55 protein-coding genes and 1 pseudogene (1 of these 56 running past the window's edge) are annotated in these 55,577 nt (G+C 73.2%); 33 read left to right on the top strand and 23 right to left on the bottom strand.

Annotated elements, in window-relative coordinates; translation table 11 throughout:
- Positions 1-92 precede the first annotated feature (92 nt).
- Positions 93-581 carry an SRPBCC domain-containing protein gene (locus tag AB0J12_RS21510; protein WP_363265932.1) on the top strand — a complete coding sequence of 163 codons (489 nt, stop codon included), beginning with the start codon at positions 93-95 and terminating at the stop codon, positions 579-581.
- A 736-nt stretch (positions 582-1,317) separates the two neighbouring features.
- Here the strand turns inward: AB0J12_RS21510 and AB0J12_RS21515 are convergent.
- The gene (locus AB0J12_RS21515) at positions 1,318-2,172 is read right to left on the bottom strand and encodes a ribonuclease BN (RefSeq protein WP_363265933.1); all 855 of its coding nucleotides are present in this window, start codon (positions 2,170-2,172) and stop codon (positions 1,318-1,320) included.
- A gap of 130 nt (positions 2,173-2,302) precedes the next feature.
- On the bottom strand, positions 2,303-3,151 hold the full coding sequence (locus AB0J12_RS21520) for an alpha-L-glutamate ligase (protein WP_363265934.1): 849 nt from the start codon (positions 3,149-3,151) through the stop codon (positions 2,303-2,305).
- 634 nt (positions 3,152-3,785) lie between these two features.
- On the opposite strand from AB0J12_RS21520, the gene AB0J12_RS21525 reads away from it, so the two are divergent.
- From AB0J12_RS21525 to AB0J12_RS21535, 3 genes are all read left to right on the top strand, one after another.
- The gene (locus AB0J12_RS21525; protein WP_363265935.1) at positions 3,786-4,307 is read left to right on the top strand and encodes a hypothetical protein; all 522 of its coding nucleotides are present in this window, start codon (positions 3,786-3,788) and stop codon (positions 4,305-4,307) included.
- 124 nt (positions 4,308-4,431) lie between these two features.
- The gene (locus tag AB0J12_RS21530; protein WP_363265936.1) at positions 4,432-5,121 is read left to right on the top strand and encodes a class F sortase; all 690 of its coding nucleotides are present in this window, start codon (positions 4,432-4,434) and stop codon (positions 5,119-5,121) included.
- Positions 5,122-5,158: 37 nt separating this feature from the next.
- On the top strand, positions 5,159-5,800 hold the full coding sequence (locus AB0J12_RS21535) for a carbonic anhydrase (RefSeq protein WP_363265937.1): 642 nt from the start codon (positions 5,159-5,161) through the stop codon (positions 5,798-5,800).
- A gap of 58 nt (positions 5,801-5,858) precedes the next feature.
- Here AB0J12_RS21535 and AB0J12_RS21540 read toward each other — a convergent pair whose 3' ends face one another.
- The gene (locus AB0J12_RS21540; protein ID WP_363266140.1) at positions 5,859-6,347 is read right to left on the bottom strand and encodes a potassium channel family protein; all 489 of its coding nucleotides are present in this window, start codon (positions 6,345-6,347) and stop codon (positions 5,859-5,861) included.
- 38 nt (positions 6,348-6,385) lie between these two features.
- A complete protein-coding gene (locus AB0J12_RS21545) occupies positions 6,386-6,757 on the bottom strand; it encodes a hypothetical protein (protein WP_363265938.1) in 372 nt (123 codons plus the stop codon).
- Between the two features lie 216 nt (positions 6,758-6,973).
- On the opposite strand from AB0J12_RS21545, the gene htpG reads away from it, so the two are divergent.
- The 3 genes and pseudogenes from htpG to AB0J12_RS21560 form a co-directional block, all read left to right on the top strand.
- The gene (gene htpG, locus AB0J12_RS21550) at positions 6,974-8,875 is read left to right on the top strand and encodes a molecular chaperone HtpG (RefSeq protein ID WP_363265939.1); all 1,902 of its coding nucleotides are present in this window, start codon (positions 6,974-6,976) and stop codon (positions 8,873-8,875) included.
- Between the two features lie 95 nt (positions 8,876-8,970).
- On the top strand, positions 8,971-9,954 hold the full coding sequence (locus tag AB0J12_RS21555; protein ID WP_363265940.1) for a trypsin-like peptidase domain-containing protein: 984 nt from the start codon (positions 8,971-8,973) through the stop codon (positions 9,952-9,954).
- A gap of 206 nt (positions 9,955-10,160) precedes the next feature.
- A pseudogene (locus tag AB0J12_RS21560) lies at positions 10,161-10,625 on the top strand (SMI1/KNR4 family protein); the annotation flags it as partial.
- A 17-nt stretch (positions 10,626-10,642) separates the two neighbouring features.
- On the opposite strand, the gene AB0J12_RS21565 reads toward AB0J12_RS21560, so the two are convergent.
- Complete coding sequence (locus AB0J12_RS21565) at positions 10,643-11,758, bottom strand: CapA family protein (protein ID WP_363265941.1); 1,116 nt, start codon at positions 11,756-11,758, stop codon at positions 10,643-10,645.
- A gap of 170 nt (positions 11,759-11,928) precedes the next feature.
- Here AB0J12_RS21565 and AB0J12_RS21570 point away from each other — a divergent pair, with 170 nt between their 5' ends.
- From AB0J12_RS21570 to AB0J12_RS21590, 5 genes are all read left to right on the top strand, one after another.
- Positions 11,929-13,038 carry a Gfo/Idh/MocA family oxidoreductase gene (locus AB0J12_RS21570; protein ID WP_363266141.1) on the top strand — a complete coding sequence of 370 codons (1,110 nt, stop codon included), beginning with the start codon at positions 11,929-11,931 and terminating at the stop codon, positions 13,036-13,038.
- Positions 13,035-13,958, top strand: coding sequence for a PmoA family protein (locus AB0J12_RS21575; protein WP_363265942.1), 924 nt, complete (start codon positions 13,035-13,037; stop codon positions 13,956-13,958). Before AB0J12_RS21570 ends, AB0J12_RS21575 begins: the two co-directional genes overlap by 4 nt.
- Positions 13,952-14,692, top strand: coding sequence for a cupin (locus tag AB0J12_RS21580; protein WP_363265943.1), 741 nt, complete (start codon positions 13,952-13,954; stop codon positions 14,690-14,692). Before AB0J12_RS21575 ends, AB0J12_RS21580 begins: the two co-directional genes overlap by 7 nt.
- A gap of 308 nt (positions 14,693-15,000) precedes the next feature.
- Positions 15,001-15,753 carry a tRNA-dependent cyclodipeptide synthase gene (locus AB0J12_RS21585; RefSeq protein WP_363265944.1) on the top strand — a complete coding sequence of 251 codons (753 nt, stop codon included), beginning with the start codon at positions 15,001-15,003 and terminating at the stop codon, positions 15,751-15,753.
- Complete coding sequence (locus AB0J12_RS21590) at positions 15,750-16,952, top strand: cytochrome P450 (RefSeq protein ID WP_363265945.1); 1,203 nt, start codon at positions 15,750-15,752, stop codon at positions 16,950-16,952. Before AB0J12_RS21585 ends, AB0J12_RS21590 begins: the two co-directional genes overlap by 4 nt.
- A 115-nt stretch (positions 16,953-17,067) precedes the next feature.
- Here AB0J12_RS21590 and AB0J12_RS21595 read toward each other — a convergent pair whose 3' ends face one another.
- Positions 17,068-17,367: a hypothetical protein gene (locus AB0J12_RS21595; RefSeq protein WP_363265946.1), complete on the bottom strand. Its 300-nt coding sequence runs from the start codon at positions 17,365-17,367 to the stop codon at positions 17,068-17,070.
- A gap of 90 nt (positions 17,368-17,457) precedes the next feature.
- Between AB0J12_RS21595 and polX the strand changes: the two genes are divergently transcribed.
- The 4 genes from polX (at position 17,458) to AB0J12_RS21615 (ending at position 21,240) form a co-directional block, all read left to right on the top strand.
- Entirely contained in the window at positions 17,458-19,197 is a 1,740-nt protein-coding gene (gene polX / locus AB0J12_RS21600) for a DNA polymerase/3'-5' exonuclease PolX (RefSeq protein WP_363265947.1), read from the top strand.
- 81 nt (positions 19,198-19,278) lie between these two features.
- Entirely contained in the window at positions 19,279-19,920 is a 642-nt protein-coding gene (locus AB0J12_RS21605; RefSeq protein WP_363265948.1) for a phosphoribosyltransferase family protein, read from the top strand.
- A 5-nt stretch (positions 19,921-19,925) separates the two neighbouring features.
- Complete coding sequence (locus tag AB0J12_RS21610; RefSeq protein WP_363265949.1) at positions 19,926-20,795, top strand: universal stress protein; 870 nt, start codon at positions 19,926-19,928, stop codon at positions 20,793-20,795.
- Between the two features lies 1 nt (position 20,796).
- On the top strand, positions 20,797-21,240 hold the full coding sequence (locus AB0J12_RS21615; protein WP_363265950.1) for a TIGR03668 family PPOX class F420-dependent oxidoreductase: 444 nt from the start codon (positions 20,797-20,799) through the stop codon (positions 21,238-21,240).
- A 36-nt stretch (positions 21,241-21,276) separates the two neighbouring features.
- Here AB0J12_RS21615 and AB0J12_RS21620 read toward each other — a convergent pair whose 3' ends face one another.
- From AB0J12_RS21620 to AB0J12_RS21640, 5 genes are all read right to left on the bottom strand, one after another.
- A complete protein-coding gene (locus AB0J12_RS21620) occupies positions 21,277-21,735 on the bottom strand; it encodes an archease (RefSeq protein ID WP_363265952.1) in 459 nt (152 codons plus the stop codon).
- Positions 21,736-21,809: 74 nt separating this feature from the next.
- Positions 21,810-22,655 carry a proteasome subunit beta gene (gene prcB / locus AB0J12_RS21625; RefSeq protein ID WP_363265953.1) on the bottom strand — a complete coding sequence of 282 codons (846 nt, stop codon included), beginning with the start codon at positions 22,653-22,655 and terminating at the stop codon, positions 21,810-21,812.
- 98 nt (positions 22,656-22,753) lie between these two features.
- Positions 22,754-23,323 (bottom strand): class I SAM-dependent methyltransferase, encoded by a 570-nt coding sequence (locus AB0J12_RS21630; RefSeq protein WP_363265954.1) that lies wholly within the window; start codon positions 23,321-23,323, stop codon positions 22,754-22,756.
- Positions 23,324-23,340: 17 nt separating this feature from the next.
- On the bottom strand, positions 23,341-25,173 hold the full coding sequence (locus tag AB0J12_RS21635) for a glycoside hydrolase family 15 protein (protein WP_363265955.1): 1,833 nt from the start codon (positions 25,171-25,173) through the stop codon (positions 23,341-23,343).
- A 145-nt stretch (positions 25,174-25,318) separates the two neighbouring features.
- Positions 25,319-26,098, bottom strand: a complete 780-nt coding sequence (locus tag AB0J12_RS21640) for a DeoR/GlpR family DNA-binding transcription regulator (RefSeq protein ID WP_363265956.1) — start codon at positions 26,096-26,098, stop codon at positions 25,319-25,321.
- Between the two features lie 132 nt (positions 26,099-26,230).
- Between AB0J12_RS21640 and AB0J12_RS21645 the strand changes: the two genes are divergently transcribed.
- Entirely contained in the window at positions 26,231-27,112 is an 882-nt protein-coding gene (locus AB0J12_RS21645; RefSeq protein WP_363265957.1) for a sugar isomerase, read from the top strand.
- Between the two features lie 29 nt (positions 27,113-27,141).
- Positions 27,142-27,999, top strand: coding sequence for a class II fructose-bisphosphate aldolase (locus tag AB0J12_RS21650; RefSeq protein ID WP_363265958.1), 858 nt, complete (start codon positions 27,142-27,144; stop codon positions 27,997-27,999).
- Here AB0J12_RS21650 and AB0J12_RS21655 read toward each other — a convergent pair.
- Both AB0J12_RS21655 and AB0J12_RS21660 read right to left on the bottom strand, forming a co-directional pair.
- Positions 27,983-28,750, bottom strand: coding sequence for a methyltransferase domain-containing protein (locus AB0J12_RS21655; protein WP_363265959.1), 768 nt, complete (start codon positions 28,748-28,750; stop codon positions 27,983-27,985). The two genes, AB0J12_RS21650 and AB0J12_RS21655, sit on opposite strands and share 17 nt — an antisense overlap.
- Positions 28,751-28,816: 66 nt before the next feature.
- Positions 28,817-29,950, bottom strand: coding sequence for a methyltransferase (locus AB0J12_RS21660; protein WP_363266142.1), 1,134 nt, complete (start codon positions 29,948-29,950; stop codon positions 28,817-28,819).
- A 67-nt stretch (positions 29,951-30,017) separates the two neighbouring features.
- Between AB0J12_RS21660 and AB0J12_RS21665 the strand changes: the two genes are divergently transcribed.
- Both AB0J12_RS21665 and AB0J12_RS21670 read left to right on the top strand, forming a co-directional pair.
- The gene (locus AB0J12_RS21665) at positions 30,018-30,683 is read left to right on the top strand and encodes an alpha-ketoglutarate-dependent dioxygenase AlkB (protein ID WP_363265960.1); all 666 of its coding nucleotides are present in this window, start codon (positions 30,018-30,020) and stop codon (positions 30,681-30,683) included.
- Positions 30,684-30,710: 27 nt separating this feature from the next.
- Positions 30,711-31,958, top strand: a complete 1,248-nt coding sequence (locus AB0J12_RS21670) for an ROK family protein (RefSeq protein WP_363265961.1) — start codon at positions 30,711-30,713, stop codon at positions 31,956-31,958.
- A gap of 7 nt (positions 31,959-31,965) precedes the next feature.
- Here the strand turns inward: AB0J12_RS21670 and AB0J12_RS21675 are convergent, their stop codons facing one another.
- From AB0J12_RS21675 to AB0J12_RS21685, 3 genes are all read right to left on the bottom strand, one after another.
- Positions 31,966-32,730: a glucose 1-dehydrogenase gene (locus AB0J12_RS21675; RefSeq protein WP_363265962.1), complete on the bottom strand. Its 765-nt coding sequence runs from the start codon at positions 32,728-32,730 to the stop codon at positions 31,966-31,968.
- A gap of 282 nt (positions 32,731-33,012) precedes the next feature.
- Positions 33,013-33,597 (bottom strand): TetR/AcrR family transcriptional regulator, encoded by a 585-nt coding sequence (locus AB0J12_RS21680; protein WP_363265963.1) that lies wholly within the window; start codon positions 33,595-33,597, stop codon positions 33,013-33,015.
- 32 nt (positions 33,598-33,629) lie between these two features.
- The gene (locus tag AB0J12_RS21685) at positions 33,630-34,703 is read right to left on the bottom strand and encodes a LacI family DNA-binding transcriptional regulator (RefSeq protein WP_363265964.1); all 1,074 of its coding nucleotides are present in this window, start codon (positions 34,701-34,703) and stop codon (positions 33,630-33,632) included.
- A 160-nt stretch (positions 34,704-34,863) separates the two neighbouring features.
- Between AB0J12_RS21685 and AB0J12_RS21690 the strand changes: the two genes are divergently transcribed.
- From AB0J12_RS21690 to AB0J12_RS21720, 7 genes are all read left to right on the top strand, one after another.
- Positions 34,864-35,892 (top strand): SIS domain-containing protein, encoded by a 1,029-nt coding sequence (locus AB0J12_RS21690; protein WP_363265965.1) that lies wholly within the window; start codon positions 34,864-34,866, stop codon positions 35,890-35,892.
- A gap of 130 nt (positions 35,893-36,022) precedes the next feature.
- Entirely contained in the window at positions 36,023-36,841 is an 819-nt protein-coding gene (locus tag AB0J12_RS21695; RefSeq protein ID WP_363265966.1) for a PfkB family carbohydrate kinase, read from the top strand.
- Between the two features lie 41 nt (positions 36,842-36,882).
- Positions 36,883-38,214: an ABC transporter substrate-binding protein gene (locus AB0J12_RS21700; protein WP_363265967.1), complete on the top strand. Its 1,332-nt coding sequence runs from the start codon at positions 36,883-36,885 to the stop codon at positions 38,212-38,214.
- Between the two features lie 43 nt (positions 38,215-38,257).
- Positions 38,258-39,166 carry a sugar ABC transporter permease gene (locus AB0J12_RS21705; protein ID WP_363265969.1) on the top strand — a complete coding sequence of 303 codons (909 nt, stop codon included), beginning with the start codon at positions 38,258-38,260 and terminating at the stop codon, positions 39,164-39,166.
- Positions 39,163-40,053 carry a carbohydrate ABC transporter permease gene (locus AB0J12_RS21710; protein WP_363265970.1) on the top strand — a complete coding sequence of 297 codons (891 nt, stop codon included), beginning with the start codon at positions 39,163-39,165 and terminating at the stop codon, positions 40,051-40,053. The genes AB0J12_RS21705 and AB0J12_RS21710 overlap by 4 nt, the downstream gene beginning before the upstream one ends.
- Before the next feature lie 141 nt (positions 40,054-40,194).
- Positions 40,195-41,085 carry an NAD(P)-dependent oxidoreductase gene (locus tag AB0J12_RS21715; RefSeq protein WP_363265971.1) on the top strand — a complete coding sequence of 297 codons (891 nt, stop codon included), beginning with the start codon at positions 40,195-40,197 and terminating at the stop codon, positions 41,083-41,085.
- Positions 41,086-41,121: 36 nt separating this feature from the next.
- Positions 41,122-41,541: a PPOX class F420-dependent oxidoreductase gene (locus tag AB0J12_RS21720; RefSeq protein WP_363265972.1), complete on the top strand. Its 420-nt coding sequence runs from the start codon at positions 41,122-41,124 to the stop codon at positions 41,539-41,541.
- Between the two features lie 86 nt (positions 41,542-41,627).
- Here AB0J12_RS21720 and AB0J12_RS21725 read toward each other — a convergent pair whose 3' ends face one another.
- From AB0J12_RS21725 to AB0J12_RS21735, 3 genes are read right to left on the bottom strand one after another with little or no spacing between them, the layout of a single operon-like run.
- On the bottom strand, positions 41,628-42,536 hold the full coding sequence (locus AB0J12_RS21725) for a phosphotriesterase (protein WP_363265973.1): 909 nt from the start codon (positions 42,534-42,536) through the stop codon (positions 41,628-41,630).
- Positions 42,533-43,117 (bottom strand): DUF4865 family protein, encoded by a 585-nt coding sequence (locus AB0J12_RS21730; protein ID WP_363265974.1) that lies wholly within the window; start codon positions 43,115-43,117, stop codon positions 42,533-42,535. The genes AB0J12_RS21725 and AB0J12_RS21730 overlap by 4 nt, the downstream gene beginning before the upstream one ends.
- A gap of 29 nt (positions 43,118-43,146) precedes the next feature.
- Positions 43,147-43,701, bottom strand: a complete 555-nt coding sequence (locus AB0J12_RS21735) for a TetR/AcrR family transcriptional regulator (RefSeq protein ID WP_363265975.1) — start codon at positions 43,699-43,701, stop codon at positions 43,147-43,149.
- Positions 43,702-43,836: 135 nt separating this feature from the next.
- On the opposite strand from AB0J12_RS21735, the gene AB0J12_RS21740 reads away from it, so the two are divergent.
- From AB0J12_RS21740 to AB0J12_RS21755, 4 genes are all read left to right on the top strand, one after another.
- A complete protein-coding gene (locus AB0J12_RS21740; protein WP_363265976.1) occupies positions 43,837-44,304 on the top strand; it encodes a hypothetical protein in 468 nt (155 codons plus the stop codon).
- Between the two features lie 127 nt (positions 44,305-44,431).
- Complete coding sequence (locus AB0J12_RS21745) at positions 44,432-44,713, top strand: SHOCT domain-containing protein (protein WP_363265977.1); 282 nt, start codon at positions 44,432-44,434, stop codon at positions 44,711-44,713.
- A complete protein-coding gene (locus AB0J12_RS21750; protein ID WP_363265978.1) occupies positions 44,710-45,459 on the top strand; it encodes an ABC transporter ATP-binding protein in 750 nt (249 codons plus the stop codon). The genes AB0J12_RS21745 and AB0J12_RS21750 overlap by 4 nt, the downstream gene beginning before the upstream one ends.
- Positions 45,456-48,017: an FtsX-like permease family protein gene (locus AB0J12_RS21755; protein ID WP_363265979.1), complete on the top strand. Its 2,562-nt coding sequence runs from the start codon at positions 45,456-45,458 to the stop codon at positions 48,015-48,017. The genes AB0J12_RS21750 and AB0J12_RS21755 overlap by 4 nt, the downstream gene beginning before the upstream one ends.
- 162 nt (positions 48,018-48,179) lie before the next feature.
- Here the strand turns inward: AB0J12_RS21755 and AB0J12_RS21760 are convergent, their stop codons facing one another.
- The gene (locus AB0J12_RS21760; protein ID WP_363265980.1) at positions 48,180-48,773 is read right to left on the bottom strand and encodes an ATP-binding protein; all 594 of its coding nucleotides are present in this window, start codon (positions 48,771-48,773) and stop codon (positions 48,180-48,182) included.
- Positions 48,774-49,542: 769 nt separating this feature from the next.
- Here AB0J12_RS21760 and AB0J12_RS21765 point away from each other — a divergent pair.
- Positions 49,543-50,667 carry a PLP-dependent cysteine synthase family protein gene (locus AB0J12_RS21765; RefSeq protein WP_363265981.1) on the top strand — a complete coding sequence of 375 codons (1,125 nt, stop codon included), beginning with the start codon at positions 49,543-49,545 and terminating at the stop codon, positions 50,665-50,667.
- A gap of 19 nt (positions 50,668-50,686) precedes the next feature.
- Here AB0J12_RS21765 and AB0J12_RS21770 read toward each other — a convergent pair whose 3' ends face one another.
- On the bottom strand, positions 50,687-51,067 hold the full coding sequence (locus tag AB0J12_RS21770; RefSeq protein ID WP_363265982.1) for a hypothetical protein: 381 nt from the start codon (positions 51,065-51,067) through the stop codon (positions 50,687-50,689).
- A 359-nt stretch (positions 51,068-51,426) separates the two neighbouring features.
- Entirely contained in the window at positions 51,427-52,290 is an 864-nt protein-coding gene (locus tag AB0J12_RS21775) for a DeoR/GlpR family DNA-binding transcription regulator (RefSeq protein WP_363265983.1), read from the bottom strand.
- Between the two features lie 367 nt (positions 52,291-52,657).
- On the opposite strand from AB0J12_RS21775, the gene AB0J12_RS21780 reads away from it, so the two are divergent.
- Positions 52,658-54,940 carry a hypothetical protein gene (locus AB0J12_RS21780; protein ID WP_363266143.1) on the top strand — a complete coding sequence of 761 codons (2,283 nt, stop codon included), beginning with the start codon at positions 52,658-52,660 and terminating at the stop codon, positions 54,938-54,940.
- A gap of 12 nt (positions 54,941-54,952) precedes the next feature.
- On the opposite strand, the gene AB0J12_RS21785 is transcribed toward AB0J12_RS21780, so the two are convergent.
- On the bottom strand, positions 54,953-55,577 hold the 3' portion of the coding sequence (locus tag AB0J12_RS21785; RefSeq protein WP_363265984.1) for a right-handed parallel beta-helix repeat-containing protein. It continues 1,811 nt past the right edge of the window; only the last 625 of its 2,436 coding nucleotides appear in the window; its start codon lies off the right edge, out of view; its stop codon occupies positions 54,953-54,955.

Raw genomic sequence — 55,577 nt, forward strand, 5'->3', positions numbered from 1 at the left:
CCGTCGAAGACCAGGTCGGTACGCTGGCTGCTCGCGCAGGACTCCGGCGCGGCGGAGGAGAACAGGGCACTCGACACGGAAGGACGAGACCGATGAGTGTCACGAGCGTGGACAAGGACCTGGACAACCTGACCCTCACCCTGACCGCCGACTTCGCCGCGAGCGTCGAGCGGGTCTGGCAGCTGTGGGCCGACCCGCGGCAGCTGGAGCGGTGGTGGGGGCCGCCCACCTACCCGGCGACCGTGGAGGAGTACGACCTGACGCCGGGCGGGGGCGTCACGTACTTCATGACCGGGCCCGAGGGCGACACGCATCGCGGCTGGTGGCGCGTCACCACCGTCACCCCGCCGGACCTGCTGGAGTTCACGGACGGCTTCGCCGACCAGGAGGGCAACCCGGCCGCCGACATGCCGACCATGTCGGTACGGGTACGGCTCACCGCGCACGGAGACGGCGCGCGCATGGAGATGCGCTCCACGTTCGACTCGCGCGAGCAGATGGAGCAGCTGCTGAAGATGGGCATGGACGAGGGCCTGCGGCAGGCGGTGTCGCAGATCGACGCCCTCCTCACCTCGACCTGAACCCCCGACTGCGCCACGGCTCCCGTGCCCACGACCCGCCTCGCCCACCGGCCCGGCTGTGGCCGCTGTGCTCTGGCCTCCGGCGCGTGCTGTGGCCTCCGGCCCGGCCGCGGACCAGTGGCCTTCGGCCCTGGCGCGGGTCTCCGGCCCCCAGCTCCGGCCTCCGGCTCGTGCCTTCAGCCCTCGGCTCGGGTCTCCGGCCTCCGGCTCGGGCTTCGGCTCGGGACTTCGGCCTCCGGCTCGGGCTTCGGCTCGGGGACTTCGGCCTCCGGCTCGGGCTTCGGCTCGGGTCTCCGGCCTCCGGCCCCACCACGGGTCCGGGATCCGGCCCGGGCCCCGCTGTGGCCTCCGGCCCGGCCCCGGCCTCGGGCCTCCGGCACAACGGCCGGCGCCGTGCTGCTGCCTTCGGCCCGGCCGCAGGCTTCTGGTCTCCGGTCCGGCTCGGCTTTACCCGGCCGCGGCGGCACTTGACCCCACCCCAACGGCCGGTAGCCCGTGGCCGTAGCCCCGGCCTGCGGTCTCGACTCCGCCCTCGGCCGCCCCGGCTCTTGGCCGCCCTGGCCTGCGGCCTCTGCTCCGGTCCGCGGCCTCAGTTCCGGCCTTTGGCCGCCCACGGGCCCTTGGCCGCCCGGCTCGCCGCCTCAGCTTCGCCCCTGGGCCGGCCCCCGACCCTCCTCCTCAACCCACCCCCACCCCCCACCGCCATCCCCGATCCCGCGTGCCGTCGTCCGCCCCCTCACCGCCGGCGTGGTGGGCCGGGGTCCGGGCCCGGTGGTTGGGGGGTCGGGGGGCGGAGCTCGGCTTCCGGGGGGTGGTTCCACAGGTGGTGTGCGTACAGCCAGTGGCCGAACATCGAGCCGCCGTAGACGACGAAGCCCACTCCGATCAGCCAGGACTCGACGACCAGGACGATGCCGACCGTGCCGTAGCTGACCGCGTTGTCGACGATGAGGGGCGTGAAGACCACGTAGGAGAAACCTCTGAGCCCGACCAGGCCCACCATCGTGGCGACCGAACCCGGCAGCAGGTGCAGCCAGCGCACCTGACCGCCGAGCAGGAAGTACTGGCCCCACCAGAAGAACACGATGCCCGTCGCCGAGGACAGGACGATCCGTTCCGGCCCGCTCAGGGCCGCCCGGGTCTGTGCCTCCTGGTACAGATACACCGTGAGGACCGCCAGCCATGCCGCCTGCCGCCAGATCTTGTGCCAGGGCCCGGGCGGCAGGTTCCAGATCCGTTCGTAGCCGTTCTGCACGCTGCCCGCGAAGGACACACCGAACACGGCCAGTGCGATACCACCCCACACGCTGGTGGTGTTGACCACGTTGCTCGACGGACTGCTGATGTCGGTGAGGATCTTCGCGGAGCGGCCGGACAGCCCCATGCCGTCCGCGAGCCACGAGGAGAAGCCCCCACGCTGCAGCGGATCCGCCGCGGCCACCACGATCAGCAGCGGGGCCAGCGTCACCAGGGCCAGGGTGGCGAACCCCATGGCCCGGTGCATCAGCTCCAGTTCCCTGCCGCGCCGCAGGAGGTGGTGGTCTTTGACCCAGCTCACTCCCTGGTGGAGCACGCGCAGACTTCTGTTCACGGGGTGCTCTTCCGTCGGCTCGCGACGCACACACAGCGTTCACCTCAGCCTACTTGCCCTGCCCGGCCGGGCCAGTCGCCGAAGGAAGGCCGATCGGATGATCCCGGCGCCCGCACGCCCCGCCCCTGCCTCACCCCTCGGACGCCGCCCCCGCCGGCGCCCGCCCGCCCGGACGCGGTCCGAGGACGGCGTCCAGATGCGCCCGCACATACGGCACCGCCACCGTCGGCAGTTCCCCGTCGACGAAGGCCGGCTGGACGTTGACCTCGAAGACGGCCCCGCCCTGCTCCACGGCCAGGTCCACCCCGGCGAACGGCAGCCCGACCGACGCGGTCGCCGCGACGGCCAGCTCGGCCGGCCGCGGCGGCAGGTCCGCCGGCGCGATCGGCACGGGCGTGGCGCCCTGACACGTGTTGCCCGGTGTGTCCAGCGCCGGCTGCAGATGCTCCCGGGCGTGCACGACACGGCCGTGCAGCCCGAAGACCCGGAACTGATGGCGCCGCCCGTCGGCCGTGAAGTTCCCCGCGTCCCGCGAGAGCAGCCAGTCCGTGCCCCGCTCGGCGTAGAAATCCGCCGCCCGCTCCAGCTGCCCGGGGCCGGTGACGTGAAAGGTGTCGTTGCCGCCGGTGCCGACCACCGGCCGGGCCCACACGTCCCGCCCCAGCTTGTCGAAGGCGGCCGCGGCCTCCTGCGGGGACGGCCTGGACAGCACCAAGCTCTCCATGTGGGCCACCCCGTCCCGCGCGAAACACGCGATCGTGCGGTCCTTCTGCGTCGCCGCCCGCCACGCCTCCGGGGTGCCCACCAGCGGCGCCACCCCGGACCGTGCCAACACCCGCTGGAATGCGGCGAGTTCATGCCGCCGGTGGGGAGGGATCTCGTACAGCACGACCACGTCCGGCACCACGTTCACGCCCTCGTCCGGCATCCGCAGCCGTAACCGCCCGTCCTCCGGTACGGCGCGGCCGGCGCCGCCCACCGTGAAGTACCGGGAGGTCCAGCCGCAGCGGGGGAGCGCCGGTCAGCAGCTCGACGGCCCGGGCGAGGTACTCCTGGCAGCCCTCGGGCGACGTGGGGTCGGCGATCAGGGCGACACAGGGTCGGGACACAGCGGCCTCCAGCGGCATACGACGGGCCCAGGGCAGCCGTGCCCGCACGGCGTCGCGGCCCGGGCGGGCTACGGGATGGTGTGCCGTTCACATGGGCGATCGCCGGCGCCCCTCGCACCGCCCACGTCACGACGGCGGATGCGCACGGCGACCGGGGCGGGAGCCGGTGACCGGGGGCGTCACACCGTAGGCGCCCCGTCGCGGCCCCTGCCAGGGCGCACACCAGGCGGTCCCGCTGCCGCCACTGCACCGTCCGCGCCGCCGTCCGCCCGGCAGCCTCCTTGACAGCCGCCCGGCCCGCGCCCTCACCCAGCCCACGCGCCAGGACCGGCGTGCGGAAGGCCCGCGCGAGGGCCGGATGCCGCCGTAGGGGTGGGGTCGTAACCCGTGTGAGCGCCCCGAATGGTGCGCCGGCCGGTCATGACTGACGGTGGATCACGCCAGGGCCGGGTCTCTCCAGCTGACAAGGCGTCGGCTGCCCGGCCGTGACGGAAGGACTGTCGAATGCGTTCTGCCCGCATCCTGCTCGCCACCGCGACGGCCACCGCGGCTCTCGCCATCGCCGCACCCGCCTATGCCGAGGGGTCCGGTGGCTGGGACCACGACGACTCCTCCTACAGCAAGGAGCACGACAATTCCTATGGCAAGGAACACGACAAGGACAGCAGCCACGGCAAGCCGCAGGGCGGAATGCACACGGGCGGCGGAGCGCTGACCCTGCTCTCCAACGACGACTGGGGCAGCAGCAGCCCCCGCGACCCCAAGCAGGACCCGGAGACGTACAAGAAGGACAACGGCGGCTCCGACTGGGGCGGCAAGACCCCCGGCAACGACAGCTGGGGCGGCGGCCAGGACAGCGGTTCCGGGAGCGGCGGTGAAGAGAAGAAGCCGCACGGCGGTATGCACACCGGCGGCGGCGCGCTCGCCACGCAGGGCGTCACGGCCGGCGGGCTCGCCGCGGTCGCGGTGGCCGGCACCGGCCTGTACCTGCTGCGCCGCAAGAAGGCCGCCGGAAGCGTGGCCTGACCATGCCCGACGACATAGCCGACATAGCTCCACGGGCCGCCGCACGCGCATCCAGCCGGCGGCGGCCCCGCCGCTCGATCCCCCGGTCCTCGCCGCTGCCGTGCCCGAATGAGGTGGTGTTCCGATGGCAGCAACCTCCCCGTCCTCCCCCGAGACAGATGCGCAGCCGCCCAAACGCGGACCGCGCACCCTCGCGACACTCTTCTGGGCCGCCGTGGCCCTCGTCGCCGCCGTCGGTCTCGCCGGCAACCACGACACCTCCGCCCCCGGCGCCGGCCCCCGGCCGCACGCCGCGCCGGCCGTCGCCGCCACGGCGCCGTCCACCCAGGCCGACACCGGCCCGGCCGACACGGACCGCCATCTGCCGCGCTCCCGGCCGACCCGCCTGCTGATCCCCGCGATCGCCGTCGACGCGCCCTTCACCGACCTCGCCCTCGACACGAGCGGCCGGCTCCAGCCGCCCCCGGCCGACGACACCAACCTCGTCGGCTGGTACGCGAAGGGGCCCTCGCCCGGTGAGCCGGGCACGTCGGTCATCGCCGGGCACGTCGACACCAAGACCTCCGCGGCCGTCTTCGCCCGTCTGTACGAACTGCAGAAGGGCGACCTGATCTACGTCGACCGCGCCGACGGACGCCGGGCGGCCTTCGTCGTCGACAGCGCCAAGACCTTCGACAAGGACGAATTCCCGAGCGACCGCGTCTACGCCGACACACCGCAGGCCGAGGTCCGTCTGATCACCTGCGCCGGCAGCTACGACCGATCCGCCGGGGACTACACCCAGAACCTCGTCGTTTTCGGCCACCTGGCCTGACCCGGCGTGGCTCACGACCACCCAGTAATCTGTGGCCATGACTGATGCGCCGACCCTCTCCGCCCGCGAGGCGTTCGACCTGCTCCTCGACGGCAACCAGCGATTCGTCTCCGGTGCCCCCCAGCACCCCAACCAGGACGCCGCGCGCCGCACCGAGATCGCGCCGTCCCAGAAGCCGTTCGCCGTCCTCTTCGGCTGCTCGGACTCCCGTCTGGCCGCGGAGATCATCTTCGACCGTGGACTCGGCGACCTGTTCGTGGTCCGCACCGCGGGCCACGTGGTGGGTCCGGAGGTGCTCGGCTCCATCGAGTTCGGCGTGAGCGTCCTCGACGCCCCGCTGGTCATCGTCCTCGGCCACGACTCCTGCGGCGCCGTCAGCGCGGCCTGCTCCGCACTGGAGAACGGGCAGACGCCCGGCGGCTACGTCCGCGACATCGTCGAGCGCGTCACGCCCAGCGTGTTCGCCGCCCGCGCGGCCGGGGACTCCAGCGTGGAGGCGGCTCTGGACGAGCACATAAAGCGCACCGTGGACCTGCTGCTCGAGCGGTCGCGCGACCTCGCCGAGCGCGTCGAGGCGGGCAAGGCCGCCGTGGTCGGCCTGTGCTACCGGCTGGTCGACGGCAGCGCCCGGATCGTCGCCTCGCGCGGCATCGACGTCACGGAATCCGTCCGCTCCTGAACAGAGGTACGACCCGGCCGGTCCCGCTGGAGCGGGGCCGGCCGTTTCGTTCGAGGGCTCAGCGGTACCGGCGGCCACGGGTGCCGATCCTGCTGCGGATGCGGCTTGTCAGCGCCGTCGCCGCCGCCGTCAGGAACACGAAGTTGTAGAGGATCTGCAGCATGGTCACCACCCGTGCCGCCTGCCCGATCGGGGTGATGTCCCCGTAGCCGACGGTGGCGAGGGTGACCAGTGTGAAGTACAGGGCGTCGACGCGGGTGGCCAGACCGGTGATCTCGCCGGGGTAGTGCGCCAGGACGAAGTAGGCCGCGGAGAAGACCAGCACCGACGAACACATCAGCAGCGGAATGACGATGCCGGGGTGCGCCCCGGGCCGTTCCAGCAGCACGGCGTGGATCTGCCGGAGTATCAGCAGGGCGAGCACGCCCAGGGCGCCGACCAGCAGCACCACTGCGAGGGCGGAGCGCTGCGGGCCCAGACGGTGCAGCGGCAGCAGGAAGTAGCCCAGCAGCAGGGCGATCTCACAGGCGCCCGCACCGAGCCACAGGCGCGCCGACGGGGATGCGGGCGCGGACGGGTCACCGCTCACCGGCCGCCACCCTCGGTCTCCCGTGCCTCCCTGGCACCCCTCGTTTCCTCGGCCTCCCCGGCACCGCCGGCGGCGGGGAGCGGCCCGCCGAGGATGGGGGAGATGGCCGCCGTGGAACCGGCGGTGGCCACCGCCGCCGTAGTCCGCCGGTCCGCGCTGCGGCGTACGGCGCGCAGGGCGAGCGCGGAACCCACCGCCAAGAAGAACGCGGCGAGCGCGATGGGCACCCCGAGCAGCACCGACAGCAGCAGGAGCCGTAGGTGGGGACGGCTGAGCGGCACGGGGCGCGGCGGAGCGCCGCCGTCCGGGGCCGGAGGTCCGGTGCCGTCCTGGGGCGGGCCGTCGTGGGAAGTCCATTGGGTGGGCACGCGGGCGCCTCCGTCGGGTGGGCCGGGCTGCGACGCGTCGGGTGGGCTTCAGTAGACGATCGCCCCGCCTCCCGCGCACGCCGGGACGGCGGCGGATGAGCCGCCCGCGTCCGAAAGTCACCCTCCCGGCCTGACCAGGTGTTTTAAAGTGACAGCACCAGTCACGGCCACCGAAGGTGACCGAAGCCAAAGCCATCAGTGAGGTAATCGCGAACCATGGCGACCGAAACGTTTGAGTTCCAAGTCGAGGCCCGTCAGCTGCTCCGGTTGATGATCCACTCGGTCTACTCGAACAAGGACGTTTTCCTGCGGGAGCTCGTCTCCAACGCCTCCGACGCGCTGGACAAGCTGCGCCTCGCCAAGCTGCGGGACGACACGCTCGACGCGGATGTGTCCGACCCGCACATCGAGCTGGAGGTGGACAAGGACGCCCGTACGCTCACCGTGCGGGACAACGGCATCGGCATGTCCTACGACGAGGTCGGGCGGCTCATCGGCACGATCGCCAACTCCGGCACCGCCCAGTTCCTCAAGGAGCTGAAGGAGGCCGAGGAGGAGGGCGGCGCGGAAGGCCTCATCGGCCAGTTCGGCGTCGGCTTCTACTCCGGCTTCATGGTGGCCGACGAGATGACCCTGCTCACCCGGCGGGCCGGCGAGAGCCACGGCACCCGCTGGTCGTCGCGCGGCGAGGGCACGTACACCCTGGAGCGCGTCGACGACGCCCCGCAGGGCACCGCCGTCACGCTGCACCTGAAGCCCGCCGACCCCGAGAACCAGCTGCACGACTACACGTCCGAGTGGAAGATCCGGGAGATCGTCAAGCGGTACTCGGACTTCATCACCTGGCCCGTCAGGCTCGTCCAGCCCCAGGGCGACGGCGGCGACACGCCCGAGCCCGAGACGCTGAACTCGATGAAGGCGCTGTGGGCGCGTTCGCGCGAGGAGGTGTCCGACGACGAGTACCACGAGCTGTACAAGCACATCAGCCACGACTGGCGCGATCCGCTGGAGACGATCCGGCTCCAGGCCGAGGGCACCTTCGAGTACCAGGCGCTTCTCTTCGTTCCCGCCCACGCCCCGCACGACCTGTTCACCCAGAACCCCAGGCGCGGCCTGCAGCTGTACGTCAAGCGGGTGTTCATCATGGACGACTGCGAGGAGCTGCTGCCGCCCTACCTGCGCTTCGTCAAGGGCGTCGTCGACGCGCAGGACCTCTCCCTCAACGTCTCCCGCGAGATCCTCCAGCAGGACCGGCACATCCGCGCGATGCGCAACCGGCTGACGAAGAAGGTCCTCGCCACCGTCAAGGAGATGCGCGAGAAGAACGCCGAGCACTACGCCGACTTCTGGCGGGAGTTCGGCGCCGTGCTGAAGGAGGGCCTGGTCACCGACGCGGAGAACCGCGACTCGATCCTCGCCGTCGCCTCGTTCTCCTCGACCCACAGCGCCGAGGAGCAGACGACCCTCGCGGCGTACGTGGAGCGGATGAAGGACGGCCAGGAGGACATCTGGTACCTCACCGGCGAGAGCCGGCAGGCCGTGGAGAACTCCCCGCACATGGAGGCCTTCCGCGCCAAGGGCATCGAGGTGCTGCTGCTCACCGATCCGGTCGACGAGGTGTGGGCCGACACCGTGGGCACCTTCGAGGGCAAGCGGCTGCGCTCGGTCGCCAAGGGCGAGATCGACCTCGACGGCGAGGAGGAGAATCAGACCGACGGCGACAAGGAGAAGCAGGCCGAGAGCTACGCCGATCTGCTCGGCTGGATGAAGGAGCAGCTGGCCGAGGACGTCAAGGACGTCCGCCTGTCCTCCCGGCTCACCGTCTCCCCGGCCTGTGTGGTCTCCGACGCCGACGATCTGACCCCGGCGCTGGAGAACATGTACCGGGCGATGGGCCAGGAGGTGCCCCGCAGCAAGCGGATCCTGGAACTCAACCCCGGCCACCCGCTGGTCCAGGGCCTGAACCGGGCCTTCCAGGAGGAGCCGGCGGACCGCACCCCGCTCACCGAGACCACCGAGCTGCTGCACAGCCTGGCGGTCCTGGCCGAGGGCGGCCAGCCGAAGGACCCGGCCCGCTTCGTGAAGCTGGTCGCGGAGCGGCTGGAGCGGTCGCTGTAGCGCACGGTGTTCCGGTCCCGCCACGCGGGGCGTTCCCCTTCCGGCCGCCCGGTGTAATCATGTAATCAACACCGGGCGAGTGGAAGGGGCGCCCCGTGGACGGGACTCTCTTCGAGCCCGGCCGTTCCGGCGAGGAGCAGGCCGCGCTCGACGCGTATTCGCGGATCGTCACCTCGGTGGCCGCCGAGCTGACGCCGAAGGTGGCGGCGGTGACCGTCGCGCACCGGTGGACCCGTGGCCGGTTCGTGCGGGGCACCGGCTCCGCCGTCGTCTTCACCGACGACGGGTTCCTGCTGACCAACGCACATGTCGTGGGCCGCTCCGACGCCGGTACGGCCTCCTTCGCCGACGGCACGACCGTGCCGTTCCACGTCATCGGTGCCGACCCGCTGTCCGACCTCGCCGTGGTCCGGGCCGACGGGCCGACCCCGCCGCCGGTGCGGCTCGGCGAGGCCGACACGCTGCGGGTCGGGCAGCTCGTCGTCGCCGTCGGCAACCCGCTCGGTCTGGCCGGCAGCGTCACCGCCGGCGTGGTGAGCGGCCTCGGCCGGTCCCTGCCGACCAGCGCGGGCGTCGCCACCCGGGTCGTCGACGATGTCGTCCAGACCGACGCCACCCTCCATCCCGGCAGCTCCGGCGGCGCGCTCGCCACGGCGGACGGGGCGGTCGTCGGCATCAACACCGCGATCGCCGACATCGGACTCGGCCTCGCCATCCCGGTCAACGGCACCAGCCGGAAGATCATCTCCGCCCTGCTCTCCGCGGGCCGCGTGCGCCGCGCCTACCTGGGCATCGCCGGGACCCCGGCCCCGCTGCCCCCGCCGCTGCGCGAGCGGACCGGACGGCGTACCGGGCTGCGCATCGCGGAGGTCGTGCCCGCCTCCCCGGCCGCCCGGGCCGGACTGCGCAGCGGCGACCTGCTGCTCACCGCCGACGGTGATCCAGTGGACAGCGCCCAGGCCCTGCAACGCCGGATGCTGGAGGACGCCATCGGCCGCCCCCTCGCCCTGACGGCGCTGCGCGGCGACGCCCTGGTCGACGTGATCGCCACGCCCGCCGAACTGGTCGCGGAGGACTGAGCCGGACCGTCGAGCGGGGAATGCCGCTGAGCCGGACCGTCGGGCGGGTGCGCCGCCGAGCTGGTCCGTCGGGCGGGTGGTGCCGCCGAGCTGGTCCGTCGGGCGGGTGCGCCGCCGAGCTGGTCCGTCGGGCGGGTGCGCCGCCGAGCCGGTCCGTCGGGCGGGTGGTGCCGCTGTCGGTGCGGTCGTCTCGTACCTCTGACGGCATGCGAGACGATCACGCGACCACACAGGACATCGCCGAGCTGCGTGCGGCGTTCGGGGCCGATGACGACGGGGCGTCCGCGCTCGGCTGGGACGGCGTGCGGGCCTTCGAGGCGCGGCGCGGCATCGTCCTGCCCGAGCCGTATCGGACCTTCGTGGCCGACGTGACCGACGGCTCGTACCTCGGCCCGCCCGACTGCGGTCTGACGGCGCTGGGGGAGCTGCCCCGCGACTGGGGCGACGACGCGGGCGAGCGCGACCTCGGCAAGCCCTTCCCGCTGACCGAGCCGTGGCTGTGGGAGGACGATCCGGATGCGCCCGAGGAGGCCGAGGCGCGCATTGCGGCGGTGTACCGCCACGGGTCGGTGGTGCTCGGGACCGACGGGTGCGGGATGTACTGGCACCTCGTCGTCACCGGCCCCCACCGGGGACACATCTGGCACGTCACCGATGCCGGGGCCGTACCGGTGAGCGGCCGGAGCGTTCACGGCCCGGTGTCGGCCACCCGCCCCACCAGCACCCCGTCGTCGCCGAGCCCGATCCGCACCCCCTCGCTGATCCGGTCCAGTACCGCCCGCAGCCACTCCCGGTCCTCCCGCGGCGCCCGCTCCAGCCGCATCCGGCGGGAACGCAGCGGCAGCATGCGCAGCCGGGCCAAGGCCCCCGTGTCCCGGTCGACGGTGGCCAGGAACGCCAGGCGCAGGTCGTCGCGGTACCGCTCGTAGCCGGTGATGCCCTCGTAGTCGTCGACGAAGTCGCCGCAGCCGTGCAGGATCAGCCGCCCCCGGTACACCTCGATCGGCCGGGGGTGGTGCGAGGAGTGGCCGTGGACCACGTCCACTCCGCCGTCGACGAGGGCGTGCGCGAAGCGGACCTGGGAAGCCGGCACGCGGTAGCCCCAGTTGGAACCCCAGTGCACCGACACCACCGCGAGATCGCCGGGGCGCTTCACCCGCCGTACCCGGTCCACGACGGCGTCGGCCGTGGCGGGGGTCAGGGCGGGCAGGCAGGCGACGCCGGAGCGGTCCGGTCCGGCCGCCCAGTCGGCCGGGACGCCGCTGCACCTCGTCCCGATCGCGAACACCAGGACCCGCCCGCCGTCGGCCGGCACCACGGCGGGAGCCTGGGCCGCGTCGGCGTCCGGACCGGCGCCCGCGCTGCGCAGACCGGCCCCGGCCAGCGCGGCGAGGGTCTCGGCGAGGCCGGGGCGGCCGAAGTCCAGCACATGGTTGTTGGCCAGCACGCACACGTCGGGGCGGATCATCAGCAGGGCGGGCACGTTGGCCGGGTGCATCCGGTAGTGCACCGCCTTGCCGGGCGCGAAGGCGCCGCCGCGGGTCACCGACGTCTCCAGGTTCACGATCCGCACGTCCGGGGCCTCGGCGTCCAGCGCGGCCAGGGCGTCGCCCCACGGCCAGGACGGCGGAACCGGGACCGGCACCGGACCGCCCGCCGACTCCGCCAGCCGGACGTAGGCGCGCGCGTCATGGACGTACTCCTCCCGCAGCGCCGGATCGCCCGGGTGCGCCAGGATCTGGTCGACGCCGCGCCCGAGCATCACATCGCCGCACAGGAACAGCGTCAGCGTGCCGCCGCCCATGCCTCCACCGTACGGCCGGCAGCCTGTTGCGTACGCGAATGTCGCCCCGCGGGGTTGTCGCCCCCACCCCGGGACCCTAGGGTCTCCCCTCGGGGGGTAAGCGGTTTCTAAGCTCCCTCGGACACTGTCCGACACCCGGTCGCCGAGCCTCCGAGGAGCGCCGCAGGCCCCTGCCACCCGCCCGCCGCCGCGTCGCCGTCATCGGCACCGGGGCCATCGTCACCGGCGGTCATCTGCCCGCGCTGGCGGCCCACGCCGACCGGGTGGAGCTGGTCGCCGCCGTCGACGTGGACCGGGGCCGGCTGGACGCCTTCCGGGAACTCGCGGGAGAGCAGGTCGCCGGGTACACCTCGACCGGCGCCATGCTGGACGCCGTACGCCCCGACCTGGTGCTCGTCGGGACGCCGCCGGCGCTGCACCGCGAGCAGACGACCGCCGCGCTCAAGGCGGGCGCCTGGGTGCTGTGCGAGAAGCCGCTGTGCCTGTCGCTCGCGGAGTACGACGACATCGCCGCCGCCGAACAGGTGTCCGGCGCATACGCCTCCGTCGTCTTCCAGCACCGTTACGGCTCCGGCGCGGTGCACGCCCGCGAGCTGATCGCGAGCGGCGAGCTGGGTGCTCCCCGCGTCGCGCACTGCCAGACGACCTGGTACCGGGATGCCGCCTACTACGCGGTGCCCTGGCGCGGGCGCTGGGCCGGCGAGGGCGGCGGGCCGACCATGGGACACGGCATCCACCAGTACGACCTGCTGCTGCACCTGCTCGGACCGTGGGAGGAGGTGCGGGCGATGGCGGCCCGGCTGGCGCACGACACCGAGAGCGAGGACGTCTCCACCGCCCTGGTCCGCTTCCGCTCCGGCGCGCTCGCCACCGTCGTCAACAGCGTCCTGTCGCCCGCCGAGACGAGCCGCATCCGGATCGACTGCGCCGACGCGACCGTGGAGCTGACCCACCTCTACGGCCACGGCAACGACGACTGGGCCTACATCCCCGCCCCGCATGTCAACCCCGAGCGTGCCGCCGCCTGGCGCGGCCCGGCCGCCGACGTGCCCAGCTCGCACACCGCACAGCTCGGCACCTTCCTCGACGCCTGCGACCGGGGCGTACGGCCGCCCGGCAGCGGCATGGAGGCGCGCGCCACGCTGGAGTTCGCCGCCGCCCTGTACAAGGCGGCGTTCACGGCCCGGCCGGTGCGGGCCGGAGAGATCGGCCCCGGCGACCCGTACTACGCGGCCCTGCACGGCGACCACCCCGACTGGGCCCCGAAGGAGACCGCGTGAGCATCCGCGTCCACCACGTCCACGGCGAGCACCTCACGGTCGAGGCCGCAGACGGCGTCGAGATCCTGCGCTACGTCTACCGGCCCGACCCGGAGCCCTTCGAGTCCCGCAAGCCGTACGCCCACCCGCTGCGGACCCTGGCCGGACACACGGTGACCGGGTACCGGCCGAGCGACCACCGCTGGCACAAGGGCCTGCAGATGACGGCCAGTCACCTGTCCGGACAGAACTTCTGGGGCGGCAACTCCTACGTCCATGGCCGGGGATACCTGGCACTGCCCGAGCGGGTCGGCGCCCTGCGCCACGACGGTTTCCCCTCCTTCACGGCCGAGGAGGAACGCCTCGCCTTCACCGAGGCGTTGACCTGGGTCGCCCATGGCGGCGAGGAGTGGGCGCGCGAGGAGCGCGGCATCACCGTGCACGCCGTGGACGAGGCGGCCGGCGCCTGGGCGCTGGACTGGTCGATCCGGCTCACCAACGTGCGTGGCCGCCCACTGGTGTTCGGCTCCCCGACCACCGCGGGGCGTGAGATGGCGGGCTACACCGGCCTGCAGTGGCGCGGGCCCCGCGACTTCACCGGCGGCCAGGTCTTCGCCCCGGACGGGGAGGGCGCTGAGGAGCTGATGGGCAGTCAGGGCCCGTGGCTGGCCTTCACCGCCGAGCACGACGAGGTGGACGGACACTCCACGCTCGTCTTCGCGCACGCCCCGGAGAACCTCGACGAGGCGTGCGCGATCCACGCCTCCCACTGGTTCGTGCGCAGCGACCCCATCCCGACGGTCGCGTTCTCCTGGGCTTTCTTCGAGGAGTTCGCGCTCGCGCCGGGGGAGACCTTCGGCTACCGCTACCGGATGGTGATCGCCGACGGCGCCTGGGGCCGCGAACGGGTCGCCGCGCATCTGAGGGGACTGCCGTGGTGACGCCCTCGGGCGCGCACCCGCTGCCGGGCGCCGTCGGACTGTCCCATCTGAGCCCGTACGACTGGCAGGCCGCCGACGGTGTCCGCGGCGGCAGCCCTCATCTGCATCTCGTGTGCACGGAGGCGTACGTGGTCACGGGTGGCCGGGGCGCGGTGCAGACCCTCGGTCCGGACGGCTGCCGGGACATCCCCCTCGAGGCGGGCTCCCTCGCCTGGTTCACGCCGGGCACCGTCCACCGCATGGTGCAGGGCGACGATCTGCGCGTCACCGTGCTGATGCAGAACAGCGGTCTGCCGGAGGCCGGGGACGCGGTGTTCACCTTTCCGCCCGAGGTGCTCGCCGACCCGGAGGCGTACACGGCCGCGGCGACGCTACCGCCGGGCACCGGTCGCGAGGCGGAGGTCGCCGCCCGGCGCCGCCGCGATCTCGCCGTGGAGGGCTACCTGCCGCTCCGCGCGGCCCTGCTCGCCGGGGACGACGGCCCGTTCCGCGCCTTCCAGCGTGCCGCCGCCTGCCTGGTACGCCCGCGGGTGCCCGCCTGGCGTGCCCTGTGGCGCGTGGGCGCCCTGGCCGCCGCCGAGCGCACCGGTGCACAGCTCGACGCGCTGGAGGCGGGGGACATCGCCCACCTCGGCGAGGCGGCCGCGGACGCCGGCACGCCCACCCGGCGTGCCGGCTTCGGGATGTGCGGCCGCCGCGACGAGTACGCGCCGCCACAGATGAACAATCAGTGAACTCGACATGAGAGTAGGGGAAATGTCGAATTGTCGTTCATCTGCCGCACCTCCGCCTGGCTCGGATTGGACGGTCCGAGGGGTGTGTTCTCGTCGTCATCGCGAAGGTGACGTCCCCTTCAGGAGCACCCGTATGGCTTGAAGTCGCTGCCCCCGCTGGGGATTTGAGGTCTTGCTACGAGTCTTTTCGGCCAAAGTGATCTGTGACGCCCCGTGTTCGCGCCGACGCACATAGTGTGTGGGCGCCGCGTCGCCACACCCAGGGCACAGGGCCCTGCCGGGACTTGCGCGCGGCGGAGGATCACCCCTTGACCACAGCATCCGTGCTGATGGCCGACGTCTTCCAGGTCCAGCCCTACACCTCGCACTGCCGGGTCATCCACGACGAGGGCGCGCACGCCGTCATCGGTGTGTCCCCCGGCAACAGCTACTTCTCAGCCGGGCGGCTGCACGATCTCGCCCGCTGGGGGCTGAACCGGTTCGAACGCGTCGACTTCGTCTACACCGACCTCTACGTGGCCGACATGTACGAGGCGTCCGGCTACACCCCCGACGACGCCCGCCGCAAGGCCGTCAAGAACCTCAGGGGCGTACGCGCCAAGGTGCGGGACGCGGTCACGGCGGCCGACCCGGACGGCAAGCGGCTGCGCTGGCAGCCCATGTCGGCCTTCCGGGCCAACGACGCCTACCGCGACCTGCACCAGCACCTCACCCGCCGGCTCGGCACCGACCACGACTTCCGTGCCGTGTGCACCGCGCTCGTCAGCCGCTTCCTCACCGCCCGTGGAGAGCCGGCGAGCGAGCGGCAGCGCGCGGTGTGCCTGGAGTACGTCTGCGCGGAGGCCCCGCTCTTCCTCGACACCCCGGCCATCCTCGGCGTGCCGTCCTCGCTCAACTGCTACCACCAGCTGCTCCCCATGGCCGAGCTGCTGTACGCGCGTGGCGCCGGACTGCGCGCCTCCCGCAACCAGGGCCACGCCATCGTGACCCCGGCCGACGCCGACCCGGCCGGATCCGCCCCCGTCCCCGCGCCCGCCGCCGTCGAAGGAGCCGCCGCATGACCCTCAGCACCGTCCACACCCCGCCCCTGCTCGACTTCCCCTTCTCCTGGGACGGCACCCGGGTGCCCGACGAGGTGGCCGCTCTGCGGGAGGCGGCTCCGGTGACCCGGGTGCGCACCATCGCCGGCGACGAGGCGTGGCTGGTCTCGTCGTACCGGCTGTGCCGGCAGGTCCTCACCGACGGCCGGTTCTCCCTGAAGGACACGTCCGCCCCGGGTATGCCCCGCCAGTACGCCCTGACGATCCCGCCCGAGGTCGTGAACAACATGGGCAACATCACCGGCGCGGGCCTGCGCCGGGCGGTGATGAGGGCGCTCAACCCGAAGGCCGAGGGGCTGGAGGAGTGGATACGGCGCGAGGCGCACCGCCTCGTCGACACGCTCGTCGCCGAGGGGCCGACCGCCGATCTGCGCGGCGCGTTCTGCGAGCCGTACTCCGCCGGGATGCACTGCCACATCCTCGGCATCCCCACCAGCGAGGCACCCGCGTTCCTGCGCGGCCTCGACATCGCCTTCATGAACTCGCCGTGCCCGATCACCGGCGCGAAGGTCAACTGGGACCGGGACATCGCCCGGATGACCGGCCTGCTCAACGACCCTGCGACCGGTGGGCTGATGGGGGAACTGTCCACCCTGCGGGAGGACCCTAACTACGCCCACCTCACCGACGAGATGCTCGCCACCGTCGGCGTCACCCTGTTCGGCGCCGGCGTCATCTCCACCTCCGGCTTCCTCACCATGGCCCTCGTCCATCTGCTCACCCACCCCGAGCTGTGGGCCCTGCTGCGGGAGCGGCCCGAGGTGACTGGAGCGGCCGTGGAGGAGCTGCTGCGGGTCAACCTCTCCATCGGGGACGCGCTGCCCCGGATCGCGCTGGAGGACGTCACCCTGGGCGACGTGCGGGTGCGCGCGGGCGAGCTCGTGCTGGTGCTCGTCGAGGGCGCCAACTTCGACGAGGAGCGCTTCCCCGACCCGCACCGCTTCGACGTCGAGCGCCTCAACGCCGCCGACCACCTCTCCTTCGGCGGAGGTTCGCACTATTGCCCCGCCACCGGGCTCGGCCGCCGCCACGCCGAGGTCGCCCTGGAGGTGCTCACCGAACGCCTGCCACAGCTCGCGCTCGCCGTGCCCGCGGAGCAACTGGTGTGGCGTACCGGGTTCATGAAGCGCATCCCGGAGCGGCTGCCGGTCATCTGGTAGCCGCGCCCCGGGAGACGTCCGGCCGGCGGCAGCCGCCGCCGGCCGCGCGGAGCCGGCCTGCCCGGGCGCGCGTGCTGCGCCCGCGGGTCATCCCCGCTGAGCGTCCGCCGCCGGATCAGGCGTGCCGGTGCGGCCTGCGCATCATGTCGTCCAGTGTCGTACTCTCCTCCGTCTCGACGACGCGCGGCTCCCCGCGACGGCGGTGATGCGCACCGCTCCTCATCATGGCCAGCGCCAGACAGAAGATCAGCGCCAGCGCCAGGCCCGAGCAGAACAGGGCCAGCCCGTTCAGCGTGGCGATGTGGTGGTCGAGCACGGACACCGCGTAGTGGGGTCCGCCGCCCAGGTTGCCGGCGATCGCGAGGACGGTGAAGGCCACCGTGGCCGCGAGCAGGAGGAGTCCGAGCAATAGCATGCGAGTCATCTCCCCGAAGAGCCCGGAAGAGTGGTGCCACCTTCGCGGGTACCCCCTGCCGCCGCCGCGTACCGCACCTACCCTGGAGGTGTGGCTCGTTCCAACGACGAGATCGCCGCGCTGTTCCAGGAGTACGCGGACCTGATCTCGATCACCGGGGGAGACGCGTTCCGGGCACGTGTCTACGAGAAGGCTGCCCGCGCGATCGGCAGCCACCACGCGGACGTGGCCCGCCTCGACGTCAAGGGGCTCCAGGAGATCCCGGGCGTCGGCAAGTCGATCGCCGAGAAGATCACCGAGTACTTTCGCACCGGAACCGTCCTGGCCGTCGAGGAACTGCGCGCCCGTATCCCCGCCGGTGTCCGGCGGCTGACCGCGATCCCCACCCTCGGCCCCAAGAAGGCCCTGGTGCTGTACGAGGAACTCGGCGTCTCCTCCGTCGAGGAGCTGACCGACGCCATCCACGGCGAACGGCTGCGCGACCTGAAGGGCTTCGGCCCGAAGACCGAGCAGAACATCCTGCACGGCATCGAACTGCTGCGGTCCGCCGGCGACCGCGTCCTGCTCGACGTCGCCCTCGACCTCGCCGACGACGTGGTCGCCGCCCTGTCCGACGTGGCCGGCTGCTCCCGCTGCGCCTACGCCGGCTCCCTGCGCCGCGTGAAGGAGACCGTCGGCGACCTCGACGTCCTCGCCGCGGCCGACGACTCCGGCCCGCTGATGACGGCGTTCACCGAGCTGCCGTACGTCAGCGAGGTCATCGCGCACGGCACCACCAAGACCTCGGTGCGCACCAGCAAGGGCCTCGCCGTCGACCTGCGCGTCGTACCCCCCGACTCCTGGGGCGCTGCCCTGCAGTACTTCACCGGCTCCAAGGCGCACAACATCCGCACCCGCGAACGCGCGGTGCACCACAAGCTGAAGCTGTCCGAGTACGGCCTGTTCGACACCGAGAGCGGCGAGAAGATCGTCTCCGAGACCGAGGAGGAGGTCTACGCCCGGCTCGGCCTGCCCTGGATCCCGCCGACCCTGCGCGAGGACCGCGGCGAGATCGAGGCCGGGCTGCGCGGCGAACTGCCCGACCTGGTCACCGAGGCCGACCTGCGCGGCGACCTGCACACCCACACCGACCTCACCGACGGGCTCGCGCCGCTTCAGGAGATGGCCGCGGCGGCCGCCGAACGCGGCTACGCCTACTACGCGATCACCGACCACGGCCCGGACATGGCCATGCAGCGCATGACCGACGAGCGGATGCTCGCCCAGCGCGAGCGTGTCCGCGCCCTCGACGGCGCGTTCGGCAAGGGGCGGGGCATGCGGCTGCTGCACGGCGCCGAGCTGAACATCGGCCCCGACGGGGACGTGGACTGGCCGGCACCGTTCCTGGCCGGTTTCGACCTGTGCGTGGCCTCGGTGCACTCCCACTTCACGCAGGACCGCGCCACGATGACCCGGCGGCTCGTGCGCGCCTGCGAGAACCCGTACGTCGACATCATCGGCCACCCCACCACCCGCCTCATCGGCAAGCGCCCCGGGATCGACGCCGACCTCGACGCGGTCTTCGCCGCCTGCGCCCGCACCGGCACCGCCCTGGAGATCAACGCCCACCCCGACCGGCTGGACCTGCGCGACGAGGACATCCTGCGGGCCAAGCGGCACGGCGTGAAGTTCGCCGTGAACAGCGACGCCCACGCCACCCTGCACCTGGCCAACATGCGCTACGGCATCGGCACGGCCCAGCGCGGCTGGCTCACCGAGGACGACGTGATCAACACCTGGCCGCTCACCCGGCTGCGCAGCTTCCTGCGGCAGGGCCGCCCGGCCCGCTAGCGCCGCGTGTGCCCGGGCCGGGCGCCGGGTACCCGGCACGCAGCCGTACGGCGGCCGGCGCCGGAAGGAGACGCGAGGCGCATGGAGTTTCGTGACCGCACCCAGGCCGGTCGGGAACTGGCCGAGCAGCTGCGCATCCGGCACGACAAGGGCACCCTCCCGCACCCCCTGGTCCTCGCGCTGCCCCGTGGCGGTGTGCCCGTGGCCCGCGAGGTCGCCCGCGCCCTGGGCGCCCCCCTCGACGTGCTCGTCGCCCGCAAGATCGGCGCGCCCTTCCAGCCGGAGCTGGGCGTCGGGGCACTCGCCGGCGACGATCCGCCCCTGTTCGACGAGTGGGCGCTGAACCGGCTCGGCCTCACCCACGAGGCGCTGGCGGACACGGTGGAGCGCGAGCGCGCCGAACTGCACCGCCGCGAACGCCTCTACCGCCGCGACCGCCCGCCGCTGGACCTCGCCGGGCGCACCGTGATCCTCGTCGACGACGGGCTCGCCACCGGGGCGACCGCGCGCGCCGCCGTCCGCTGGGCCCGCCGGCAGGGGCCCGAACGCGTCGTCCTGGCCGTGCCCGTGGCCGCCCCCGAGTCCGCCGACCTGCTCTCCCTGGAGGCCGACGATGTGGTGTGCCTGCACCGGCCGGCCGACTTCCGCGCCGTCGGCCTGTGGTACGACGACTTCGAGCAGCTCAGCGACGCCGACGTGCTCGACGCGCTGCGAGAGGGATGAGCAGGGTGACCGAAGCAGCGCAGCGCGCTGTGCTCGTCGGCGTCGACGACACCGCCGACGCCTGGCTCGCCGCCGACTGGGCGGCCACCGAGGCCGGCCTGCGCGGCACCGGCCTGCGCGTCCTGCACGCCGTCGGCACGGGCAGCCCGGGCGGCGAGGGCGCCGACGCGCGGGTCCTGGACGCGGCCGCCTCCGTCCTCGACGACGCCGTGGCCCGGATCGCCGCCGGCCACCCCGGGGTGCCCCTGGACACCGCGCTCGCCCACGAACAGCCCGCCGAGGCCCTCATCGACGCGGCGCAGGACGCCGACCTGATCGTCGTCGGCACCCGCGGCCGCGGCGGCTTCTCCGGACTGCTGCTGGGCTCGGTGAGCCTGCGCACCGTCGCGCACGCGGACCGGCCGGTCGTCGTCGCGCGCGGGCACACCGAGAAGACCGAGTACGGCAGCATCGTCGTCGGCGTACGCGACGAACGGGACGAGGACGCCGTACGGTTCGCGCTCGCCGAGGCACGGCTGCGCGGGGTCGGGGTGCGGGTGCTGCACGCCTGGACGCCGCTCGCGCGGGCCGGGCTCGTGGTGCCCCAGGCGAGCCAGGTGGACGACGAACAGCACGTCCACACGCGTCTGCTCGCACACGCGGCCCGGCCGATCGCCGAGTTCCCGCAGGTCCGGGCCGACACCGACCTCGTCATCGGCACCCCGGCGGCCGCCCTGGTGGAGGCCTCCGCGCGGGCCGGTCTGGTCGTCGTCTCCCGGCATCCGCCCGTCGGCCGCTTCGCACTGCGCCTGGGCAGCGTGGTGCACGCGGTGCTGCACCACGCCGCGTGCCCGGTCGCCGTCGTCCCCACCACCAGGACGGCGGAGGAGACCTGAGGTGCCCGCCATGGACGAGGACGAGGCCCGCCGGCGGTTCGCCGGCGCCCGCGTCGCCCGGCTCGCCACCGTCGACGCCGGTGGCCACCCGCACCTGGTGCCCGTCGTGTTCGCCGCCGACGGCGACCGGATCGTCACGGCCGTCGACCGCAAACCGAAGGCCACCCAGCGGCTGCGGCGGCTGCGCAACATCGCCGTCCACCCGGCGGTGAGCCTGCTCGCCGACGCCTACGACGAGGACTGGGACCGGCTGTGGTGGGTGCGGGCCGACGGCGGCGCCCGCTGCGTGCCGCCCGACGCCGCCGACCCCGCGGCACGCGAGCAGCACGCCGGGGCGATCTCCCTGCTGCGGGGCAAGTACCCCCAGTACGCCACCCACCCGCCGGACGGCCCGGTCGTCGTGGTGACCGTCACGCGCTGGACCGGATGGCGCGCCACGCAATGACGGGACGGCGAGCGACCGGGCGGCCCCGGCGAAGCGTTATGCGTCGATGGTCAGCGAGCAGGACCAGCCGTACGGTCCCGGCCCCAGGTGCAACTCGTGCCAGGACACCCCCTGCGGGAGCACGCCGGTGATCTCCACGTCCGCCAGCTCGGCCACCGCGAGGCGCACGTCCAGCGCGTCGTCCTCCGCGTCCGCCTCCACGTCCACCGGCACCGTGCCGTACACCTCCAGCCGGTAGACGATCTCCTCCAGCAGCGCGGCCAGCAGGTCGTCGTCGCCCGTCCCGGCCACCCGCAGCCGCTCCACCGCCGTCGGCCGCACCCGGGACACGTCGGCGAAGCACTCCACGACCGCGAGGACCGCCTCCGCCAGACAGTCCTCCCGGCTCGCGCCCCACGCGTCGATCCGGACATCGGCGCTGTGCGGCACCGCGCGGTGACCGCTCGCGCCCGGTCCGCGCGCCAGACTGTCGTCACCCGTGTCACCGTTGACCATGTCCCCCGTGTGCCCGCTCGTCCGCGGGGCACACGGATCGTCCGGCCGTTGGGCCACAGCCGCGGCACGTTTCGTCAGAGGACGCTCGCCCGGGGGCCGTCGGGGCTCTCGCCGCGGCGCCGGACGACCTCCCGCGCGATCTCGGCGACCTCCTCCGGCGGCAGCCACCGGAAGCCGTCCGCCGTGACCAGCGCGACCAGCGGGAACAGCCGCCGGGTCAGATCCGGGCCGCCGGTCGCCGAGTCGTCGTCGGCGGCGTCGTACAGCGCCTGCACCGCCGCCGTGACGATGTCCGTCTCCGCCAGCCCCTCGCGGTACAGCTTCTTCAGCGCGCCCCGCGCGTACACCGAGCCGGAGCCGGTCGCGGTGAAGCCCCGCTCCTCGGTACGGCCGCCGGTGACGTCGTAGCCGAAGATCCGGCCGGCGCCCCGCTCCAGGTCGTAGCCCGCGAAGAGGGGCACCACGGCCAGGCCCTGCATGGCCATCCCGAGGTTGCCGCGCACCATCGTGGTCAGCCGGTTGGCCTTGCCGTCGAGGGAGAGCGCGGTGCCCTCGATCTTCTCGTAGTGCTCCAGCTCCAGCTGGAACAGCCGGACCAGCTCCACCGCGATCCCGACCGTACCGGCGATGGCGACCGCGGAGTGCTCGTCCGCCGGGAACACCTTCTCGTACTCGCGGTGGGCGATGACGTTGCCCATGGTCACCCGCCGGTCGCCCGCGACGAGCACCCCGTCGGCGTAGGTCGCCGCGACGATCGTCGTACCGTGCGGGGCCTCGAAACCCGGTGAGGGGGGCGGAAGTTCGCGGTGGCCCGGCAGCAGGCCGGGCGCCTGGGCGGCGAGGAAGTCCGCGAAGGACGACGTCTCGGCGGCCATGAAGGAGGGCGGCAGTGCGCCGTCGGTGCTCGGGTGGGCGCTCATGGCGTTCCTTCCTGCCGCGGGAGGGGCGGACGAACCGGGGGGTCGGCCCGGTGTGCGTCGCACCCTACCCGCGGCGGGGCGCCCGCATGCGCCGCCGCTCAGGGGCGCAGCGCCAGACAGTGGTAGCCGTCCAGGTCCTCGGTGTCGACGCGGGACCAGCCGGCGGTGAGGAGTTCGGTGTCACCCGGGGTGAGCTGCCACGGGTGGGGCTCGCCGTGCGACGGATCGTGGATCGACGTGCCGACCCAGAAGACACCGCCCGGGGCGAGGAGGGCGCGGACACGGGCGAGGAAGGCCGGCTTGTCGGGCATCCAGCGGAAGACCAGGCGGCAGGTGATCAGCGCGTAGGCGGGGTGGGGCAGCAGCCCGGCCGGGTCGCCGGCGCTGAAGTCCAGCTGCCGCACGTCGAGTTCGGGGTGGCGCAGGCGGGCACCCGCGACCGCCGTCGGCGCGCAGTCGACGGCGGTGACCCGGTAGCCGAGCCGGTGCACCCGGGCCGCCAGCTCGCCCAGACCGCAGCCGATGTCCAGCGCGGGCCGTCCCGCGCCCGGCCCGACCTGCCGGCGCAGCACCGCCGCCTCCTGGTCGTCGATGGTGCGGTAGCGGCGGCCCGACCGCCACACGGGCTCCCAGTACTGCGCCGCCGTCGACGTGTTCCCGTCGCTCATGTGGAGGTCCCCCTTGGCTAGCCGAGTGCCCGGTCCAGGTTGAACGCCGCGCTGATCAGGGCGAGATGGGTGAACGCCTGCGGGAAGTTGCCCTGCTGCTCGCCCGTGTGGCCGATCTCCTCCGCGTACAGCCCCAGATGGTTGGCGTAGGTCAGCATCTTCTCGAAGGCGAGGCGCGCCTCGTCCAGCCGGCCGGCGTGCACCAGGGCCTCGACGTACCAGAAGGAGCAGATCGAGAAGGTGCCCTCGTCACCGCGCACGCCGTCGGGGCTGGTCAGCGGGTCGTAGCGGTAGACCAGCGAGTCGGAGACCAGGTCCCGGGTGAGGGCGTCCAGCGTGGACAGCCACTTCGGGTCGGTCGGCGCGATGAACTTGCTCAACGGCATCATCAGCACCGCCGCGTCCAGCACGTCACCGTCCTCGTACTGGACGAACGCCCCCCGCGCCGCCGACCAGCCGCGGTCCATGATCCGGCGGTAGATCGTGTCGCGGCACCTGCGCCAGCGGTTGAGGTCGGCGGGCAGTCCGCGCCGGTTGGCCATGCGGATGGCCCGTTCGATCGCCACCCAGCACATCAGCCGTGAGTAGAGGAAGTTCTTGCGGCCGCCCCGCGTCTCCCAGATGCCCTCGTCCGGCTGGTCCCAGTGCACGCACACCCAGTCGACCAGCGCGCACACGTCGTCCCACTGGTCGCTGGAGATCGGCTTCGCCCACTTGTCGTAGAGGTAGATCGAGTCGACGAGCGCGCCGTAGATGTCGAGCTGGAGCTGATCGGCGGCGGCGTTGCCGACGCGTACCGGAGCTGAGCCGAAGTGGCCTGCCAGATGGGGGAGTTCGCGTTCCGTCAGATCGGTGCGGCCGTCGATGCCGTACATGATCTGCAAAGGCCCGGCGCCGTGGCAGTCGCCGGGGCTGATGTGCCGGGTGACGAAGTCCATGAACGCCTCGGCCTCCTCGCTGAAGCCGAGCCGCAGCAGCGCGTACACGCAGAAGGCGGCGTCGCGCACCCACACGTACCGGTAGTCCCAGTTGCGTTCGCCGCCGAGCTGCTCGGGCAGGCTGGTGGTCGGCGCGGCGACTATCGCGCCCGTCGGCGCGTAGGTGAGGAGCTTCAGGGTGAGGGCCGAGCGGTGCACCATCTCCCGCCAGCGGCCGCGGTAACGGGAGGCGGACAGCCAGCGGCGCCAGTACGTCACGGTGGCTGCGAACTGCTCCTCGGCCTCCCGGCTCGCGCACCGGCGGGGCGCCACCTCGTCGCCGAGCTCGTCCAGGGCGAACACCGCCGACTCGCCCTCGGCGAGTTTGAACTCCGCCCGCACGTCCTGCCCGTCCTGCTCCAGCGGGACGGTCGAGGTGAGGGCCAGGGAGAACTGGTCGGTGGTGAAGACCGCGGTCTCGCCGTCCAGCCGCAGGGTGTGGGCGCGGGAGGCGTAGTCGAAGCGCGGGGCGACCCGGGCCCGGAACGGCACCGTGCCGCGCACGCACAGCACGCGGCGGATCAGCCGGTGGCGCGCGCTCTCCGCCGGGCCGCCGCCGAGCGGCATGAAGTCCTGCACCTCGCCCACGCCGTCCTCGGTGAAGAAGCGGGTGATCAGGACGTTGGTGTCGGGGAAGTAGAACTGCTTGGTACGGGCCGCTCCGCTCGCCGCGAGTTCGAAGCAGCCGCCGCGCTCGGCGTCCAGGATCGCGGCGAAGACGCTCGGCGCGTCGAACGAGGGACAGCAGTACCAGTCGATGGTGCCGTTCGTCCCGACCAGCGCGACGGTCCGCAGATCACCGATCAGCCCATGGTCGGCGACCGGCAGACACCCGGCGCACTCACTGACACCCTCGTCCGCTGCCTGGGCCATCACAGCCTCCCTGGACCTCGCCCGCGGGGGCGGCTTCCAGCTTAGGCGCGGCATGCCTCCGGCGGCTTCCGGAAGGAGCGGAGGCCGAGCGGGGAGGCGTCGAGCGGGGTGTTCCCGGTGAGCTGTCCGTCGGCATGGGTGCGCCTCAGACCGTGACCACCTCGATGCCGGCCTCCGTCAGTCGCCGTACCTCTTCCGCGTCCGCCGAAGAATCCGTGACCAGGGTGTTCACCGTTTCGGCCGCGCAGATGCGGGCGAAGGCGCGGCGGCCCAGCTTGCTGGAGTCGGCGGCCACGATCACACGCTCGGCGCGCTCGCACAGCAGCCGGTTGATCGCCGCCTCCGCCTCGTCGTGCGCGGCTGCCCCGTGGACCACGTCGAAGGAGACGACACCCAGTACGGCGACATCGAGGGTGATCTGTCCGAGCACCCCGTCCGCGAGCGGCCCGATCAGCTCGTAGGACTGGGCGCGCGCCACCCCGCCCGTCACCACGATCTTGAACTGCGGCCGCACGGCCAGCTCGTTCGCGATGTTGAGGGCGTTGGTGACGATGGTGAGCGCGGGGGAGCCGGAGGCGAGGTCGCCGCGTACGGCGAGCGCGCGGGCCACTTCGGTGGTGGTCGTGCCGCCGGTCAGCCCGACGGCCTCGCCGGGCGCGATCAGCTCGGCCACCGCCTTGGCGATGCGCTGCTTCTCCGAGGCGCGCCGGGCCGTCTTGTAGCGCAGCGGCAGCTCGTACGACACGCCGTGCACGACCGCGCCGCCCCGGGTGCGCACCAGCATCTGCTGCTCGGCCAGCTGGTCGAAGTCGCGGCGGATCGTCGCGGCCGACACCTGCAGCTCGGCGGCGGCCTCCTCGACGTCCAGCCGGCCGCGTTCGACGAGCAGCTCCAGCAGCGCCTTCCAGCGGGCGTCGCGCGACATCCGCACCTCCCTCTTCCCACATGTCGGCTCCCCGGTGACCCTAGCGCACCCCACTTGGCGTCGAATGCTTGAAGTTGCTCGAAAGCTCGCTATATCTTGCACAAACAAACAGACATCTGGAGGCCCAGTCGCATGACCCACGTCGAGGACGAGCTGAACAGCCAGCCCGAGTGCTGGACCCGCGCCGCGGCGGAGGCGGCCGCGCACGCCGCAGCACTGCCCGCACCGGGGGAGCGGGTCGCCGTCGTCGGCTGCGGCACCTCCTACTTCATGGCCCAGGCGGTCGCCGGCCTGCGTGAGGACGCGGGCCAGGGCGAGACCGACGCCTTCGCCGCCTCCGAATTCCCCCACGGCCGCTCCTACGACCGGGTCGTCGCGCTGACCCGCTCCGGCACCACCACCGAGGTGCTCGACCTCCTCGGCCGGCTGCACGGCCGTACCCGCACCACCGCCGTGACCGCCGACCCCGAGACGCCCGTCATGGCGGCCGCCGACGACGTCGTGGTGCTCACCTACGCCGACGAGCGCTCCGTCGTGCAGACCCGCTTCGCCACCACGGCGCTCACCCTGCTGCGCGCCCACCTCGGGCTGCACGACGACGCCGCGGTCGCCGACGCCCGCACCGCGCTGGCCGCCGAGCTGCCCGCAGAACTCGTCGGCTGCCGCCAGTTCACCTTCCTCGGCCGCGGCTGGACGGTCGGCCTGGCCAACGAGGCCGGGCTGAAGATGCGCGAGGCGTCGCTGTCCTGGACCGAGGCCTACCCGGCGATGGAGTACCGGCACGGCCCGATCAGCATCACCACCGAGGGCACCGCCACCTGGATGTTCGGCGAGGCGCCCGAGGGGCTCGCCGACCAGGTGCGGGCCACCGGCGGTCTGTGGGTGGACGGCGGCCTCGACCCGCTCGCCGAACTCGTCCGCGCCCAGCGCCTCGCGGTCGCCGTCGCCGCGGCCCGCGGCCTCGACCCCGACCAGCCGCGCCACCTCACCCGCTCGGTGATCCTCGCCCCCTGAGCCCCGCGACACCCCGGAAAGGACAGGCCGTGCCCCTCGCGACCACCGGCGAGCTCGTCACCCGTGCCGCCGTCGACCGCTCAGCCGTCGCCGCCTTCAACATCATCACGCTGGAGCACGTCGAGGCCGTCATCGCCGGCGCCGAACAGGCCGGCGCGCCCGTCGTCCTCCAGGTCAGCGAGAACGCCGTGAAGTTCCGCTACGGCCGGCTGCTGCCGCTGGCCCGCGCCGCCGTCGCCGCCGCCGAGGCCGCCGAGGTGCCCATCGCCCTGCACCTCGACCATGTGCAGAGCGACGCCCTGCTGCGGCAGGCGCCGGCGGCGGGCTTCAGCTCGGTGATGTACGACGCCTCCGCGTTGCCGTACGCCGAGAACCTGGCCGCCACCCGCGCCGCCGCCGACTGGGCGCACGCTCAAGGACTCTGGATCGAGGCCGAGTTGGGGCAGGTCGGCGGGAAGAACGGCCGCCGCCCGCTGGACGCGCACGCCCCCGGCGCCCGCACCGACCCCACGGAGGCACGCGGCTTCGTCGCCGACTCGGGCGTCGACGCGCTCGCCGTCGCGATCGGCAGCGTGCACGCCATGACCACCCGCACCGCCGCCCTCGACCACGAACTCCTCAAACGCCTCGCCAAGACCCTGGAACTGCCGCTCGTCCTGCACGGCTCCTCCGGCGTCCCCGACGACGAACTGCGCACGGCCGTCGCGGGCGGCATCACCAAGGTGAACGTCGGCACCGCCCTCAACCAGGCGATGACCGCAGCGATCCGGGACTTCCTCGCCGCCCACCCCGAGGCAGTGGACTCCCGCAAGTACCTCAGCGTGGGCCGCGAGGCGATGATCCGGGAGGTGACGCGGATCATCGGCCTGATCAGCGGGCGGCCGTGACCACCGGCTGGTAGAACCCGCTGTCACCAGGGAAGAGCCAGTCGGCACCCGCGAAACCGGCCGCCTCCACGCACGCGGACAGCTCCCCACGGGTCAGCGCCCAGTACGTGGTCCGGCGGACCCGGACCTCCCAGCCGGACCCGGCGGGCACCAGCTGGAAGTGCTCCAAGTCGTAGTGGGCGCCGTCGTCGTGCCAGTGCCACAGCTGAAAGGTGACGGTCCGGCCGACCGGCGTCTCGGCGACCTGCGGGGGCGTCGACACCGGCCGCTGGGCCCGCACCGGGTCGTAGTCCCGCACGGTCAGCAGGAGCAGCCCAGCCGGACGCAGCACACGGCGCATCTCACGCAGGGCGGCGGTGACCTCCTCGGCCGTCTGCAGGTGCGGCAGAGCATTGTCGGCGCAGACCACTACGTCGTAGGAACTGTCGCAAAACGGCAGCCGCCGCATGTCCGCGGCGACCCCGGGGAGGGGCGCGCCGCGGGTCGCGGCCTCGGCCACCGCACGCGCTGTGGCCACCGGACTCAGATCGGCGCCGGTCACCCGGTGGCCGCGCAGCGCCAGCCCGATCGACTGCGTGCCGATACCGCACGCGCAGTCCAGGACGTGATGCGGCCCCGGTCCGAGCCGTGCGCGCACGAGCGCGTCGAGCACGTCCGCCTGCCGGGCCATGCTCGTGTCCCAGTCGGGGAAGAGCAGGTGGTAGTCGGGTGCGAGCCGGTCGTAGAAGTCCCGCACGGAGTCGTACGACATGTGCCGGAGGGTAGCGCTGCTACCGCGCTCGCGGCCCTGTCGCACTACATCTGCCCGAGGGCGGCGTCACCGCTTCACCGCCCGCAACACCACGAACTTCGGATCACTGGCCACCACCGCACTGTTGCCGAACAGCCGCCGCAACTTGAGGTGGTACCCCAGATGCCGGTTGCCGATCACCCACAGCTCACCCCCGGGCCGCAGCACCCGCCGCGCGCCTTGGAACATCCGCCAGGCCGTGGAGTCCGTGGTGGCCTGGTGGGCGTGGAACGGCGGATTGTTCAGCACCAGGTCCACACTGCCGGACGCCACCCCGGCCAGCCCGTCCCCGACCCGGAACTCCCCGTGCCCCGGCACCCCGTTCGCCTTGTACGTCGCCTCCGCCGAGGCCGCGGCCTGGAACGACTCGTCCACGAACAGCACCTCGGCCTCGGGGTTGGCCAGCGCCACCGACGTGCCGACGACACCGTTGCCGCAGCCCAGGTCGACGATGCGGCGCGGGCCGTCGGTCGCCGGCAGGTGCTGGAGGAAGAACCGGGTGCCGATGTCCAGCCGGTCCGCGCAGAACACCCCGGCGTGGTTCACGACGGGCCGCCCCGAGACGGGCCCGATGCCGTCCTCCAGCCGGTAGGTGTACGGCCACGGATTGGCGGGCCGTTCCCGCCCGGGCTCCGGTGTGCACAGGATCAGCCGCGCCTTCTGCCGGGCGAGTGAGGTACGGGTGGGGCCCAGGATGTCCTCGAACAGGATCAGCGTCGAGGTGTGGATCTCCTTCACCATGCCGGTGCCGATCACCACGGACCCCTCGTGCAGGGCAGGAGCCAGCCGCAGCAGCTGGTCCTCCAGCAGCGCCAGGCTCTTCGGCACCCGCACCAGCAGCACGTCGATCCGCTCCGGCGGCGCGTCCTGCGTGGTCAGCAGGGGCACCACCCCCGGAGTCACCCCGTTGCGGGCGAGGTTCGCGCAGGTCGCCTCCTGCGCCAGGTGCGAGTCGGTGATCTGCGTCGGCGCGTGCGCCGCGAGCGCCGTGACCAGCGCGCCCCATCGGTCACCGACGACCACGACCGTGCCGGACAGATCGACCCGTTCCTCGGCCAGGTGGCGCAGCAGATACGCGTCGGAAGCGTCCCAGGCACGCAGCCTGTCGCGCGGGTCCTCGGGGAAACGGGCCAGCGCGAGCTCGCCCCAGGGCGTCGTCATACGGTCGTTCATGGTGCGTCCAGGCTAGCGGAGCCGCAGCTCAGGCCCGGTGGGGCAGGATGGTGCCATGGACACCGAGCTGTTCCCGCGCCGGCGGGCCGAGCCGGCACCCGGCGCGGTGCACGTGCCGGACTGGCTGGACGCCGGGCAGCAGCGCACGCTGCTCGAGGCCTGCCGCACCTGGGCCCGCCCCCCGGCGGGCCTGCGCACCGTGCGCACACCCGGCGGCGGCACGATGACCGCCCGCCAGGTCTGCCTCGGCTGGCACTGGTACCCGTACGCCTACGCCCGCACGGTCGTCGACGGCGACGGCGCGCCGGTCAAGCCGTTCCCGGCCTGGCTCGGCGAACTGGGCCGCCAGGCGGTGACCGCGGCGCTGGGCCCGCAGGCGGAGCCGGTGGCGGCGTACGACATCGCGCTGATCAACTTCTACGACGGGGACGCCCGTATGGGCATGCACCGCGACGCGGACGAGAAGGCCGACGCGCCGGTGGTGTCGTTCAGCCTCGGTGACACATGCGTCTTCCGCTTCGGCAACACCGCCTCCCGTAGCCGGCCGTACAGAGACATCGAGCTGCGCAGCGGTGACCTCTTCGTCTTCGGCGGGCCGTCCCGGTTCGCCTACCACGGGGTGCCGCGCGTGCTGCCGGGCAGCGCACCGCCGTGGCTCGGGCTGACCGGGCGGCTGAACATCACGCTGCGAGTCAGCGGGCTGCCGGCGGACGCCACCTGAGCAGCGGATCATGACAGACTCCCCCTCATGAGCGGCAAGGCGGACCCCCGGCAGGCGGGGGAAGGGACCACCTCGAGGGCGCGGCTGGACCGGGGGCGCGGTGCGCTCGGGCCCGCGTTGGAGCTCGTGCACACCGGCCGGGCCCCGACCCGCGCCGTGCTCACCGCCGAACTCGGCGTCACCCGTGCCACCGCCGGCGCGGTGGCCGCCGAGCTGGAGGCGCTCGGCCTGATCCGCGTCGACGCCCGGCCCAGCGCCCCCGCCGGCGCCCAGGGCCGCCCCTCGCACCGGCTGAACCTCGCCGAGGACGGACCCGTCGCGCTGGCCGCGCAGATCCACGCCGACGGTTTCCGCGCCGCCCTGGTCGGCCTCGGCGGACGGATCGTCGCGACCGCGCCCGGCTGCGAGACCGTGGACGCCGACCCGGCGAAGGTGCTCGGGTCCGTGGTCGAAGCGGGCGCGCAACTGCTGCACGAGACCGGCCGGCGCTGCGTCGGCGCCGGGCTCGCCGTGCCCTCCGCGGTCGCCGAACCGGAGGGCCTCGCGCTCAACCCGCTGCACCTGGCCTGGCCGGTGGGCGCGCCCGTGCGGGAGATCTTCGCCTCCTGTGTGCGCGACGCCGGGATCACCGGTCCGGCCTTCGCCGCCAACGACGTCAACCTCGCCGCGCTCGCCGAGCACCGGCACGGCGCCGGCCGGGGCTCGCGCGACCTGCTGTGCGTGGCCACCGGGCACCGTGGCGTGGGTGGTGCGCTGGTGCTCGACGGGCGGCTGCACACGGGCAGTTCGGGCCTCGCCCTGGAGGTCGGCCACCTCACCGTGAACCCTGAGGGCGGCCGCCCCTGCCACTGCGGCAGCCGCGGCTGCCTCGACGTCGAGGCGGACCCGCTCGCCCTGCTCACCGCCGCGGGCCGCGACCCCGGCCCCGAGGTGTCACTGCTCCAGCAGGCCAACGACCTGATCCGGCAGGAGTACGACGACCCGGACGTCCGGCGTGCCGTCGAGGCGCTCATCGACCGCCTGGGCCTGGGCCTGGCCGGCCTGGTGAACATCCTCAACCCCGACCGGATCATCCTCGGCGGGCTGCACCGCACGCTGCTGGACGCCGACCCCGAGCGGCTGCGCGCCGTCGTCGCCGACCGCAGCCTGTGGGGCCGCAGCGGCGGCGTGCCCATCCTCGCCTGCTCCCTTGACCACAACAGCCTGGTCGGCGCGGCCGAGTTGGCCTGGCAGCCGGTGCTGGACGACCCGCTCGCGGCGCTGAGCGGGGGCTGACCTCCGGCTACAGCGCGGCGCCCCCGTCGATCACCAGGTCGGTGCCGACCAAGGCCGCCGCCGCGTCGGAGGCCAGATACAGCACCGCCTGGGCGACCTCCTCGGTGGACGACACCCGGCCCAGCGGTGACTGGTCCTTCATGCGGACGGCGCGCTGCGCCTCGCTCTCCCCGGGGCGCAGCGACATCGTCGTGTCGGAGGAGCCGGGGCTGACGGCGTTGATGCGCACGCCGTCCGCGATGTACTCCAGCGCGGCCCCGCGGGTCAGGGAGGCCACGGCCGCCTTGGTCGCGGCGTACGCGACGGTGTTCGGCACCTGCTTGTGCCGGCCCAGGTTGGAGGCGACGTTGACGATCGCGCCGCCGCCGGGCTGTGTGCGCATCTGCCGGATCTCCGCCTGCAGGGCCAGGAAGACTCCGGTCACGTTGATGTCGAGCAGGGAGTGCCAGTCGTCCTCGGTGAGGTCGGCGAGCGGCGCGCCACGGAAGACGCCCGCGTTGTTCACGGCCACGTCGAGCGCGCCGAACCGGTCGACTGCCGCGCGCACCAGCGCCCGCACATCGGCGGCCCGGGCGACGTCGGCGACCTCGGCCACGGCGGTGCCGCCGGCCTGCGCGACCAGCGCGACGGTCTCGTCGAGCGGGGCCCGGGAGCGGCCGGCAACGACGACCCGGGCGCCCTCGGCGGCGAGGGCGAGCGCGACGGCCCGGCCGATGCCGGTTCCGGCGCCGGTGACGAGGGCGGTGCGGCCGGAGAAACGATCGCCGGACATGAAGTTCCCTTCGAGAAAGCCACAAAAACGAGGTGGTGGAACGGGGTCCCTCAGCGCGTTGCCGAACGGTGGGCGAGGAGGAACGGGAGAGCCGTGGCCGCGCACCGGGCCGCGGCCGCCGCGAGGTTCGCGGCGTCGTCGCCGACGGCGAGCAGCCGGCGAGCGGGACGGCGAGCAGGACGGCGAACCCGACCGTGGGGCCGCTCTCCATCGAGACCGTTCGGTCAAATATCAGGGCAGTGAAATACGTCCCCCGCCGGAGCGTGTGCGCCAGGGCGGACGTCAGTCCAGCAGCGCCAGTGCCTGTTCCGCCGCTTCGAGCACCCGGGCCGGATCCGTGGAGGCCTTGCCGACCACCCGGAATCCCTGCATCAGGACCAGCAGCATGCGGGCCAGCGCGCGCGGGTCGCGCCCCTCGGGCAGCTCGCCCCGGGCCTGGGCGCGCAACAGGGACGAGTGCAGCAGAGTCTCTACATGGCCCCAGCTGCGCTCCACGCGGCGCGCGGCGGCGTCGTCGTGCGGGGCCAGTTCGGCCGCCGTGTTGGTGACGAAGCAGCCGCGCTCGCGGCGGGAGTCGTCCGCGGACTCGGCGGCGAAGCGGCGCACCACCGCCCGTACGGCGGGCAGCGCCGGCCCCGGCTGGGACAGCTCCAGCGCGAGCAGTGGGTCATGCGCCTCGCCGTAGCGGTCCAGGGCCTTCAGGTACAGGTCGTGCTTGTTGCCGAAGGTGGCGTAGATGCTGGCGCGCCCGATCCCGAGGTGCTCGACCAGGTCGGCCATCGACGTCGCCTCGTAGCCCTTGCGCCAGAAGAGGTCGAGGGCTGACAGGAGGACGGCGTCCGGATCGAATTCCTTGGTCCTGGCCATGAGCTGACGCTAACTCATTCCAGAACGGTCGGTCAATCAACGGCCGGGGGTGCGGCCACCGAGTCCCGGGCGATGAACGTCGTGTCGAGTGTGATGTGCTGCGGCTCCCCGCCGCTGCCCTCGATGCGGGCCGTCAGGGCCCGCAGTGCGCGCGCCCCCAGCTCCTGTACGGGCTGGGCCACCACGCTCATCCGCGGGCGCACCGCGGCCGCCCAGTCCGGGTCGTCGAAGGTGACCACCGACAGGTCGTCCGGCACGGTGAGGCCGCCGGCCCGCGCGGCCGTCAGCACTCCGAGGGCGATCACACTGTCCGTGGCGAAGACGGCCGTGGGGCGGTCCGGCAGCGCCAGCAGGTCGGCCGCCAGCGCCGCCGGGTCCTGGCGGTGGAAGGTGCCGCGGCGCAGATACCGCTCGGTGTCCCCGATGCCGGCCTCGTACAGCGCCGCCCGGTAACCCTCGATGCGCTCCAGGCCGGTCGTGATCGGGCCCGACGGGTCCTCGTCCCCGGTGCCGACCAGGCTCACCAGACCGATCCGGCGATGGCCGGCCGTGATCAGGCGGCGCACCGCGTCCTTCGCGGCGCCCCGGTTGTCGACGGTGACCGAGTCGCAGGGCAGGCCGGGTGCGCGGCGGTCCAGCAGCACCACGGGGCACCCGGAGGTGTGCGCGGCCTTCAGGTGTGCGGCGTCGGCCGTGGAGGCGGGGGCGACGATCAGACCGTCGACGTGCTTGTCCAGCAGCGTCTTCACCGCCGCGCGCTCGGCCGTGACGTCCTCGTCGGTGTTGGCGAGCAGCACCTGGTAGCCCGCGGCGCGGGCCGCGTCGGTGATGCCGCGGGTGACGCCCGCGAAGAACGGGTTCTGGATGTCGGCCACGACCACGCCGAGCGTGTGCGTGCGCCCTGTGATCATCGAGCGGGCCAGTTGGTTGGGGCGGTAGCCCAGCTTCTCGGCCGCCGCGCGCACCTTCTCCCGGGCCTCCGGCGAGACGGCCCCGTAGTCCGCCAGGGCGCGGGAGGCGGTGGAGCGCGAGACTCCGGCCTCGCGGGCGACGTCGGGGATGGTGGCGGGGCGGGCGCGGCCGCTGCTGCGTCGGTTCGTCGTCATGGCAGGGGTCAGATTATCGGGCGCGACGGGGGTCTTGACGCTCCGGATCGGGCGGTGGGAAGGTTCTCACCACCGCTGGTGAGAACGTTCCCAATCCGCTCTCCGCTCCCTGTGGCATGCGATTGGGAACGTTCTCCATCCCCATCTCGGAAGGAACCGCGTGAGCACCGCAACCCTGCCCCTCAAGCCCATCACCGAGGACTTCAAGGAGGCCGTGGCCTTCGCACTCAGCCAGAACGACACCGCACGCGCCTTCGTCGACGAGATCGTCGAAGCCGGTCTGCGCAACGTCTTCCTGGTGGGCTGCGGCGGCTCGCTCACCGCCGCCTACCCCGTGCAGTACCTGCTGGAGACCCGGGCGCAGTTCCCCGTCTTCCACATGAACAGCGACGAGTTCAACCACCGCAGGCCCGCCCTGCTCGGCGAGGGCTCCCTGGTCCTCGTCTCCTCGCACACCGGCACCACCAAGGAGACCGTCGCCGCCGCCCACTACGCCCGCGAGGCCGGCGCCAAGGTCGCCGCGCTCACCCGCAGCGCCGACAGCCCCCTCGCCAAGGCCGCCCACGTGGCGTTCACCTACCGCAGCGAGGACACCGTCGTCGCCCCCAAGGGCGTGCTGTTCGGGCAGCTCGGGTACGCGCTCCTGGAGAAGACCGGCGTCCAGGGCGACTACGCCGCGCTGCGGCAGGCCTACGAGGCGCTGCCCGACGCGCTGTACACCGCGCAGGAAGAGGGCGAGGAGCTGGCCGCGTCGATCGCGACCGCGCTCGCCGACGAGCCGGTGACCTACGTGCTCTCGGCCGGCCCCAACTACGGCGCCGGCTACGGCTTCACCATGTGCTACCTGATGGAGATGCAGTGGAAGCACGGCGGCAGCTACAACGCCGGTGAGTTCTTCCACGGCGCCTTCGAGGTGGTCACCGAGGACCAGCCGGTGATCCTCTTCCTCGGTGAGGACGCCACCCGCCCCATGGCCGAGCGGGCCAGGACCTTCCTCGACACGTACACGAAGAAGGCCCACCACGTGGACTCGACGATGTTCTCCCTGCCGGGCGTCCCCGCCCACCTGCGCGGCGACATCACCCCCATCGCCCTGGACGTCTTCGGCACCCGTCTCGCCCGCCACTACGAGTCCGTGCGCGGCCACGACCTCGACAAGCGGCGCTACATGTTCCAGGTCGAGTACTGAGTCCCGCCCCCTGATCCCTGCTCCACCCCCGGCCCGGTGCGGAGCCGCACCGGGCCGGCCCGTACCGCACACCACCCGCACCCCACCGACTCGTACCCGAACCCCACCGACTCCCTGCCGAGGAACCCCCATGCGCATCTGCGGAGTCGGCGACAACGTCGTCGACCGCTACCCCCAGCGCGGCCTGATGTACCCGGGCGGCAACGCCCTCAACGTCGCCGTGCACGCCGCCCGGCTCGGCGCCGGGGCCGCCTATCTCGGCGTCACCGGCAACGACACCGCCGGCGCCCACATCCGCGCCGCCCTCGCCGCCGAAGGCCTGTGCCTCGACCGCCTGCGCACCGCCGACGGCCCCAACGCCTACGCCACCGTGTACGTCGAGGACGACGGCAACCGCACCTTCGGCGATTGCGACGCCACCGTCTCCCGCTTCACCCCCGATGCCGCCGACCTCGCCTGGCTGCGCGGCTTCGACCTCCTGCACACCGGCGACTGCAGCCACCTGGAGGAGGAACTGCCGCGCCTGGCCGCCGCCTGCCCGGTCAGCTTCGACTTCTCCGACCGCCCCTGGGCGTACGCCGCGCCCCTCCTGCCGTACGTACACACCGCCGTCTTCTCCCGCCCGGACACCGACGGCAAGGAGGCCCTCGACCTGACGGGGCGTGCCGAAAGGGCCGGTGTGCGCCTGGCCGTGGTGACACGGGGCGCCCGCGGGGCGCTGATCCGCTACGAGGGCACCGCGCACCACCAGGACGTCGTGCCCGTCGAGGCCACCGACACCCTGGGGGCCGGCGACTCCTTTCTCGCGGCCCTGCTCGTCGCCCTGCACCACGAGGGGCGCCCCCTCGCCGACGCCGCCGCCCGCGCCGCCGCCTACGCCGCCGAGGTCTGCACCCAGCCCGGCGCGTTCGGCCACCCGCTCGCCTTCGAGGCCGCCGGCACGCCCTGACCCCCGCCGACCCCTTCGACCCCGACCGCCAGGAGCCACCGATGCGCCCAACTCCCGCCCCCGTGGTCGGCTGCCTGCTCACCACCCTGCTGATGCTGCTGGTCAGCGGCTGCGGGCAACGGCCGGTCACCGTCACCCCGAACGACTTCACCCTCCGCGGCCGGCCCCAGGGCCACCTCACCGTCCTGGAGAAGTGGGCCGACCCCGAGTACGCGCCCTACTTCCAGCAGGCCGTACGCGCCTACGAGCAGCAGAACCCGGGCGTCACCATCGAGCTCCAGGCGGTCGGCGACCAGCCCTACAAGGACCGCATCGCCGTCCTCGCCGCCTCCCGCGAGCTGCCGGACGTCTTCTTCGCCTGGCCGGGCCAGTACGCCCGCAAGTTCGCCGACGGCCGGCTCGCCGCCGACCTCAGCGGCGCGCTCAAGGACACGGCCTGGGGTGACGGCTTCGAACGCAACGCCCTCGACGCCTTCACCTTCGACGGCCACGTCTACGGCGTCCCCCTCGACGTCGACGCCAAGGTGTTCGCGTACAACACCACCCTGTTCGCCAAGGCCGGCGTCACCGCGCCGCCGCGCACCTTCCCGGAACTGCTCACCGCCTGCGACCGCATCCGGAAGGCCGGTTACACCCCGCTCGCCTTCGGCAACCAGTACGGCTGGCCCGCCGGCCACCTCCTCACCCAGTTCAACGCGTCCGAGGTCCCGGCCGCCGTGCTCGCCCGCGACTACGACGGCCGGGGCGACTTCACCCACCCCGGATACGCCCGCGCCCTGAACGACCTCGCCCAGCTGAAGCAGCGCTGCATGGCCCCCGGCGGCACCAGCATGAGCCACGAGTCCGCGCAGGCCCGGATGCTGTACGGCAAGGCCGCGATGCAGTACCTCGAGACGCTGGAGTTCTCCTACCTCACCGAACAGGGCGGCGCACCCAAGGAGTTCGCGGACCACTGGGACTTCTTCCCCATGCCGGGCATCCCCGGCGCGCAGGGCGACCCCAGGGCCATCGCGGGCGGCGCTGACGGGCTGCTCGTCTCCAACGCCTCGCCCCACAAGGCCCTCGCGCTCGACTTCCTGAAGTTCCTCACCAGCCGCTCCCAGGCCCGCACCCTGGTCCGCGACCTGGGCTGGCTCAGCGCCGTCAAGGGCACCGCCGACGCGGCCGAACTGCCCGGCCTGGGCAAGGCGCAGCGCACCATCGCCGGGCACGACATGGCCGTATGGCTGGACACCCGGGCCGGGGAGAAGATCGTCAACCCCTATCTCTCCGCGGCCGAGGCCGTCCTCGCCGGGCGCGCCTCCCCGCAGACGGCCCTGCGCGAGGTGCGGCGCGGCGCCGAGCAGGCCCGGCGCTACGGGGTCACCCCGTGACCGGCCCGCACATCCCCGAACCCGCCCCGAAGGAGGTGCCCCCATGGGACACGCCGGCACACCCCACGGCAGCATGCGGCACCGGCTGCGCCACTCCCTGTACGTCGCGCCCGCCCTCGCCCTGATCGCGCTGTTCGTCTACTACCCGATCGTCGAGAACGTCCGGCTCAGCCTGTTCAAGTTCAGCGTCTTCAAGCCCGGCATGCGCTACGTCGGGCTGGACAACTACCGGCAGGCGGTCGCGGATCCGGTGTTCTGGCAGGCACTGCTCAACAACGTCTTCTACGCGGTGACGTCGGTGGTCTTCCAGGTCGGCGCCGCCCTGGTGCTGGCCGCCGTGCTGGAGGAGGCCGTCGGGCGCCGGCTGCGCGGGCTGCTGCGCACCGTGTACTTCGTCCCGGCGGCGGTGTCGATGACGGTGGCGGGCCTGCTCTTCCAGTTCCTCTACCAGCCGGACGCGGGCCTGGTGAACAGCGCCCTGAAGGCCGTCGGCCTCGGCTCCCTCCAGCACGACTGGCTCGGCGACGCCGCCACCTCCATCTGGGGCGTGATCAACATGAGCCAGTGGCAGTCCTTCGGCTACACCACGATGCTGCTCACCGTCGCCATGCAGCGCATCCCGCGCGAGCTGTACGAGGCCGCCACCGTCGACGGCGCCGGACGCGTCCGCACCTTCTTCACCGTCACCGTGCCCATGGTCCGCGAGATGACCACCCTGCTCGTCATCCTCACGGTCTCCGGCGCGTTCCTGGTCTTCAACGAGGTGATGGTGATGACCGGCGGCGGCCCGTCCAACTCCAGCCAGGTCCTCGGCACCTGGCTGTACGCCTCCGCCTTCACCGGCGACGACATGGGCTACGCCGCCGCCATCGGCACCGTGATGTTCCTGATCACCTTCGCCGCAGGAGCCGTCCAGCTCCTGCACTCCCGCAGGAAGGCGGCCACGGCATGACCCTCACCCTCGACCGGTCCCGAACCCCGGCCACCGCCGCCGCGCCGCCCGCCCGGCGCGCCCGCACGGCCGGCACGGCGGCGCTGCGCGTCCTCGCCCACGCCACGCTCGCGGGCCTCGCGATCGCCGTGCTCTACCCGCTGCTGTGGATGGCCGTCTCCGGCCTGAAGTCCAACGGGGAGATCTTCTCCGACCCCTGGGGCCTGCCCGCCCATCCCCACTGGGGCACCTACGCCGACGCCTGGCACCAGGGCGTGCTCGGCTACCTCCTGAACTCCCTGCTCGTCACCTCCGCGAGCGTTCTCGCCGTCGTCCTGGTCAGCGCGTGGGCGGCGTACGGCCTGACCCGCCTGGACATCCCCTGCTCACAGCCCGCGCTGCTGCTGGTCCTCGGCGCGATGATGCTCTCGCCGACCGTCGCGATCGTGCCGCTGTCCCAGCTGCTCCAGGCCCTGCACATCTACGACACCTACTGGGCGCTGATCGTCCTGTACACGGCGTTCAAGGTGCCCTTCACCACCTTCCTCATCCGCGCCTACCTGCTCGGCCAGCCGGTGGAGGTGGAGGAGGCCGCGTTCATCGACGGCGCAGGGCGTTGGCAGACGTTCTGGCGGGTGGTCGTACCGATGGCCCGGCCGATCCTGGTCTCGGCGGCGGTCCTGCAGTCCCTGTTCGCATGGAACGAGTACGCCTTCGCGCTGGTCTTCATCACCGACGACCGGCTCAAGACGCTCCCGGTCGGTCTCGCCGACATGGCCGGGCGGCTCAACTCCGACTGGCCGGTGCTCTTCGCCGGCCTGGCCATCGCCGCCCTGCCGATGATCGTGGTCTTCCTGATCGGCCAGCGGCACTTCGTGCGCGGCCTGTCGGCGGGCATCGGCAAGTGAGTTCCGCGGGCCGCCGGCCCGAGCGGCGCTCACCCGAACGCGGGGCAGCGGGCCCGCTCACGGCGTGCTTGCCGGGGCCGTCTCCGGGAAGGCTGGAGCCTGAGGTCCGCACCGCCCACCACGAGTAGGAACTCCCGCGTCATGACCGACAAGCTCACCGTCAGCGTCCTCGGCACCGGCATCATGGGCGCCGCGATGGCCCGCAACCTCGCCCGCGCCGGCCACACCGTCCACGCCTGGAACCGCACCCGCGCCAAGGCCGAACCGCTCACCGCCGACGGCGTGCGCGTCGCCGACGACCCGGCCGGGGCGGTGCGGGACGCCGACGTGGTCCTGACCATGCTGTACGACGGCGCCGCCGCCCGGGACGTCATGCGCGAGGCCGCCCCCGCCCTGCGCCGGGGAGCCGCCTGGGTCCAGTCCACCACCGCCGGCCTGGACGCCGTACCCGAACTGGCGGCCTTCGCCCACGAGCACGGCCTGATCTTCTACGACGCGCCCGTGCTCGGCACCCGGCAGCCCGCCGAGGCCGGGCAGCTCACCGTCCTGGCGGCCGGGCCCACCGAGGGCCGCGACACGGTGACGCCCGTCTTCGACGCCGTCGGCGCCCGCACGGTGTGGACCGGCGAGGACGGCTCCGCGGCCAGTGCCACCCGGCTGAAGCTGGTCGCCAACAGCTGGGTGATCGCGGCCACCGCGGCGGCGGGGGAGACGCTGGCCCTCGCCAAGGCGCTCGGCGTCGCCCCGGGCGGCTTCTTCGACCTCATCGCCGGCGGACCCCTCGACATGGGGTACCTGCACGCCAAGGCGGCCCTCGTCCTCGACGACAAGCTGACGCCGCCCCAGTTCGCGGTGGGGACCGCGGAGAAGGACGCCCGCCTGATCGTGGCGGCCGGCGAGCGGCACGGCGTGCGCCTCGATGTGGCCGCCGCGAGCGCCGAGCGCCTGGCCCGGGCCGCCGCGCAGGGCCACGCCGACGAGGACATGGTCGCCGCCTACTTCGCCAGCTTCCCCGACGAGCCGGCGTCCTGAGCCGTCCATCGACACCGACACGACGGAGGAACCCCCATGTCCAAGCCGCCGCTGCCGCCGCAGGCCGTGGAGCTGCTGCGCCGCCCCAACCCGTGCGTCATGGCCACCGTGCGCTCCGACGGCGCGCCCGTGTCCACCCCCACCTGGTACCTGTGGGACGACGGCCGCGTCCTGGTCAACCTCGACGAGGGCCGCGTCCGCCTGAAGCACCTGCGCCACGATCCGCGGGTGACCTTGACCGTGCTCTCCTCGGACGACTGGTACACCCACGTCACGCTCATCGGCCGCGTCGCCGAGATGTACGACGACGAGGGCCTGACCGACATCGATCGGCTCGCCGCGCACTACATGGGCGGGCCGTATCCGCGCCGGGAACGTGCCCGGGTCAGTGCCTGGATCGACGTCGAACGCTGGCACGGCTGGGGCGAGATGAAGGACAGCGACCAGCCGGGCTGAGCCACCCTCAGCCGCGCCGCATTGGCCGGACCGGCCATCTCACCGCGGGGGCGGGCGGAACCCGACGCGATCGGGTCATCGCGGGCTCACCGCCAGTCGACCGCGAAGGCGTGCGCCGGGTTGTCGGTGAGAACGCGTGTCACCACTTCCTCGCCCAGCACCGCCGCGAGCCGCGGCCGCACCCGTCGCAGGAGGTACGGCATCCCCGGGCCGCCGTCGACGGAGCGGGCGGCGGCGGTCGTGGTGTCGCCGCCGAGCAGCAGCCGGTCGCCGAAGCCGGCCTGGGCGAGGGCCGTCACGGCGTCCGGCATGCGCCAGTCGGTCGCGTGGTGGGCGCGGGACGGCCCGTCGAAGGCGAGCCAGCAGCCGGACCGCGCCGCCTGGAGGTGCGCCACCGGGTCCGGGAAGCGGTTGAGATGACCGAGGATCACCCGGTGCGGCGGCACGCCCAGCTCCCCGCACAACAGGCCGAGCACGTCCGCCGCACCCGTGCCCAGCTCCAGGTGGACGGCGATCGGCGCACCCGTCGCGTGGTGCGCCTCGGCGGCCGCGGTCATCGTCCGGCGCACGTGCTGGTCCAGGGCGTGGAAGCCGCCGGCCACCTTGATCAGTCCGGCCCGCACCCCCGAGGTGCCGATGCCGTCGGTGAGCTCGGCGACGAACACCTCGGCGAGCCGCCCGCGCAGCTCCTCGAGCACGTTCTCGGCGTAGTGGACGTCCTGGTGCAGTCCCGTGGCGGCGACCACGTGCACCCCGGTGTCCCGGGACAGCGCCGGCAGGTCGGCGGCCCGCCGCCCAAGCCCGTACGGCGTCCACTGCACCACACTGCCGCCGCCCTGCTCCCGGAACGCGGTCAGCTCCGCCCGCGCGGCGGACACACTGTTCAGCTCCTGGCCCGGCAGGCGGGGGCTGGCGAAGAACAGGTGGTCGTGCGCGTCGCACGCACCCAGCCGCTCCGGTTCGACGTCCCCGAGCACCGTACGGATACGGCTCACCACTGCCGGCCCCGCGGCAGCCGACCGAGCTCCGGCGCGGACAGGTGCAGCACCTGGAACACCTCGCCCTCGGCCTTGGGTTCCGGATGCGACCACAGTGAGAAGTGGACGATCTCCCAGCTGCGGGAGTCGACCACCGCCGCGGCGAGCACGGCCCCGTCCTCGGCGGCCGTCCGCGCCGCCGCGTCGGCCGCGTCCGCCATCGCCTCCGACAGCGCCCCGCCGTCCGGCACGGGCTGCGTGCGCAACACGGCGACGACGGCCGGGAAGCCGGCGGCCACACCCTCCTCGCAGGCCAGTCCCGTCCACTGCCGCACGACCGGCCGGCCGAAGTCGTCGACGGGCCCCTGGAACGGGCCGCCCCACAGGAAGCGGTTCATCCCCTCCACGGTGCGCCACAGGTAGAACGGCGCGTACTGGTTCACCGGCGAGCCGTCCACGCCGCGCTCGCGGATCAGGTAGGCCTTGAGCCCGAGCCCCTCCCAGTCGTCCAGTGCGTGTCCGAGGCGGGACACGCGCGCGCGGACGATGCCCATGTCGTAGTCGGCGGGGAGCGTCATCGCGTACTGCATGGCGTGCACGGGGCGGTCCTTCCTCGGGCGGGCGGGGGTCAGGGCGCGAGCAGGGCGAGCAGCCCGCGCACAGCGGCGTCGAACGCGGCGGGGGAGCCGGAGGCGCGGGCCAGGACGTAACCGCCCTGAACGGTCGCCACGATCGCGGAGGCGATCTCCTCGCTGTCGAGGCCGGACGCAAACTGTCCCTGCTCCTTGCCCTCCTCGACGAGCCCGGCGAGCCGGGTCCGCAGCCACGCGATCGTCTCGTCGACGGGGGCGCGCAGCTCCGGGCTGGCGACGACGTCCGGGTCCATGGTCAGCCGGCCCACCGGGCAGCCGCGCAGCACATCGCGCTCCCGTGTCAGATACGCGGCGATGCGCTCGTACGGGGTGCCCGGGCCGTCCAGCACCCGCCCGGCGGCGGCCCGCATCTCCGCTGCCGTGCGCCGGATGGCGGCCAGCGCGAGATCGGGCTTGCCCTTGAAGTGGTGGTACATGCTGCCCTGGCCGGCGCCCGCGCGCTCCAGGATCGCCTTCGGGCTGGTGCCCACGTAGCCGCGCTCCCACAGCAGCTCGCGGGTGGACTCGATCAGTCGCTCCGACGTGCTCATGCGCTCACTGTACATACCAGTAGGTACAGAATCCAGGCGAGTATCGGACGGAGTATCCGGTGCAACCAACACGGCTTCCGATATGTCTCCTTCGGCAAAGGGAGGCCGCTGTCTCCCTCGGCAAGGGAGCCCGCCATGACCGCACTCACCGCGTCCCTCCCGCCGCGCCGCCGGACCGTCGCCCTGTCCGCCGCCGCACTCACCCTCGGTGTCCTGGCCACCGCCACGGCCGCCACCGCCTCGCCCGCCGAGCACGCCGCACATGCCACCCGCACCAAGGAGATCGCGTCCTCCGTACTCGGCTCGGACTACAAGGTCACGCTCACCGCCCTGCGCTCGGACACCGACCCGTACGCCGCGTCGGTGCGTCTGCAGGTCTTCGTCCACAAGGGCGGTGCCTGGAAGGAGTCCGACCGCGTCCAGGTGGGCAGGGCGAACGGCTGGTTCTGGTACCCGCTGACCGGCAGCCACGCCGTGGGAACCTTCTCCACCGCGAGCACCGAACCGGCCCCGGTCCAGGTCCGCCTGCTGATCACCCCGTCCATCGGCTACTCCGGGACGTACTCCTACGTCATCCGCCACGGGGACGTCACCGCCCGCTGACCACCCCCGCGTACTCCCGGAGAGGTACGCGCAACTGCCGCCGGCCGTACGACGACCGGGGAGGGGTGCCGGGGCCACGCTCGGAAGCACACCGCAAGGACACGTACTTCCGAGGAGATGACCGACCATGCAGACCCTGGCGCACTTCGGCGACGGCGGGCCCGGCCCGTGGATCCTGCTCTTCCCGGTGATCTGGGCGCTGGTCATCGGCGGCGGCATCGCGCTGCTGCGCCGCACCGCCTGGCGCGGCGGCCGGCGCGGCCCCTGGCGGCCGCCCGCCGCCGACGACCACTCGCCCCTGACCCTGCTCGGCCGCCGCTTCGCCGCCGGCGAGATCGACGAGGACGAGTACTGGCGCCGGCTGTCCGTCCTGGACGAGCAGTTCGGCCGCAAGGGCGGTGCGGCATGACGACCACCACCGCCGTGCGGACGGCCGCCCGGGTCGTCGACGCCGTCAAGGTGTACGGCAGCGGCGACACCGCCGTCAGGGCCCTGGACGGGGTGAGCGTGGCCTTCCCGGCCGGACGCTTCACCGCGATCATGGGGCCCTCCGGCTCCGGCAAGTCCACCCTGATGCACTGCGCGGCCGGGCTCGACACCCTCACCTCCGGCTCCGCCCACATCGGCGACACCGACCTCGCGGGCCTCGACGACCGCCGGCTGACCCGGCTGCGCCGCGACCGGGTCGGTTTCGTCTTCCAGGCGTTCAACCTGGTGCCGACCCTGACCGTCGCCGAGAACATCACCCTGCCGCTGGACCTCGCAGGCACCCGCGGCGAGACGGAGTGGATCGACGCGCTCATCGACGTCGTCGGGCTGCGCGACCGGCTCCACCACCGCCCGGCCGAGCTGTCCGGCGGCCAGCAGCAACGCGTCGCCGTGGCACGGGCGTTCGCGGGCCGGCCCGAGGTCGTCTTCGCCGACGAGCCGACCGGCAACCTCGACTCCCGCTCCGGCGGCGAGGTGCTCGGCCTGCTCGGCCGGGCCGTGCGCACCATGGACCGCACCGTCGTGATGGTCACCCACGACCCGGTGGCCGCCGCCCACGCCGACGAGGTGGTCTTCCTCGCCGACGGCCGTCTGGTCGACCGGATGCAGGACCCGACCGCCGACCGTGTGCTGGACCGCATGAAAGCCTTCGAGGTCCCCTCATGAACGCCGCCGCACGCCTGAGCGTGTCCTCCCTGCGCGCCCACAAGCGCCGCTTCGCCGGTACCTTCCTCGCCGTCTTCCTCGGCGTGGCGTTCCTCGCCGGGACCCTGGTCATGGGCGACACACTGCGCGCCAGCTTCGACTCCATGTTCGGCAGCGCCACCGCCGGCACCGACGCCGTGGTCCGCAGCGCCGACGCCATCACCACGCCCGGCGAGAGCCAGGGCGTACGGCAACCCGTCCGCACCGACCTGGTGAAGCGGATCGAGGGCGTGCCCGGGGTCGCCGCGGCCGCGCCGAACATCCAGGGCGCCGGCCAGCTCGTCGGCAGCGACGGCAAGCCCGTCGGCGGCCAGGGCCCGCCCACCCTGGCGGGCAACTGGATCAGCGACCCGCAGCTCAACCCCTACCGGCTCGCCGAGGGCCGTGTCCCGCACCACTCCGGCGAGGTCGTCGTCAACCGGGGCGCCGCCGAGAAGGGTGGCCTGCACCTCGGCGACACCACCGTGCTGCGCACCCCCGACCCTGTGCGGGTGCGGATCGTGGGCCTCGCGACGTTCGGCGGCGCGGACGGCATGGCGCAGGTGACGTTCACCGGGATGACGCAGTCCGATGCGGAGAAGTACCTCACCGCACGACCCGGCCGGGCCGCGAGCATCCAGGTGCGCGCCGAGCCGGGGCTGAGCGAGCGTCAGCTCGTCGAGCGGCTGACGCCCGTGCTGCCGCGTGGCGTCGAAGCCATCACCGGGCAGGAGTCGGCCCAGGAGAACACGGACATGATCTCCAGTCAGTTCCTGACCGTCTTCACCACCTTCCTCCTGGTCTTCTCCGGTGTCGCCCTGCTGGTCGCGACCTTCTCCATCCACAACACCTTCGCGATCGTCGTCGCTCAGCGCACCCGCGAGAACGCCCTGCTGCGCGCGCTCGGCGCCTCACGCCGTCAGGTCACCGCCACCACCCTCGCCGAGGCGAGCGCCGTCGCCGCGACCGCCTCGCTCGCCGGACTCGCGGGCGGCGTCGGCATCGCCGCCGGGCTGCAGGCGCTGTTCCCGGCCATCGGGTTCCCCTTCCCGGACGGCGGCCTGGTGATCCGTACGCTGTCGATGGCGCTGCCGCTGGTGGTCGGTGTCCTGGTGTGCCTCGGCTCCGCGCTGCTGCCCGCCGTGCGCGCCGGGCGCACCGCGCCGCTGGCCGCCCTGCGGGAGACGGCCGTCGACACCTCCGGCGCCTCCCGGCCGCGTGCCCTCGCCGGCGCCGGACTGATCGTCCTGGCTGCCGCCGCGACGCTCACCGGAGTGCTGCTCGCGCCGTCGGTGTGGCTCGCGGGCGCGGGCGCCGTCCTGGCCCTGGCCGCGTTCGTCGTCCTCGGACCGGTCGCCGCCGGCATCGCCGTACGCCTCCTCGGCAGCCCGCTCGACCGGCTGCGCGGGGTGACCGGCGCCCTGGCCCGGCGCAATGCGCTGCGCAGCCCGAAGCGGACCGCGGCCACCGCGGGGGCGATGATGATCGGCGTGGCGGTGGTGTCCCTGTTCACCGTCTTCGGCGCCTCGCTGAAAGCCACCATGGACCAGACGGTCTCCCGCTCCTTCGCCGGTGACGTCGCCGTCAGCACCCCGTCCTTCGGGGCGGGCGGCAGCGGGCTCAGCCCGAAGCTGGCGCCCGCGATCGCCCGGCTGCCCGAGGTGGACACGGCCGTCGGGCTCGGCAGGGGAGTTGCCCAGGTCGACGGCGAGGGACGGGCGCTGACCGTGACCGATCCGGCCGCCCTCGCCCGCACCTTCGACCTCGGCACCGTGCGCGGCGACCTGCGCGACCTGGGCGGCGACGGCATCGCCGTCACCCGCGCGGAGGCCGACCGGCAGGGGCTGAAGCCCGGTGACACCGCCGAACTCACCTTCACCGACGGCCGGAAACAGCCCTTCACCGTCCGCGCGGTCTACGGGCAGTCCGAACTCGCCGGCGACTACGTCATCACCCGCGCCGCCTGGGCCCCGCATCGCACCCAGGACTCGGACACCCTGGTCGCCGTCTCCTTCAGGGACGGCGTGAGCGCGGGCGCGGGCAAGGCCGCGGTGCAGAAGGTCGCCGCACAGTACGGCGACCCCGAGGTGCAGACCCGCGACGAGTACGCCCAGTCCTCGGCGGGCGGGATCGACATGATGCTCACCCTGGTCTACGCGCTGCTCGCGCTCGCGGTGCTGATCGCCCTGCTGGGCATCGCCAACACGCTGACGCTGGCGATCCACGAGCGCACCCGCGAACTGGGGCTGCTGCGGGCCGTCGGTCAGACCCGCGGCCAGCTGCGGGCCATGGTGCGCTGGGAGTCGGTGCTGGTCGCCGCCTTCGGCACGGTCGGCGGGCTCGGCCTCGGCGCCTTCCTCGGCTGGGTGCTGGTCCAGGCCTCCGACGGCGCGTCGGACAGCGCGTTCGCCTTCGCCCTGCCGCCCGCCCAGCTCGCCGTGGTCGCGCTGGTCGGCCTCGCGGCCGGAGCCCTGGCGGGACTCAGGCCGGCCCGCCGAGCCGCCCGGCTGGACGTCCTGCGGGCGATCGCCACCGAGTGAGGCGGGGACGCGAGCGATCGGGGCGGCGCCGTCGCCGGGTGACAGGGGAGCGCCCTCGGGGGAGGTGATGGCGTCGTCGGGTGACGCGGCGGCGCTGTCGAGCGATACGGCGGCGCCACGCGGAACACGGGTCCGCGCGGCGCCGCGTCCCTCACCGCCCGGTCAGCCGACAACGGCCGACCGGGCGGGAGCGTGCGCGTGCGCCGGCGCGGGCTCGTCGACCACCGGCGCCACGGATGCCACGGGCGCAACAGGCGCCACCGGCCCCACGGATTCGACGGCGACCTCGACGAACCGGGTCGCAGTCGCGGCCGTCGGCTGCGGGGTGCGCTCCGGTCGGCTGCGGGCCGAGGCGGGCGCGGGCAGCGTGAACCAGACGACCTTGCCGTCCTCGCCCTCGGGGCGCGCCCCCCAGCTCTCGCTGACGGCGGCGACCATGGAGAGGCCCCGCCCGCAAGTGGCGTCCGTGTCCGCCGAATGGGTGGCGTCCACGACCGGGAGGCGCGGGTCGCGGTCGCGGACGGAGACGACGAGCCGGTCCAGCATCAGCTCCATCTCCACGGTGCATGTCTTGTCGGGCTCGGCGTGCTGGTGGACGTTGGTGAGCAACTCCGTCACACCGAGCGTCGCCCGGTCGATGAGGGGATCCAGATGCCAGTAACGCAACTGCGCAGATACGATTCTGCGGACTTGGCCGATCCGCGACGGCAGGGCTTGGAGCTCCACCGTGCAGTGCCTGCTCGGGTAACTGATCACGGCTGCGACTCCCCGACGTGAGGTCCGGAAGAACACGGAGTACGGATCTTCAGCAGGACGCCTGCGTGACACTGTCGCCTGCTGTCGTGGCCGGCGGGCTGGTTCGCAGCGTTATCGCCGGTAAACCCTAAGTGACGTGTGAACAGCGTGACGCAAGGGGTGTGGTCCCGCAACTCACGGCGACCGGTCGACTGCGCCACGTGCTCGCCCACCGTGCCCGGCGGCTTCGGTCGACGTGTGTACATGCGTCGTGCCACAGGTGACCGGGCGCACCGGGGGGCCGGCGAGCCGGCTGCTCCGACGGATGAGCAACTCCGGCCGGGCGCCGCTGATCCGCACCCGCGCGGCCCGGGTGAGCGACCGCGGTCTCCTGCCGATCCGCACGTCCGTGGCCGTGAACTCCGGCTCCGCCATGCCGACCTGCCCCCCTCGCGCGTGTGGTGATCCGGGCGCGCCCCGCCGGGCACACGTGGCCCCCGTCCCGTACGACCCGGGACTGTGGGCCTCGTCACGTCCGGCAGTCTGCCCGCGCGCCGCGCCGAGCACCAGGGTGCGACAGCGCGTCCCGGCGCACTGACCGAATGCGCCCCCCACGTCACAGCGCGCTCGCCCGGCCTGTGCCCCGTGGGCCTCGCACACGCGTGCCCCAGCGCTGCTTTGAGCCGCCCAAAGAGGTGTTTATGCAGGTGAGAAGTGGTGCGCGGGGTGCCTATCATCGGGGTGTCGGCCGCGCGACGCGCCGTCGGCGCGAAGTGTGAGGAGCACCGTCGTGAGCACCATCGAGCACACCCCGGCCGGCGCGACCCTGGACGTCGACCGCAGCGACACCGCCTACCGCGACTGGCTGAAAGAAGCCGTCCGCAAGGTCCAGGCCGACCACAACCGCTCGGCCGACACCCACCTGCTGCGCTTCCCGCTGCCCGAGCACTGGGGCATCGACCTCTACCTCAAGGACGAGTCGACTCACCCCACCGGCAGCCTCAAGCACCGCCTCGCCCGCTCGCTCTTCCTCTACGGCCTGTGCAACGGCTGGATCCGCCCGGACCGCCCGGTGATCGAGGCGTCCAGCGGGTCCACCGCCGTGTCCGAGGCGTATTTCGCCAAGCTGATCGGCGTGCCGTTCGTCGCGGTGATGCCGCGTACGACGAGCGCCGAGAAGATCCGCCTGATCGAATTCCACGGCGGCCGGTGCCACTTCGTGGACGACCCGCGCACCATGTACGAGGAGTCCGCCCGTCTCGCGGCGGAGACCGGCGGCCACTACATGGACCAGTTCACCTACGCCGAACGGGCCACGGACTGGCGCGGCAACAACAACATCGCCGAGTCCATCTTCCGCCAGCTGGAGTTGGAGCGGTTCCCGGAGCCGGCGTGGATCGTCGCCACCGCCGGCACGGGCGGCACGTCCGCGACCATCGCGCGTTACGTCCACTACATGCAGTTCGACACCCGGATCTGCGTCGCCGACCCGGAGAACTCCTGCTTCTTCGAGGGCTGGACCACCGGCGATCCGGACGTCACCTGCGACTGCGGGTCACGGATCGAGGGCATCGGCCGGCCGCGCATGGAGCCGAGCTTCGTGCCGGGCGCGGTCGACCGCATGATGAAGGTCCCCGACGCGGCCTCCGTCGCCGCCGTACGCGCCCTGGAGCGGGCCATCGGCCGCAAGGCGGGCGGCTCGACGGGCACCGGCCTGTGGAGCGCCCTGAAGATCGTCGCCGAGATGGTCGCCCAGGGCCGCCACGGCAGCGTCGTCACCCTGCTGTGCGACCCCGGCGACCGCTACCTCGACAAGTACTACTCCGACACCTGGCTCGCGGAACAGGGCCTGGACATCGTCCCGTACACCACCGCGATCGACTCCCTGCTGGCGACGGGCGTGTGGCCGGACTGAGCGGCTGTTCCCGACGGGGTCAAAGATCGCCGAGTTCCGCGATCAGGCCCTCGTCCCGCATGCCCGGCAGGGCATAGCCCTCCTCCTCGTCCCACGGCACGTCGACGTCGTCGAGGTGCACGCCCCAGGCGGCGTCCGGCACCGCCCGACGCAGCTCGGTCAGCGAGCCCAGCACATGGTCGATCACCGGTAGCAGCCGACCGGGATCGCTCGGCATCTTGGTCGACCCGGCGAGTATCTCGTCGGGCTCGCTGCCCCCGTCGGCGTACAGATACAAACTCTCCTCGTCGTCATACGGGAACGACGCCAGGTGGGCCTGCACCGTGCGCTCGATCCCGGCTCTCTCGGCCTCGGTCAAAGACACCTCACGGCAGGCGCGATAGTAAAGGGACACGCTCATGCGGCGAGCCTAGAGGGTGGGTATGACATGGCTCTGCGCTTCCGGCGACGTGAGCCCGTCAGCCCATCAGCCCGGCGGTCCAGCGCCTCGACCGCGTCCCGGAACTCCCGTGCCAGACCAGGGCGGGCCGCTGGGGGCGGGAGCGGACCCACGCAGCCGCACCTTCGTCGCCCGCCGTCGTCGAAGGGCTGGGCCGGCGCCCGGTAGGCCGTGCGGCCGTGACCTCCCGCGCGAAGACACGCCGTGCCGCGGCGGTGTCTGGGAAGCCGGAGCCCACCGGGTGCAGCGGGTGAGCCGCATGGGGGCGTGCGTGTCCCTTCGCAGCGGCCCGCGTTCGGCCAACGACAGCCGGCGGACCGTCAGTTGTCAGCGGCCTGCTCGGGCTCGCCGTCCTGGTCCGGGGCCCGATCGCGGTCGGGCTCGCCCGCGACGACCAGCCCCACATGCTCCGCGATCTCCGCGCGCGCCTCGCGCGGCAGCCCGGCGTCGGTCACCCAGGTGTCGACCTGCTCCAGCTTCGCGAACGAACTCAGGCCCACCGTGCCCCACTTGGTGTGGTCGGCGACCACGACGACCCGCCGCGCCGACTGCACCAGGCGCCGATTGGTCTCCGCCTCCGCGAGGTTCGGCGTCGACAGCCCGGCCTCCACCGATATCCCGTGCACCCCGAGGAACAGCACGTCGAAATGGAGCGCGGCGATCGCCTGGTCGGCGACCGGCCCCACGAGCGAGTCGGACGGGGTGCGCACGCCACCGGTGAGCACCACCGTGGCCGCCCCCTGGCGCGGGCCGGAGGTGCGCTGCGCCGCGTGGAAGACGTCCGCCACCCGCACCGAGTTGGTCACCACGGTCAGATCCGGCACGTCCAGCAGCCGGTGCGCCAGCGCATACGTCGTCGTACCGCCCGACAGGGCGATCGCGCTGCCCGGCGCGACCAGTTCGGCCGCCGCCCGCGCGATGTCCTCCTTCGCCGTCAGCTCCAGACCCGACTTGGCCTCGAACCCCGGCTCGTGCGTGCTCGCCTCGACCACCGGCACCGCGCCGCCGTGCACCTTCTCCAGCACACCCTGCCGGGCCAGCGCGTCCAGGTCGCGGCGGACCGTCATGTCCGACACGCCGAGCTTGCGGGTCAGCTCGTTGACCCGGACCCCGCCCCGGCGGCGGACCTCGTCCACGATCAGGGCGCGCCGCTGCTCCGCGAGGAGGTTCTGATTCTCACTCACGTGACGCTCCGGTCCTTTCGCCTCACACCGCCGTCTGCTCCGACCCGCCCGGCGCACCCGCCGCGGCGAGGAACCGGCCCCCGCCCGGGTGTGCGGACGTCCCATCCTCGCACGTCGCCCTGTACGGCGCGCCACCCCACCCGGCCCGTCGCGCACGCGCGACCTGGGGCCACGGCCCGGTCCGCCACAACACGGATCGGGGAGATTCCGTGACGGAGGGTGTACGGTCCGCCGCGAACGGAGATCCTGGTGCCGGCACGACACAGCCGACGACGGCACAGCGGGGGAAGTGCGGACAGTGGAACGCGCGCAGACGACAGCCCTGGAACTCCTCGTTCACGGAGTCGGGGGCGCCACACCCGAGAAGATGCTGGGCGATCCGCGCACGGTACGGATCACCGGCGACGACACGGCCGCCGTCTTCCGGCGCGCCGACGACGTGGACGCCGAGCAACGCCCGGCCGACCAGCGCGGCAAACCGGTGCCCGAGGCGTACGTGTGGTGCAACCTCACCTCCGGCAACGGCACCCGCGCCCTGTGGCTGCTGCTCCTGCCGTTCATGGTGGTCAACCTCGCCCACTGGATGCGCCCCACCGCCCACGACCGCCGCCGCACCGTGCGCCTGTACGGCCTGCTCGTGCGACTCGCCGGACTGACCCTGACCGTCCTGCTGGTGGCGGCCGCCTGCGAGGTGGCCCTGGACCTCGCCGCCTGGCAGTGCGCGGGCACGCACGCGTGCGCACGACGGCACTCGTGGCTCGGCTTCCTGTCGCCCACCGAGTCCGCCGGCGGCTGGTGGAGCCGCCCGGGACGACGGCTCGCGCTCGCCGCGCTCGTCCCCGCCGCGCTGACCGGACTGCTGTGGTACCTCTCCCTGCGCACCTGGAACGCCTACGAGTCCACCGAACCGATGGACCGCCCCGTCGAGCCCGACGAGGCGGTCGGCCGCACCGCCCTGAGCCGGCCCGGCTTCTGGTACGGCCGCCGCCTCGTCGCCCGGCTGCGCGCCGCGCACACCGCCGCCGGACTGCTCACCGTCGCCGCCGCCCTGACCGCGGCGGCGGCACGCTTCGACCGGCGGCCGGGCGGACCCGCCGTACTGGACCTGCTCGGACGGCTGCTGGAGGGCGCTGTCGTGGCCGGAGCGGTCACCGTCGTATGGGTGGTGTGCCGCCGCGGCCGCAGTGAACGCCGCCCGGACCGCGCCCTCGACGCCCACCTCGTACGGTGGCTGCCACTGGCCGCACTGCTGCTCCTGCTCGCCGCCGCGGTGTACGCCGGCTGGGAACGGCCGGGCTGGGAGTCCGCCGGGCGGCTGCCGGGCAACGCCACGTTCGGCGGCATCACCCTCGTCCAGAGTCTGCTCGTCGTCGTCCTCGGCGTGGTCGCCCATCTGCTGCACCGCACCCGGCCCGACCGGCGCGCCGCGATGCGCGGCCTCGGCGGACCCGCCGTGGCGATGCTCGCCTGCGCCCTGGGCGGCGTGATGTCCGGCGGCGTCTCCCAGCGGGTCGCCGACTGGCTGGACGGCACCGGCGCCTCGATCCCCGGCCCGCCCGTGCTGCTCACCTGGCAGGCCTCCGTCATCCCGCCCATGGTCCTGGTGGTGCTCGCGCTGTGCGGCTGGCTCGCCCACCGCGCCTGGCAGCTGCGCCGCGCGGAGATGCCCGCCCTCCAGCGCGACTACCCCGGCGCGGCCGACGACACGGCCCTCACCCGCCGTATCGCCACCGTCCGCGCGCTGGCCTCGCTCACCGACCGCGGGCCGCGGATCGTCGCGACCACCTCCGTCACCACGCTGCTGCTCGGCGCCGCGGCCCTCGTGGGCGCGCTGGGCAGCGGGAGGACCCCGGTGGGTGCCGCGCGGGACGCGCACCCGTTCGTGCAGGGCGCCGCAGAGACCGTGCAGGCGCTCGGCTCCTGGCTGATAGGGCTCGGCTTCCTGCTGTTCGTCACCTGGGGCCGGCGCGCCTACAAGGACCCCTCCGCCCGACGCACCATCGGCATCCTGTGGGACGTCGGCACCTTCTGGCCGCGCGCAGCGCACCCCTTCGCGCCGCCCTGCTACGCCGAGCGCGCGGTGCCCGACCTCACCTGGCGGATGGCCACCTGGACCCGTGCCACCGGCGGCCGGCTGGTGATCTCCGGGCACTCCCAGGGCAGCGTGCTCGCCGCGGCCGCGGCCTGGCAGCTGCCGCCGTCCGCCCGCCGCCGCGTGGCGCTGCTGACCTACGGCTCCCCGATCGAGCGCCTCTACGGCCGCTGGTTCCCGGCCCACTTCGGGCCGGCCGCGCTCAGCTCGCTGCACCAGGACGTCGACCGCTGGCGCAACCTGTACCGGCTCACCGACCCCATCGGCGGCCCGGTGCGGCTCACCGACGACTGCGGGCCCGAGGTCGACCGGGCGCCCCTGAAGGACCCCCTGTCCTACGGCCGGACCGCCCTGCATCCGCTGCCCGCACCGATCCTCGGCCACTCCGACTACCAGGCCGACCCGGCCTTCGCCGAGGAACGGCGGCGGCTGCTGGCCCGGTTGCGGCCGTCGGAGCCCACCGCGGCGGACAGCGCGGGGGGCCCCGGGACGTCCGGCGCGCCCGGGGTGCCCTCCCAGCGTCCGCAGGACGGCGAACGGACCGCGGAGAGCACCTGAGCGGCGGCGGAGTCAGGGCAGATCCGGCAGGTCCTCCGGGAACAACAGCGTCAGGTCGTCGGTGTCGGGCTCGGCCAGGTGCGCCACCCGGCCGGCGTGCCGCTCCACCATCGCCTCGAACGTCTGCCGCGCCGTGCGCCCGTTGCCGAACGCCGCGCCCTTGGGGATGGCCGTGAAGTACTTCAGCAGCGCCTCGGCCGTGCCCGGCGCCAGTCGGTACTCGTGCTCCTCCGCCTGCTGCTCCACGATCCGCAGCAACTCGTCGGAGCCGTAGTCGCTGAAGGTGATCGTCCGTGAGAAACGGGAGGCGACCCCGGGGTTGACCGACAGGAAGCGCTCCATCTCCGCGGTGTAGCCGGCGACGATCACGACCACCGCGTCACGGTGGTCCTCCATCAGCTTCACCAGCGTGTCGATGGCCTCCTTGCCGAAGTCCCGCCCACCGTCCTCGGGGGAGAGCGCGTACGCCTCGTCGATGAACAGCACCCCGCCGCGCGCCCGTTCGAACGCCTCCTGGGTACGGATCGCGGTGGAGCCGATGTGCTCACCCACCAGGTCGACGCGGGACACCTCGACCAGATGGCCCTTGTCCAGCACGCCGAGGGAGGCGAGGATCTCGCCGTACAGGCGGGCGACC

Source organism: Streptomyces sp. NPDC049915 (assembly GCF_040656475.1).
Classification (GTDB): Bacteria; Actinomycetota; Actinomycetes; order Streptomycetales; family Streptomycetaceae; genus Streptomyces.

Bases quoted from the DNA above. Each gene is read 5' to 3' on its own strand.
- AB0J12_RS21510 (WP_363265932.1), top strand. From the start codon at position 93: ATGAGTGTCACGAGCGTGGACAAGGACCTGGACAACCTGACCCTCACC.
- AB0J12_RS21525 (WP_363265935.1), top strand. From the start codon at position 3,786: ATGCGTTCTGCCCGCATCCTGCTCGCCACCGCGACGGCCACCGCGGCT.
- AB0J12_RS21530 (WP_363265936.1), top strand. From the start codon at position 4,432: ATGGCAGCAACCTCCCCGTCCTCCCCCGAGACAGATGCGCAGCCGCCC.
- AB0J12_RS21535 (WP_363265937.1), top strand. From the start codon at position 5,159: ATGACTGATGCGCCGACCCTCTCCGCCCGCGAGGCGTTCGACCTGCTC.
- htpG (WP_363265939.1), top strand. From the start codon at position 6,974: ATGGCGACCGAAACGTTTGAGTTCCAAGTCGAGGCCCGTCAGCTGCTC.
- AB0J12_RS21565 (WP_363265941.1), bottom strand. From the start codon at position 11,758: ATGGGCGGCGGCACGCTGACGCTGTTCCTGTGCGGCGATGTGATGCTC.
- AB0J12_RS21590 (WP_363265945.1), top strand. From the start codon at position 15,750: ATGACCCTCAGCACCGTCCACACCCCGCCCCTGCTCGACTTCCCCTTC.
- AB0J12_RS21595 (WP_363265946.1), bottom strand. From the start codon at position 17,367: ATGCTATTGCTCGGACTCCTCCTGCTCGCGGCCACGGTGGCCTTCACC.
- AB0J12_RS21605 (WP_363265948.1), top strand. From the start codon at position 19,279: ATGGAGTTTCGTGACCGCACCCAGGCCGGTCGGGAACTGGCCGAGCAG.
- AB0J12_RS21620 (WP_363265952.1), bottom strand. From the start codon at position 21,735: ATGGTCAACGGTGACACGGGTGACGACAGTCTGGCGCGCGGACCGGGC.
- prcB (WP_363265953.1), bottom strand. From the start codon at position 22,655: ATGAGCGCCCACCCGAGCACCGACGGCGCACTGCCGCCCTCCTTCATG.
- AB0J12_RS21630 (WP_363265954.1), bottom strand. From the start codon at position 23,323: ATGAGCGACGGGAACACGTCGACGGCGGCGCAGTACTGGGAGCCCGTG.
- AB0J12_RS21635 (WP_363265955.1), bottom strand. From the start codon at position 25,173: ATGGCCCAGGCAGCGGACGAGGGTGTCAGTGAGTGCGCCGGGTGTCTG.
- AB0J12_RS21640 (WP_363265956.1), bottom strand. From the start codon at position 26,098: ATGTCGCGCGACGCCCGCTGGAAGGCGCTGCTGGAGCTGCTCGTCGAA.
- AB0J12_RS21645 (WP_363265957.1), top strand. From the start codon at position 26,231: ATGACCCACGTCGAGGACGAGCTGAACAGCCAGCCCGAGTGCTGGACC.
- AB0J12_RS21655 (WP_363265959.1), bottom strand. From the start codon at position 28,750: ATGTCGTACGACTCCGTGCGGGACTTCTACGACCGGCTCGCACCCGAC.
- AB0J12_RS21660 (WP_363266142.1), bottom strand. From the start codon at position 29,950: ATGACGACGCCCTGGGGCGAGCTCGCGCTGGCCCGTTTCCCCGAGGAC.
- AB0J12_RS21665 (WP_363265960.1), top strand. From the start codon at position 30,018: ATGGACACCGAGCTGTTCCCGCGCCGGCGGGCCGAGCCGGCACCCGGC.
- AB0J12_RS21670 (WP_363265961.1), top strand. From the start codon at position 30,711: ATGAGCGGCAAGGCGGACCCCCGGCAGGCGGGGGAAGGGACCACCTCG.
- AB0J12_RS21675 (WP_363265962.1), bottom strand. From the start codon at position 32,730: ATGTCCGGCGATCGTTTCTCCGGCCGCACCGCCCTCGTCACCGGCGCC.
- AB0J12_RS21680 (WP_363265963.1), bottom strand. From the start codon at position 33,597: ATGGCCAGGACCAAGGAATTCGATCCGGACGCCGTCCTCCTGTCAGCC.
- AB0J12_RS21685 (WP_363265964.1), bottom strand. From the start codon at position 34,703: ATGACGACGAACCGACGCAGCAGCGGCCGCGCCCGCCCCGCCACCATC.
- AB0J12_RS21695 (WP_363265966.1), top strand. From the start codon at position 36,023: ATGCGCATCTGCGGAGTCGGCGACAACGTCGTCGACCGCTACCCCCAG.
- AB0J12_RS21700 (WP_363265967.1), top strand. From the start codon at position 36,883: ATGCGCCCAACTCCCGCCCCCGTGGTCGGCTGCCTGCTCACCACCCTG.
- AB0J12_RS21705 (WP_363265969.1), top strand. From the start codon at position 38,258: ATGGGACACGCCGGCACACCCCACGGCAGCATGCGGCACCGGCTGCGC.
- AB0J12_RS21710 (WP_363265970.1), top strand. From the start codon at position 39,163: ATGACCCTCACCCTCGACCGGTCCCGAACCCCGGCCACCGCCGCCGCG.
- AB0J12_RS21715 (WP_363265971.1), top strand. From the start codon at position 40,195: ATGACCGACAAGCTCACCGTCAGCGTCCTCGGCACCGGCATCATGGGC.
- AB0J12_RS21720 (WP_363265972.1), top strand. From the start codon at position 41,122: ATGTCCAAGCCGCCGCTGCCGCCGCAGGCCGTGGAGCTGCTGCGCCGC.
- AB0J12_RS21735 (WP_363265975.1), bottom strand. From the start codon at position 43,701: ATGAGCACGTCGGAGCGACTGATCGAGTCCACCCGCGAGCTGCTGTGG.
- AB0J12_RS21740 (WP_363265976.1), top strand. From the start codon at position 43,837: ATGACCGCACTCACCGCGTCCCTCCCGCCGCGCCGCCGGACCGTCGCC.
- AB0J12_RS21745 (WP_363265977.1), top strand. From the start codon at position 44,432: ATGCAGACCCTGGCGCACTTCGGCGACGGCGGGCCCGGCCCGTGGATC.
- AB0J12_RS21750 (WP_363265978.1), top strand. From the start codon at position 44,710: ATGACGACCACCACCGCCGTGCGGACGGCCGCCCGGGTCGTCGACGCC.
- AB0J12_RS21755 (WP_363265979.1), top strand. From the start codon at position 45,456: ATGAACGCCGCCGCACGCCTGAGCGTGTCCTCCCTGCGCGCCCACAAG.
- AB0J12_RS21770 (WP_363265982.1), bottom strand. From the start codon at position 51,067: ATGAGCGTGTCCCTTTACTATCGCGCCTGCCGTGAGGTGTCTTTGACC.
- AB0J12_RS21780 (WP_363266143.1), top strand. From the start codon at position 52,658: ATGCTGGGCGATCCGCGCACGGTACGGATCACCGGCGACGACACGGCC.